The following is a 42,207-nucleotide window of genomic DNA, read 5'->3' as shown; positions in this document are numbered from 1 at the left end:
TGCCGACCAGGCCGGCTACAAGTGGGGATTCCGCAGCTACGCAGACCAGGCCGGCTACAAGTGGGGCTTCCGCAGCTACGCGGACCAGGCCGGCTACAAGTGGGGCTTCCGCAGCTACGCCGACCAAGCCGGCTACAAGTGGGGCTTTCGTAGCTATGCGGACCAAGCTGGCTACAAATGGGGCTTCCGAAGCCACGCAGACCAGGCCGGCTATAAGTGGGGCTTCCGGTAGACCGATAGAACTAGCGCTAACATCAAGGGGAGTGGAGACTCCCCTTTTTCTTGTTCAGGCAAACACATCCTGAAGACACACGCAGTGCGGCACAAAAGACACTGTCTCTGTTTTTGATTACACTACATATCTCTGTCGTGGATATGCGAATTTTTCAATATGGCCTGTAGGACTTGGAGTGTACTAACTCTACTTCTAGTTGCCTGTAGCTCAGCGACGCTCTCAAAGACTTTTTATGAAGATCAAACGACTATCGATTTTCAACCCTCACCGGTCACACAAAACCTCACCCAACAGATCGTCACTCAAACCTTTCAGGATTCCATCGGCAACATCTGGTTTGTAACTCAAGAGGGCCTCAATCGCTATAACGGACACCAACTTGAAAACTATAGATACTCGCTAACCAACCCCCAATCGCTTTCCCATGACGCGGTAACAAGTATAGTTGAGGACCAAGCAGGAAATGTCTGGGTATCAACCAGAGGAGGTGGTCTAAATAGATATAACCGTGTATCCAATAGCTTTTCAGCGCTACTCAACGACGAATCTGAAGGGCAATCTCCGCTCTCGAACGATATCCTGACACTCTTTAGTGACAGAGAGGGGGAGATTTGGATCGGATATGACAATGCATTTAGCAAGTTCGAGCCAACCACAGGAACTTTTTCCCATTACTTTCCGCAGCAAAAAGATCTGCCCTATTTGGGAGAAATCAACAGCTTCACTCAGTCTGCAGACGGGACTATCTGGGCAGCCACCATAGGCAGCGGTCTGCTAAAGATCGACAAAGAATCCATGACAATGGACATAGTCTCGGGGGCAGTGAACGAAACCTCGAGTTCCTCACTTGAACCAATTTTCCATGTTTACGCTGACACAAGCGACCACATATGGTTACTCTCATTAGGTTCGGGCGTCACCAAGTACGACCCTTCGAAGGGAACCTCCGTGCACTATCACAGCGAGGAAGTGAATCCAAACTCCCTTTCATCTAATACCGCGTTCGACATATTTGAAGATAGAGATAGGCGAATATGGATCTGCACACTGGAAGGGTTAGATCTCTATGTGTCAGACACCGAATCCTTTCAACGTTTCAACAGCCAAAATACCAACCTGCCCTCGAGCCGGCTGCACAGCATCTATCAATCACAGGAGGGGGTTTACTGGGTTGGCACCGTTGTGGGATTGGCCACCGGCTCCAAGAATCTCTTCCCCAAATACAATTCGAGCATAGGGAAACTATCAAACGATTCAGTAAATGCTTTTGGTGAAACAGTTGACGGAAGCATCTGGATTGGGACCGACAACGGATTAAATCGCTTCCGAGACAACGAAAATGATTCCACATGGATAAACGAATATTCAGAACCGAGCATATCGAACAGCACTGTCATGAGCCTGCTAGGAGAAGACAGCATACTGTGGATAGGAACTTTTTCAGGCGGCCTGAATAAATTAGACATCGACACTAACAAAGTAACAACATTCAGAAGTTCTCGTTTCGATGACTCTAGCTTGGCAGCCAATGGCGTAACCTCAATACTTAGGGCGTCATCGGGCAAATTGTTGGTTGGCACTTACGGCGGCGGACTTAGCGTACTTGATGAAACAACAGGGAAGTTTACAAACTTTACCCATGATCCTTTAGATTCAAAAAGTCTAAGCAACAACAATGTGATCGCACTGTTTGAGGATTCACTAGGGTTCGTATGGATCGGAACAGAAAACGGACTAAACCGTTACGATTCTGAGGACTCAAAATTCCACAGGATATTCACCGAACGAGGAAACACCGACAGCATATCAAGCGACATGGTGTGGTCTTTCTACGAGGATCAAAATCAAGATCTATGGCTTGGGACTAAAGGTGGCGGACTAAACAAATGGGAACATACCGATAGGGCACTTGGTGTTGAAAAATTTCGTCATTATTCAGAAGACATTGCTCTTCCAAGTTCAAACATATACGGAATACAAAGCGACCCCGATGGGAACATCTGGCTCTCGCATAACAGGGGCGTAACAAAGCTAAACCCGAAAACTGGTGACTCTCGGCAGTACGGCATCAAAGAAGGTCTGCAAGACACTGAATTCAATATGGGAGCATCGTTCAAGGCGAGCAATGGATTAATTTATTTCGGAGGGAACTTAGGTTTCAACATTGTTGACCCTTTGGGCTTCGTAGACAAAGAAAAACCGCCCAAAATAAGCATATCAGAAATAAAAATAATGAATGAAAGACAGGAGTTTGCTCAACCGTATAACGAAATCACCGACATCACCTTAACCCACAATGACCGAATGTTCTCTGTGGAGTTTTTCGCAGCTGACTACTCGAACCCGCCTCTTGTTCAGTATGCCTACAAAATGGAGGGAATAAACGATAACTGGATTGTTTCAGACGACGCACGACAGGCCTCGTTTACCACATTACCAGCTGGTGAATACACGCTTAGATTGGCTGCTGCAAGCCCAGGGGGAGTTTGGAACTGGGATAGTAAATCTGTGCGAATCAAAGTTCTTCCACCACCTTGGAAAAGCAGCACTGCCTACATAGCCTATTCAATTTTGGCATTGGCTGCGGTATTGACTTTACTGTACCAGCAACATAGGCGAGAAATGGCTGGGCTTGCCAGGCAAAGGGAACTGGAACTGAAAGTCAAAGAGCGGACTATTGACCTGGAGGAAGCACGAAGTGCTGCAGAACAAGCAAATAGAGCCAAGTCGGACTTCTTGGCCACTATGAGCCACGAAATAAGGACACCGATGCACGGGATGATCGGGATGACGGAACTACTCCTGCACACAGAGCTGAGCAACCAACAGAAGAAATTCGCTTCCGCTGCCCACAAAAGCGGCGTTGCATTGCTAGCTCTCATCAATGACATTCTTGATTTCTCAAAGATAGAGGCTTCTCGAGTCGATATTGAAAGCGCACCGTTTGATGTGTCCGCACTCATTGAAGATACTTGCTATCTCCAAAGTGAACCAGCAGCACGCAAAGGGCTAGATCTAAACCACACGATCGACAGAAGTGTTCCAACGCAAGTATTGGGGGACCCTGGAAAAATCCGTCAAATATTAATGAACCTTCTGAACAACGCAATAAAATTTACAGATAGGGGGGAGATCAGCGTTGTCGTCGAATTTGAGAATAGCAATATTAACAACCAGGGGAACTTGAAAATAGTAGTTCGTGACACAGGAATTGGGATGGACGACGAAACCACGCGTAGAGTTTTCGATCCCTTCATTCAGGCAGATGCAAGTACGACACGAAAGTACGGGGGAACGGGTCTAGGGCTATCGATAACTCGTAACTACATCGAACTTATGGGCGGGTTTATACACGTATCATCGAAACCCGAGCAAGGTACAGAAATTTTAATTTCAATCCCAACCTCGGCCTGCGCAGCTCTATCTGAACACACGATTCCAGCCAACCTTCGAAATACCAAGGTTCTAGTTTTGTCGACCAAGCACTCCACCAGAAGAATGATAAAAACCCAACTTGAAAGAATGGGCGTTCTTAATATTCAAACCTCAAAGACTGTGCCTTTGTCCACCGCAGCAGAAGGTGTCCAAATTCCGATTGTTGATCTAGATGGCTTGGCGAATCAGAGTGGACTATGCAAAAAATATAGAAGAGGTATATTGCTGATGCCGCTACATGAGACCGAAGTACCACCTCAATATAAGAGCTGGCTTACGACTACGAAACCATGTACCTCCGAAACGCTGAGGCTTGCGATGGAGGAGATACTTACAGAATCAGACATCGAAAAGTCGACCGAAGTGCCGTTCTTGGACCCAGATTCAAGCCTGCCTCTAAGAATCCTGGTAGTAGAGGATATCCCCACCAACCAAAGAATTGCACAAGAAGTACTTGAAATGAGCGGACATAAAGTGCACATCGCCCAGAACGGAGCAGAGGCCGTCGAACTTCAACGCGAGAACCGCTACGACCTGATATTCATGGATTGCCAAATGCCAGTGATGGATGGATATCAAGCGACCCGAATAATTAGAGAAGAAGAGCGCAATAAGGAAATTCCTCCAGTCAAGATCATCGCACTTACAGCGGGAATCACTGCGACCGACAAGAAGTCATTATCAGACGCCGGAATGGATGGCTATCTCGGAAAACCCTTCAAAATATCAGACATAACCAAGATCATCCATCATCACCTTGGTAGTGGACATCAGGTCGGAAAGTCAAAATTTAATGAGAGATCAGCTGATGCTCAGAGCGCAAAGGCATCGAGCAAAAATCAAGATGTCATCGATCTTTCGGCGATAGAAAATATTACCTATATCGAGCAACAAACAGGGAAATCGATTCTTCCGGAAGTTTACTCGGGATTTAAAGTTCAGATGGCAGAAAAAATGATGGATCTCAGCATAGCCTCGACGACAGGTAATTTAGAGCAAGCGCAATCAATAGCTCATGCCATCAAATCAATGTGCGCCAATCTCGGTGCAAAACAAGTAAAAATTATTGCGTCCGACATAGAGTTGGGAATCAAGCAAGGAAAAGAGATTGATTTGCAGACTCATTGCATACACCTTGAGTCGGCATACAAGCTATTTGCGCGAGAGGTCGAAAGCAGATACGAAGTCCACCCAATGAGTAAAGTAGTATCTTAGGCCGTTAAAACAATAGCAAAGAATGAGCATAGGAAAGCCGCCCAGGCTCTTGATTTTTTTCCTTTTATTTCATGCTGCGAACTGTATTGCAGCACTTGAGTCCGCCAACAAGCCTGATGGGAGAGAAAGTTGGACACAGCGAAAGCAACCATCCTTCGCCGTAGTTGATTCTTTTTTCAATCGATTTCTCCACCAGGGAACCACACTATCGATCTTGCATACCACCAATAATAGTCTTTGGGCGTCAAACTACGGTGGGGTACTCGAAGCGAAAGGAAAGCATATCGAGCACCATAACCAATCCTCGGAAACCGGCCAACTTAGAATAGTCGAGCTGGTAGAAGTGTGGAATGGGGAGGTGATCGCGCGGACCGAGTCAAGTTCATTAATGTTTTTCGACGCGAATACAGGACTGTTCAACTCCCCAAGATGGATGCGGAGCCTGGGTATCGGCAACTCAAATATTTCAAAAGTGTACTTTTCGAATGACGAAAGTCTCTGGATCGGCTTTGACAACGGCGATGTGGTCAAGGTCGGGAATAGCGGCACCAAAAAGGAACGTATCTCTCTGGATTTAGATGAAGCGATTTCGGACTTCTCTGAGAATAGGAGAGCAGGCAATATTCTAATATCAGGCTCAACTAAGGTTGCAAGAACAAATCGTTCTCTGGACAACATCGAAGTTTTTGAAATTGAGAGTTCATGTTTGAGACAATCCAGAATTCTTGAGGTAATGGAATCAGACGACAGGACTATCTGGATAGGCACTTCGGGTGAGGGATTACTTACTATTGATGAAAACTCAGGCGAATGCAATCAAGTAACTCCATCAGCATTCAGCCATAGGGGACTTCCAAAATCTACCGTTCACGAACTGGTGATCCATGATGAATCGGGACTCTTTGTAGTAGCGACCGACCAAGGAATTTACATCTTTAGAGAAAGACAAATCGTTGACTTCTTTACTACATCCAACTCTTACCTCTCGAACAACGAAGTCATTTGTCTTAGCCCAGATCATTTGGGCGGCTACTGGATTGGAACATACGACGGAATCAATAGGCTTGTCATTTCATCTTTCGATACTTTTGGCAGACATGACGATAGAAAGCTCCACTCCGTCGTCGAGATTGAATCTCTTGATCAAAGTAATCTGCTGATCGCGTCCTATTCCGGGCTCATGGTAGTCAGCAAATTGGCTGGCGAAGTGTCTAGTTTGACAGATTTTTTCCCTGGAACATCTGTGGTTGGCGAGGGGATCATGTCGGCGTTTGTTGATAAAGAACGGGTATACCTTGGCTACCGAAACTCCGGCTTTGAAATTGTCAATGTTAAAAAACCCGGTTCTATCCTCTTTAACTCTGACTCACTTGAGGGACTGCGATCAGATTCAATTAGTGCCTTTCTGAGATTGAATTCAGACGAACTACTAGTCGGCACATATGGAGGTGGCATTAGTATATTCAACGAATCAGGCAGAGCTCGCAATATTTTACCCGCTACCGAGAACTATACTTTGCCAGACGACAGGATCTTAATGTTGTTCCGAACCCTGGACGACAGAATTTGGATTGGAACCGAATCGGGGCTTAGAATTTTCGACAAGGAATCCGGCGAACTATATTCTCCGAAGTTCTCACCGAGCAAATTGGCAGAGCCTGAGCAGCCTCTCATTTGGAGCATGGCGGAGAGTTCTCGATACATCTGGTTTGGCTCATTGCATCACGGATTGTTCAAACTAGATAAAAGCATCGAGGAAGGTCAATCATTGCATCAGAAAATCCAGCAAGTCGCGCTAGACTCACATCTTCCAAACTTAACAGTTTATGCAATCGAAGTCGGCGGCGATGGAGAAATATGGTTTTCGACCAATCAAGGAATATCTAGACTATCGGAAGACGGCAGTTTGTTCAATTTCGGCCAAGCTCAAGGACTTCAGAAAACTGAATTCGAACTAGGAAGTTCACACACGGACGCTGAAGGCCTTATTTACTTCGGAGGCAATGATGGATATGTTCGTTTCGACCCCCGAACCATACAGATCATAAAGACCACCTCGGATGTGGTGCTTACTCAATTGATCATCGGCAACAAGAAACCCGAACCTCGTGGGCTAGCGGGAAATCTCGACTCAATCATCCTAAGCCACGAAGACCGCTTCATCACTTTCGAGTTCAGTGCCTTGGATTTCACTGACCCTGAAAACACTCGCTACCGGCATAAGCTAGTTGGCTTCGACACAGAGTGGGTAGACATAGGCAATCGGGGCTCTGCAACTTATACGAGCCTACCTGCCGGGGAATATGTGTTTCGGGTCCAAGCGGTGAATTCTTCGGGCATCTGGAACTATGAAGGTTTGAGTATCGATCTTACGGTCAAACCCGCTCCGTGGTTGACCCCGTGGGCGTTCGCTGCCTATTTTATCGTAATCTGTGCTCTCCTTGCCATCGGTCTCTGGTTCTATCGAAAGCAGTTGTTGAGAACGCAGCAACTCAATAGAGTCACTGAACTGCACCAGATGGTTGATAGCTTTGCGGATAGTCTCCAGGATCAGTGGGAGTTCCAGGCTAAATTCACAGACTCGATACATACCTACAACAAACAACTCCTGTCCTGGGCGCGTTTCTGTACCGGCGCAACGCTAGAATGGGAGTCCACTGTAAATAAACTCGCACACGATAGAATGAGGTTCAGGCTTGGCGTCCTTGAGCTTATCCAGGACAGCCTCTACTACCGCGGAGAGAAGCTCTACTCCAATCTAAAAAGCTATACGGCCAAACTCGTGGAGATGGTCGGGGCAAACCATCCTCAAGTACTCTCCCGCCTGACGGCGGTCAATGACATCCAGGATGAACTGTTCCCCGCGGTGCAGGCTATACCGCTCGCAATCATTATGGCTGAGCTATTCGATAACTCGCTCACGCATGCATTCGCGGGTAATCGGGCGGCTTGTTTTGTTCGATTTTCGGTGACAGTAACGGCAGTGCCTGAATCAGGTCGGGATACGGTGAAGCTGGTCTATCAGGACGATGGCTGCGGAATACCGGAAGGACTTGGCTTTAACGCCGGGGAATCTGCTGGATTCACGATCATCCAGCACGCCGCCGAGGAGCTCGGGTGCAAGTTGGCCATTGCTGCCCAAGACCGCAATACGGTTACCGCCCAATTCGACGTTCCCTGGGCCTGAACGGATCAAGCACTGGCTGTATCGGTGAGTCCGATGACGTTATTTCCCCTGGAAGCGCGGCTGTCTTTTCTCACGTTTGGCCGCAAAACCTTCCTGCAGGTCATCGGAATCAAGACACTGCCTCGATAGAGCATTAGCTTCTTCCCGATTAATATTACCGGCCGCGGCCTGCTGAATGACCAGTTTCATGGCGCGCACCGACAGCGGAGCCAACTTTGCAATCTGCAGGGCCAGATTCTCCGCGACCTTGTCCAGCGCGGCAGGCTGAACAAGGTGATCAAGAAATCCAAGATGCAGCAGGGTCTCTGCGTCCATTTCCTCGGCGGCCAGTAGCATGCGCTTAGCCGTGGTGACCCCGAGGCGCTCCACAAATCGGTTTATCCCGCTGATGGGGTAGCACAGGCCAATGGCTGCAGCTGGAACACGAAGCTTGCTTCCTGCTACACCTATCCTGAAATCACAGCTCAGCGCCAACTCTGCTCCGCCACCATAGACATTGCCGTTGATTGCACAAATTGTCGGAATTGGAAGGTGCGCTATCAAATCTGTCGTTTCCTGGAACTGATCCCCGGACAGGTTGCCACTGCCGAGTTGCTGTAATGAGGCACCTGCACAGAAGGTCTTCTCACCCCAGCCGGTAATGATCAGTACACGCACCTGCGCGTCGGCACGCACAGCCTCCAGATGCTCCTGGATGGCAGCCAATTGCTCCTGCCCCAGGGCGTTGTGCTGGCCAGGATTGTTGAGAACAAGGCGAGCAATGTGCCCGGTCCGCTCATAGCGTATTGTGTCGGTCATGCTCTGGATTTTGTCACAGGCAGCGGATTTGCGCTACAACGAACAGCCGCAGAGCGTCGCGGTGGACAAGCCCGGGCGAGGAGCCGATACTGCCCCTTCCCTGAGCGCCCTGGAGATGAGGCAATGCCTGAACGTTGCGGCTGGTGTGGCTCGGACCCACTCTACGTTGCCTACCATGACTCCGAATGGGGAGTGCCGGTGACCGACGACAAAACGCTGTTTGAGTTCCTGATTCTGGAAGGCGCCCAGGCGGGTCTGGCCTGGATTACGGTTCTGCGCAAACGAGAAGGCTATCGGGATGTCTTTGATGACTTCGATGTCCAGCGCATCGCCCGCTACACGGACCAAAAACTGGAACGCATACTCGGTGACAGCCGTATTATCAGGAACAGACTCAAGGTTTACGCCGCAAGGAAAAACGCTCAGGCCTTTCTCGCTGTCCAGAAGGAATTTGGCTCCTTTGCCAGCTATATGTGGCGATTCGTGGACGGCGAACCTGTTCACAATACCTGGGAAAGTTTGCAACAGGTGCCCGCCAGCACACCTCTCTCGGACGCCATCAGCAAGGACATGAAGCAGCGGGGGTTCACCTTTGTCGGCACTACCATCCTCTATGCCCACATGCAGGCGACCGGCATGGTCAATGACCATTTAACCACCTGCTTTCGGCACAATGAGTGTCGCGCACTCGCCGGGCAACCTCGCGATTTCCGCATAAAGTGATGGAAAAAGAGACTCCTTCAGCGGTCGCCAGACGCGAGTCCGCCAGCAGACGGGTATGGCAGCTGGCGTGGCCAACGATCATCTCCAATCTGCTGTTCACCCTGGTCGGTTTCATGCACATCAAGATAGCAGCGGGGCTGGGCACGTCCGCGGTGGCGGCAGTGACCACCGGGCACCGGGTGTTTTTCCTGGTCCAGGCCATTCTCATGGGTCTTTCGGTTGCCGCGACCGCGATGGTTGCCAGGTACTGGGGGGCGGGGGAGGTTGCGCGCGCTGAAATGGCCAGCTGGACGGCCCTGCTGCTCTCTCTTCTGATTGCGGCGCTGCTAACCGTACCGGTGCTGGTCGTCCCCGAGAGCATTGCCGGCTTGTTCGGCCTGGACCCCCTCACAACGACACTGGCAGCGCGCTTCATTTTCTGGCTGGGGATGTTCAACCTGTTTGCGGCTGCCAACATGATGCTGGCCACAGCTTTGCGTGCAACCGGGGATGTGACCACGCCGCTCTACTTCCTCATGGTCAGCTCATCGCTGAATATCGCTTTCGGCTACGCCCTGGCGTTCGGGCTTGGCCCACTCCCGGAAATGGGCGTCGCGGGCGTAGCACTCGGCGGAGGTGCCGCGGGGAGTCTGGTCACCCTTGGCTTCCTCGTATTCTGGTGGCGGGGCAATTTCGCTCTCAAGCCCGTCAAACGGCTCAATATCGACTGGACCGGTGCCCGCCAGCTGATGCGGATTGCCACGCCTGCGGTTACCGAACAGGCTGTAGTCCAGTTGGCCTTTCTCGCCTTCTTCGCCATCATTGCCGATTACGGAACCACAGCCTATGCCGCCTACGGGATCGGTATCAGCCTGGTGGCCTTTCCGATAGTTATCGGCTTCGGCTTCGGGGTGGCTACCGCTACGCTGGTTGGACAACAACTGGGGGCCGGCCGCCCCGACCGCGCCATGACCACCGGCTGGCGTTCCCTGCGCATGGCGTTAATCGCCATGATAAGCCTGTCGATCGCCATGGCCTGGTATGCGGAAGAGCTGGCAACGTTCATGATCAACGACCCAGAGGTCATTGCCCTGACGGTGGTTTTCATCTACATGATCTGCCTGGCCATGCCCATGATGGCCTGTGACTTTGCCCTCGCCGGCGCTCTGCGGGGCGCTGGTGACACCCGCTTCCCACTGGTGGCGACCCTCACCGGCATCCTCCTGGGCCGCTTACTCCCCGCCTGGCTGTGCACCATGCTGGGCCTATCCGTCTACTGGATCTTCGGCGTAATGCTGCTCGATTACAGCATGAAAGCCGTGTTGCTTGTCTACCGCTATCGCTCGCGGAAGTGGCTGGATCTGCGTTTCGAGCAACATCCCGGCCCCCCATTGTAGACAGCGACAAAAAAAATACTTAAAGTTGGAATTATCGACTATTGGGTACGAACGGCCGGCATCCCACACCCGGCAGAGGCGCTACATGGGCAAGAGCAGGGATACACCAACAGCCGGACCAGGTTCCCCATTCAACCGCTCCGCACAACAGGATGCCAAACGTACCGCGATACTTTCCCAGGCGGCCCGCCTGTTCAATTCCAAGGGCTCACGCGCCACTACACTGCGCGACATTGCCGAGACCCTGGGCCTCACCAAGACCAGCCTGTACTACTACGTCAGGACCAAGGAAGAGCTGATCTACCAGTGCTACCGGGCGACGCTGGAGCATCACCTGCGTTCAATGGAGGAAATCGAACAGCGCCACAGCAGCCCGCTGGAACGGGCGCGGCAGTTTTTCCTGCTGCAGTTCGAGAACTGGCTGGCAGCCCAGGAGAACCGGGGCCCGCACCTGGCGGCCCTGCTGGAGATCGCTTCCCTGCAGAGCGAGCACCGTATCGATGTGGAGGCGCACTACATCGCCATGTTCAAGCGCCTGCGCAGCTACCTGCGGGCGGGTATCGAAGCCGGAGAGATCAGGCCCTGCGAAACTACCGCGACCACCCGTGCGATGCTGGGCTCGCTGGACTGGATCTTCTACTGGTTGCACAGCAGGCCACGGGCACAGATCGGCACTACTGCCGACCAGGCCTGGGACCTGCTGGCCCATGGCCTGTACTCAGGTGCTGGCGAGTACCAACCCACGGCAATGAGCAGGGATTCCGTCAGCGAGAACTACGTTCAGGGCTTTGACCGCGACGAGCAGAACCGGCTGAAGCAGGAAGCTTTCTACAAGACAGGCTCCTGGTTCTTCAACAAGAAGGGGTTCAATGGCACCTCACTGGATGAGATTGCCGAACATCTTCACGTCTCCAAAGGCGCGTTTTACTACCACATCCGCAATAAGGAAGATCTGCTCTTCAATTGCTATGTCTACTCGCAGGATGTAACCAATGAGATTCACCAGCAGGCGCTGCAGCTTGGAGGCACGGGATTGCACAAGGTCGACCAGGTCTGCCGGCGAGTATTCCTCGCCCAAAACTCGGAGCGCGGGCCGCTCATCCGTTACAGTACTATCACCGCGCTGCCGATCCCGAAACGCAAGCAGATTCTCCAGCGCACGGAAGCCATAGACCTGCAATTCGGTGAGCTCATCCGCGAGGGTATCGCTGACGGCAGTATACGAAGTATCGAGCCCTTCATTGCGCAGCAGCTCATCGCCGGCGCTATCAACGCGGCAATGGACATCAAACTCTGGCGTCGGGTGGACGACCTCGATGCCGTCGCCGTGGATTACTTCGACATTTTTTTCAATGGCCTGCAGCCGCGCTGACGCTGCGGAAGGTCGCGACCAAGAGGACAACCCGTGATGGCTGACAAGCTGGAAACACTGTTGACGCTGCTGGAAGTGGAGCGCATCGACAAATATCTCTTCATCGGCAACAGCCCCAGCTATCCGCCGCGGGTGTTCGGCGGCCAGGTGCTGGCCCAATCCCTGTATGCCGCCAGCAGGACCGTGGACACCGCGCGCAGCGCCCACTCCATGCACGCCTACTTCCTGCGCCCGGGCAACCCGAAGAAGCAGATCGTGTACGAGGTTGACCCGATCAGGGACGGCGGCAGCTTTACCACCCGGCGGGTAATCGCCAAGCAGGATGGCATCCCGATATTCAGCACCGCGGTATCGTTCCAGGCTTTCGAAGAGGGACTCGACCACCAGTCCGGGATGCCTGTGGTGACGCCGCCGGAAGAACTGGAAACCGACTTCGATTACTGGAAGGCAATGGCTGAGAAACACCCCGAGCGCTTTACCCCGCCCCTGATGCAGGCGCTGGAGCGGCGTCCAGTGAAACGCCGGGACTATATGAATCCCCAGCCACAGGAGCCCGAGCAGTTCATGTGGTTCCGGGTCCTGGATCCGGAGGGCAATATCGGCGACGACCCGGTACGGCACCAGACCATACTCGCCTTCATCTCCGACTTCGCTCTGCTCGGGGCCGCGCTGCTGCCACACCCCTATACCGGCATGAGCCCGGAGCTGCAAACTGCGAGCCTGGACCACGCACTGTGGATACACCGTCCGCTACGGGTGGATGAGTACCTGCTGTACGCGATGGACAGCCCCAACAGCCATGGAGGCCGGGGCCTGAGCCGCGGCAGCTTCTACAGTCGCAGCGGTGAGCTGGTTGCCTCAGTGGCGCAGGAGTCCCTGCTGCGCAAGAAACGGGTGGCTAGCGATAGCTGACCAGCTGTTCCTCCCGCTGGCCGCCCAACACCTGGAGGAAGGAGCGGTCATTGAAGTAGGACAGTGAGACCTTGTCTCCGCTGTAGAACAGCTGGGTCACCGAGCAATTGAAGATGGGCTCGTAGAACTTGTAGGCGTGCTCACCGCTTAGACCCAGGACCTGGGTGACAATAGTGGCGATGGTGCCTCCCGAGGTAAACACTCCGACGGTCTTGCCGGAGCCCTGCACGGTCATGACATCGCGCAGGGCAGACCGCACGGCCCCCGAGTAATCTGCCCAACTCTGGATCCGTGGTTCGTCGCAGGCCGGAGAAACCCAGTGCGTGAACACGGCCTCTATGACCTTCTGGTAATCCTTGCTTGAGCTCAGGCCCTTGTCCACCAGGGCCTGGATCCGCGGGTTGGCGGTTGCCACTGTCGGCACCAGGTACTTGATCTGCTCGTCGTTGCGCACCTCGTCAAAGCGCTTGTCAATGTGGTGGGGCACAGAACGAGGCTGGCTGGCCAGAGCCAGGGCGGCGGTCTCCCGCTGCCGCAGCAGACCGCCGCTGTAGGCCGCATCCAGCTCGATGCCGTGATCTCGAAGATAATGGCCCAGGACTTCCGCCTGGCGGCAGCCCAGATCAGAGAGCTTGTCGTAGTCGTCAGCACCAAACGATGCCTGCCCGTGCCGGAATAGATACAGTGTTGCCATTAGGACGTTGCTACCTGTTGCCTGGGAGTGCGGTTGAAACGGAGTTTGCGACGGTAGGGGAAAAAGTCTTCGGTGTAACCCTGGCGGATACGGTCCTGCAGTCCCTGCCAGAACGAGGCCTGGTAGATGTCGCTGTGCATGGCATCAAAAACCTTGCGTGCACGCTGGTTCCCCGAGAAAAACAACCGGAACTCCTCGGGAAAAATGTCATTGGGACCGACGTTGTACCACGGCTGGCTGGCCAGCTCTTCCGCCTCGGTACGAGGCTGCGGTATCTCCCGGAAATTGCAGTCCATCAACGGCACGATTTCATCGTAGTCGTAGAACACCACGCGGCCATGGCGGGTGACGCCGAAGTTTTTCAGCAGCATGTCACCCGGGAAGATATTGGCCGACGCCAGTTGCTTGATCGCGTTGCCATACTCGTCCATCACCGCCGACACCTGCTCCTCGGTGGCATCCTGCAAATACAGATTCAGCGGCGTCATGCGCCGTTCGACATACACGTGCTTGATCACCAGCGCCTTGCCGTGCTCTTCGATGAGCGACGGTGCCACCTTGTGCAACTCCTCCATCAGTTCATCCGAGAAACGCTCGCGGGCGAAGGCGAGGTTGGTGAACTCCTGGGTATCCGCCATGCGACCCGCCCGGTCCCAGCGTTTGACCAGTCGGTACTTTTCCTTCACCTGTTCCCGGGTCATTTCCTTGGGGGGAGTGAACCTGTCCTTGATAATCTTGAACACGAAATCATAGGACGGCATCGTGAACACACTCATGACCATGCCCTTGATGCCCGGTGCGATGATGAACTTGTCGTTGGTGGTCTTCATATGCCGGTAGGCACAGCGGTAGTAGTAGGTCTTGCCGTGCTTGTTGTAACCCATGGAGCTGTAGATTTCGGAGATCGGTTTGGCGGGCATCAGCTGCTGCAGGAACAGTACATACTGTGACGGTATGGTGGCGTCCACCATGAAATAAGCACGGGTGAAGCTGAAGATCACGCTCATCTTGTCGGCGCCAAACAGGATGGTGTCGACATACACCTCGCCGTTACCGCTGTGCAGGATCGGGATCACGATGGGCATGGAATCGGGACCGGAAACGATACGGCCGACAATATAGGCGCCCTTGTTGCGGAAGAAATGGGGCTCCAGGGTCTGGATCTCGATACCGGGCCGGGCCAGGTCGAATCGCGGCGCCAGAAAACGGTTGATCGCCTCGACGATGTTGGCGATATCGCGCTCCAGGTCTTCCCAGGGCAGGCTGAAGCCATAGTCCTGCAGCATTTCCCGCAACGGTGCCTCAAAGTCGCCTTTACAGGTGTAGGCCCGGTATACCTTGCTCACATCCGGTGCCGGCATATCACCCTGGGGGGAGAAAACGAAGGCGTACTCATCGCGAATCTTGCGATGCTTGAATACCCCGCAGTAAATCGAGTTGAAGAAGGTTTCGGCGATCTCGAAATTGTTGTGGCCGCGAATCAGTTCGGAGTAGCTTTCCCGCGCCTCCTGCCAGAACTGCAGGCTGTGCAACTGTTCACCCGCGATCAGCTCCACATACTGCAGAACCCGGGTCGTGGCCTCCTTGTAGAGATCAATACGCTGGATGGAAGCCGCATGCATGCCGTGCCAGTCCTGGGCCTCAAAACGCGCGCGCGCCGCCAGGGTAATGTTCTGGAATTCGGCAAAGTAGCCCTCGAAACCGTTGAGAATCGTGCGGGCAAAGCGTTCCTGCTGTCCGCGACTGTAGGGCATCTCTTTCACCCGCGCGGCATCAAAGCTTGGGATTGTCGAAGCGGCGCCGCAGCTTGCGCATGCCGCCCAGCCAGCGGTCGTAATCCGCCGCTTTCAGGGCTCTGTAGTCTGCCACCTGGGGATGTGGCAGGATCAGGAAGCGCTCTGCCGCCAGGCCATCGATCACCGCTGCCGCGACCTGCTCAGGCGTCAGGATGCCATCGACGCCCGCGGTACCACCCTCCTCCACGGTGCCGATCATTTGTGTTGCCACCGCTTGTGGGCACAGGGTCGCGACCTTGATACCGTCATCGCCGTGGGTAATCGCCAGCGCCTCGGCAAAGCCGATCGCGGCGTGCTTGGTCGTAGAATAAGCCGCATCACCGACCTGGTTCAGCAACCCCGCCGCCGAAACCGTATTGAGGAAAAATCCTTCGCCGCGCTCGAGCATTGTCGGCAGGCAGGCGCGCGCCGCATAGACATGGGCCATCACGTGAATTTCCCACATCGCCTGCCAGGTACTGTTGGGGGCCGAGGTGGCCCACCAGGGTTCGCCGTCACCGGCGATGATGCCTGCGTTGCTGCAAAACAGGTCGATGCGGCCATAGCGCGTGACCACCTCATCGACCATGGCCTTGATTGCATCCTCGTTGCGGACATCCACCGCGAAGGCATCCCCGGCGACCGTCGCCGCCACGGCCTCCGCGCTGGCGCGATCGAGATCGGCGACGACAACCTTCTCGGCCCCTTCCTGATGAAAGCGCTCACAGAGCGCCTTGCCGATACCGTTGCCACCACCGGTGACAACCGCGACCCGGCCATTCAACTGCATCAGAGCATTTCCTTGGCGAACAGCTCCAGAACAGCCGGATCGTGCACACCCAGCAACATAGTGCCCACCTCGCCGCGCTTGCCGGCCGCCTTCCAGTCGGCCAGCCGCTCAATCACCCGCTCGCGAGGACCGACCAGTGCCACTTCGTCGAGCAACTGGTTCGGCACCAGGGCCTCGGCCTCGGCCTTCTTGCCGGACAGGTACAGGTCCTGGATTCGCTCGGCGACATCTCCGTAACCGGCGCGGGTAGCGTAGTCGTTGTAGAAGTTCTTGCCCTTGGCGCCCATGCCGCCAATGTACAGGGCCAGCCAGGGCCGCAGGGAATCGTAGGCTGCATTCAGGTCGTCGTTGACCGCTACTGATACAAAGGGCGCGATATCGAAATCCTTCAGGCTCTTGCCGCCACCCGCACTGTCGAGACCCTTCTGGATATGGTCACCCAGAATGCTGAACTTGTTCGGGTCCATCCAAACCGGAAAAACGCCATCCGCTACTTCCCCGGCGCAGCGCAGGCCCGCCGGGGTGATGGAGGCGGTATAGATCGGTATGTTGGGGTTACCTTCCAGAATGGACTTCAGCGGTTTGCCCAGGCCCGTGGTACCGGCGCTGGTGTTGGGCAACTGGTACACTTCACCTTGGAACTCCACTGGCCCCTCCCGGGCCATGATCTTGCGCATGATCTGGACGTACTCGCGGGTACGGGTAACCGGCTTGCCGTAGGGCACGCCGTGCCAGCCTTCGACCACCTGGGGACCGGACGCTCCCAGGCCGACGATAAATCGCCCCCCGGACAGCTGGTCCAGCGACATCGCAGTCATTGCACACATGGCCGGGGTCCGCGCAGGCATCTGCATGATCGCGGTACCGACGCGTATCCTGGAAGTCTGGGCCAGCACCCAGGTAGCTGCCGTCACCGCGTCGTTGCCATAGGCCTCCGCGGTCCAGACCGAGTCATAGCCCATGGCCTCCGCTTTGCGGATCAGGTCGATGGGTATATCGATGTGCTTGCCGGAGTAACCCAGCAGGATGCCCAGTTTCATAGCCTTGTCTCCCGGTTCGTGTTCATGCACTGTAACGCAGCTGATTGAATTGTGCCTGATGATAATCACCGTTGCCAAAAAAGGTGTTGATCATCATCAATCGCTTGGCGAAGTGGCCGATATCCAGTTCGTCGGTGATACCCATGCCGCCATGCAACTGGATGGCCTCACCGAAGACCTTCTTGCCGTTGCGGTCTGCCATCACCTTCAGTGCGTGTACGCAAGCGGCCACATCGTCGCCGCCGGCATCCAGTTCACACACGGCCCGGTACAGCATTGACTTCGTCTGCTCATAGGCCATGAAGGTATCCACCATGCGGTGCTGCAGGGCCTGGAAGCTGCCGATGGCTACGCCGAATTGCTTGCGCGTCTTGGTGTATTCAAGGGTCTTGGCATTGAGCTGGCCCATGATTCCAAGCGCCTCGGATGCCAGGGCAACACTGGCGGCGGTCACCACCTCGTTCATCAGGGCGTAAGCTGCGTGGTGCTCCCCGACCAGATTGGCCGCGGGCACCTGCACATCCCTGAATACGATATTGGCCACCAGCTGACCATCCATCAGGCGGAAGCTGCTGCGTTCGATGCCGGCGGCATCCGCGGGCACCAGGAACAGGCTGATACCGTCGCGATCACTCTGCCCGCCACGTGTGCGCGCGGAGACAATGAGCTGATCGGCACAGGCGCCGTTGAACACCACGACTTTCTCGCCATTGAGGACCACGCTGTCACCCTGAGCGCTGGCCGTGGTCTGGATGTCCGCCAGCTCGTACCGGCTCTGCCGCTCCAGGTAGGCGAACGCACCCAGGCAGCCGCCTTCAATTATGCGCGGAATCAGTTCCGCCTGTTGCTCCACGGTTCCGCCGCGCTGGAGCAGGCCGCCAAACAGGAGCACCGTGGCGAGATAGGGCTCCAGCACCAGACCCTTGCCGAACTCTTCCATCACGACCATGGTGTCCACGGGGCTGCCGCCGAAACCGCCGTGCTCCTCGGCAAAGGGTACTGACAGCCAACCCAGCTCGGCGAAGGTCTGCCAGTTGTCGCGGCTCATGGCCTCGTCGGAAGCGGCGATCGTGCGCCGGGTATCGAAATCGTAACTGTCCTGCACAAAGCGCGCGACACTGTCCCGCAACATGCCCTGTTCTTCAGTAAACTCAAAATTCATGGCGTTTGCCTCTCAAATACGGGATTACAGGCCGAGCACGGCCTTGGCGATAATGTTCTTCTGCACCTCGTTGGAGCCGCCGTAGATCGTCGCGGCGCGCCCATACATGTAGCTCTGCCGCGCCTGGGAACCAAAGGCATGGCCCAGCTGTGCGGAGGGCAGGTCGTTGGGTAGCACCCCCTGATAGTAGGCAGCAACCTCCATTCGCAATTCCTGGACCGCCTGCTGCATCTCGGTGCCCTTGATCTTCAGCAGCGATGACTCGGGGCCCGGAGCTCCGCCAGCGGCGACGGAGGCCAGCACCCGCAGCTCGGTGAACTCCAGCGCCATCAGCTCTATCTCGATATCCGACAGGCGCTTCTGGAACAGCGGATCGCTGAGCAGCGACTTGCCGCCATTGATCTCGCGCGCGGCGAAATCCCGGGTCTCGGCCAGGTTGCGCTTGCTGTCGGCGACCCCGGCGATAGCGGTTCGCTCGTGGGCCAGCAGGGCCTTGGCGTAGGTCCAGCCCTTGTCCTGCTCGCCTATCAGGTTGGCGACGGGGACCCGCACCTCGTTGAACTCCACCTCGTTGAGACTGTGGTGGTTGTCGATGGAGACAATGGGGTTGACCTTGATCCCGGGCGACGTCATGTCGATCAACAGGAAACTGATGCCGTCCTGCTTCTTGCCCTCGCTATTGGTGCGAACCAGGCAGAAGATCCAGTCCGCATACTGGGCGTAACTGGTCCAGATCTTGGCGCCGGTGACCACGTACTCGTCACCCTCGCGTACCGCCCTGGTTTTCAGCGACGCCAGGTCAGAGCCCGCGCCCGGCTCGGAATAGCCCTGGCACCACCAGTCGTCGCTCTGCAGAATCCCCGGCAGGAAACGCTGCTTTTGTTCCTCGTTGCCAAAGCCGTAAATGACCGGGCCCACCATATTGAGACCGAAAGGAATCACGTCACGGATACCCGCGGCACTGCGCTCGGTCTCATAGATAAACTTCTGGGTCGCATTCCAGCCTGTGCCGCCGTACTCCTTCGGCCACCCGGGGGCAATCCAGCCTTGCTTGTAGAGACGTTTCTGCCAGTCGATGACCGCATCCTTGAAGGTTGCAAGGTTATTCAGACGCGCCTGCAAGTCGGCGTCATAGGCCTCGGCAAAAAACGCCCGCACTTCATCGCGAAACGCGAGATCTTCCGGAGCAAAACTTGTATCCACGTTCGTACCTCTTCTATTGTCCAATGGCGACCCGGGGCCGCCGTTTCACTGATCCTGCCGGAACACCTTGGGGCCGTGGGTCTTGCTGGCAAGCATACGCAGGGCTCGCGCCTTCAGGTCAGCGGCAATCGGGACAGAATCGGGATCGGCCGCCAGCAAACGTTTTGCCAGCCCTGCTGTCCGGTGGGGACCGGCCGGCAACTCGATACTGGCAGACAGATCCCGATCCACCCCCGGGCGTGGGCCAGCGCCGGGCCCATACCATCGTTGATGGTGTGTTCGCCGCCCGCTGCCGCCCCCCCGGGCCACTGCACTGAAAGCCTTTGTCATGCCGGTTTTGACCTTTGGGTATGTTTTTCATCGCGAGAGCATGTACCTTAACGATTCCGGCGGCGCAAAACAAGAACCCCGACCTCAAGAACACCGCGACAGGGCTCAAGCGGGGAGCCTCCTTTGTCCTGCCTGACAGCACGGCCAGCCGGAGAATTGACAATGACTTTCTGAGCAGCTCTAATCAATGTTCTCTGGTTAACGGCCACTCACAGAACTGTTCTCGGCAATAAAATAACTTGGCCGGCCCTGCGCTGCAGCAGGCACCCTGGCAGACTGCCGAACAGGCCTGAGATCACAAGCATTTCAGGGGGGAGTTCATGATGCAGCGACACCTCATCAGCACCATTTTCACGGCTGTTGCTTTCGCCGGAGCCACGCAGGCGAGCAGCGCGGACATCGTCTGCGATGAGGGCAAGCGTTACTACGGCCTTGCCCGCGACGCGGGCTCGTCGGGGGACTTTGGCCAGGCAGCTGAGTGGCTGCGCAAATCTGTCGCGGCATGCGACTCCTATGCCGCATGGCATCTACTGGGGGCCGCCTACCTGCGACAGCGGGATCTGCAGGAATCCCTGGCTGCCTATGAACAAGCGGTCGTGCATGCCAGCACTCAGGACCAGGCAGCAGTCTCCATGGCGCGCTACGGCACGGTGCTGGCGCTGGCCGGTCAGCGCTTCGAGGCCCTGAGCATGCTCGAACGCGCCGTCGCAGCGCACTCCAATCCGCCTTCCTGGATACGCGAGAGCGCCCGCGACCTCGACCTGAGCCTGAGCGAGACGCCCATCTCCAGTGACTCGATAAAACGCAGCCTCGCCAGCCAGGAGTTTGGCTTGCTGGCGATGAGTCAGATAGAGAACAAGGGCAACGCGGCGAGAACCAACAGGGCCATGATTCGCATACCTATCAACTTCAAGCTGGACAGCGTCGAAATGGACGATCTGACCGGAGGCAATATCGAAGAGCTGGGCAGTGTTCTGGCCAGCAAGGAATATGAAGGAAGAACGTTCACCCTGGAGGGACACACTGATATTCGCGGAGCCTGGGACCACAATCTGACCCTCTCCGAAAGGCGTGCCGAAACGGCGAGAGACATTCTGGAGGCGAAGTTTCCCGAACTCAGCGGCCGACTCCGGGTTGTCGGTGCCGGCGAGGCGCGACCCAAGTACCCCGGTGAATCACTGCCCGAGTCGGACCACCGTTTGAATCGACGTCTGGAGGTTTTCGTCAACTAGCCAGGCAACGGGTATCAGGTGACTACACGAATGGAAGAAACCACCCCCGAGATCACTGGATATACCGTTGAACGCCTGCTGGGCGCTGGTGGCATGGCCAGGGTTTACCTTGCGATCCAGCAGAGCTTTGAACGGCGCGTGGCGCTCAAGGTCATTTCCAGGGAGCTTGCCCGCACTCCGGAGTTTGGGCGTCGATTCCTGCGGGAGGCCCGAATTGTTGGCGGCCTGTCGCATCCCCATATTGTCCCGGTATACGATGTGGGCGAATGCAATGGTGTTTTCTACCTGGCAATGGAGCTGTTTACCGGCGGCGACCTCCGCAATCGAATGCGCGCGCCCCTGGGCGAGCAGCGCGCTCTGGAGATCACCCGGCAGCTTGCCTCGGCGCTGGGCTTCGCGCACCAGAAAGGCTTCATTCACCGGGACATAAAGCCTGACAATGTACTGTTCCGGGAGTCCGGTGAAGCCGTGCTCACGGACTTCGGTATCGCGCGCCCGGTGCATGGTGAAGGCGACCTGACAGAAATCACCCAGGTGGAATCGATAATCGGATCACCCAGGTACATGAGTCCCGAACAGGCCATGGGCTACAGTCTGGACAGGCGATCAGACATTTACAGCCTGGGGATATTGCTGTACCAGATGCTGCTGGGCGAGGTGCCGTTTGTGGGCAAGACACCGGCAGAACTTTCGCTGCAGCGCAAAGAGGGACAGGTGCCCCGGCTGCCGGAAAACCTGCTGCACTTGCAGCCGCTGATGAACGGCATGCTCGCCTATGAACGCGACCAGCGCTTCGCTGACTGTGACGAGGTGCAGGCAGCCATTGCCCAGCTGAGTTCAGCGCGGCCTCAGGGTATGCCGTCACAGCGTGCACGACCGCCGTCGGCAAACCAGGAGGACACAACTCTGGTTGGCGCTGCGAAGCCTACACCGGCCGCCGATGCGCCCCAACCCGGAACCAGCAGGGCCACCCTGTTGCGGCCGCGTAACCTGGCCGCTGCTCTGCTGTGCCTTTCTCTCGCCGGGCTGATCTGGTTCGCGGGGCAGCAAGCACCGTCGCCGACCGCAGACTATACTGAACCCAGCCAACTCGCAGCCAGCACCGGAACGGCCACTGCTGTCGCCGCCGGGACCGCGTCCCCGGAACAGGAAAGACCCGTTCCGGCAAAAACGCTGGCGACACCGCCGCCGCAGGAGTTCTTTGCCTTCCACGACGCCGTCAACTCCGGGCTCGCCACCGCAGAGGCAACCTTCCTGGCCGACTATCCCGACAGCGTGTTTGCAGACATCCTGCAGGTAAAACTGACCGGGGATGCGGAGATGTTCAAGACGATGAAACAACAGGCCGACAATGGCGACAATCGCGCCCAGCTGGTAGTCAGCGAACTCTACGACACCGGCTGGGGCGGCGAGCTGAATAAACCCATGGCCCTGGATTACGCCAGGCAAGCGACGACAGGTGGCAACGCCTTCGCCGAATACCACTATGCCATGCTGGTCCTGGCCGCAGCGCAGACAGACGCTGAACGGCGCGAGGGCATACGTGCGCTGGAGCAGTCCGCCGCCAAGGGTTTCTATCTTGCGCAGACAATACTGGCCAATTACCTGTTCGAAGGACAGCTCCTGGGACGGAATATAGATGCCGGCCTGGAGCTGCTGGAAGCTGCCGGGGACCAGGGAGATCGCAATGCGCTGTTCAACCTGGCACGGATTCTCGATTCGGGCCTCTATCTGCAGCAGGCGCAACCCGACCAGGCAGCGCCATACTTCAAGCGCGCCGCGCAGCTGGGCAAGATCGAGGCGAGGGATTATCTCAATGAACCCTGAAACACTTGTCTGCGGGCCACCACAAATGGTGTATAGCGTATGAATCACTGGTTGAGTGCAGTCCGGCGCGGCGCCGGGCGACTGGCCCTGTGCCTTTGCCTGTGCCTGGCGCTGGCGGCGAGCACCGTGGCCAGTGCGGCATACGAGGATACGCTGCGTCGGGCAGAGACACTCGCCGCCGGAGGCGACCTGAACAAGGCCCTGGCGCTACTGGAAGAAACAGCCGCAACGGCCTCCGCTGGGATTACCGGCACCGAGGTTGAAGGGGCGCTGCTGCGAATTGATCTGCTCCGCCGGCTGGGCAAACTGTCGCAGGCCATGTCCGCGCTGACGGCAATGGAGGCCCGACTTGCCGGCCGCCAGGGCACTGGACCCGCAGAGACCGCGCAGCTGTATCACCAGCGCGCACTGTTGCAGCTGCAAACCGGTGATCTGGAAAGCGCGGAGACCAGCATACTCTCGGCTCTGGCGCTGGAATCCAGGCTACCGCCCGAGTTGCAGGCGAGCATGCTGAACGATGCCGCTGTCATTCGCCTGCGCAGGGGCGATTCGAGCGGCGCAATTGCGCAGTTCTTGACCGCCGCCCGGCGCGTCGCCGGCGGGGCTGCCGAGGCGAGCTATCGAATCAATGCTGCCAGAGCCATGCTGGATGACGGGCAGCTGGGCTCCGCGCTCGATGAAGCGGAGCGCGTTTCGCAGCTGCTACCGCAATCGGCCGCACCGTCCACGGCCCCGCTTCGTATAGCACTCGCCGCACTGTATCGCGACGCGGTCAACGGATGGGGAGCGGATGCGACCTACCGGCTGGCGGCGCTGGAGCTCTTGCAGGAAGCTGCCGACGATGCCTCTGTCTCCCGGCGCAATCTGTCCCTGGGCAAGGGCAACATAGCGCAGTTGTACGCAGATGATCGTCAGCATGATGTAGCGCTGCTCTATGCCAGGGCGGCACTGAACGACGCCGCCCAGGCGAATGCGCAGGATCTCGAGTATCGATGGGAGTGGATTCTGGCTCGGGCGTTCGCCGAGATGGGGGAGTCGGACTCGGCGCTGGCAGCCTATGGGCGTGCGATTGTTTCGCTGCGCAAACTGCGCAGCAGCCTGGAAAGCTACGATCCAGACACTCTCGAAGAAATCATCAAGCCGCTTTATTACGAGTATGCCGATGCCCTGCTGGGACAGACTGCCGGGCTGGAGAACAGTGCCCAAAAACAGGACCTGTTGAGCGACACCAGGGCGGCACTGGAGGAATTGAAGCTGGCCGAGGTTCAGGACTACTTTGGCGAGCAGTGCCTGGCTGACGAGAAAGTGCTGCTCGACCAGCTGGCGGTCAATACCGTTGTCCTCTACCCGGTTATGCTGGAAAACCGCCTGGAGCTGCTGCTGACAACGGAATCCGGTATCCAGCAAATTTCCGTCGCCGTGGACCGCGATGCACTGGTGGCACTGATCAGGGATTTTCGCCTGAATATCGAGGTCAACACCGGCACTGGCGACTATTTGCAGCAGGCACAAGGCCTGTACGATCTGCTGATCCGACCGCTTGAGCCCGAATTGCAGCGGCAGCGTATCGATACCCTGGTTGTGGTTCCCGACGGGCCGCTTCGCACCATCCCGCTGGCTGCCCTGCACGACGGCGAGGCGTTTCTCATCGAACGTTATGCGGTAGCGACCACGCCGGGGCTGACCCTCATTGATCCCCAGCCTTTTGCCGGCCGCTCCTACGCGACCCTGGTCGGAGGGCTATCGGAATCGGTCCAGGGGTTCCCCGCCCTGCCGGGCGTCAACCGTGAACTGATGGCGCTGGAGGGCCTGTTTGGGGCCAGAGTATTGAAGAACGAGTCGTTCACCCTCGCCAGCGTAGAGTCTGAGCTACAAAGCGGGAATTACAGCGTCGTGCACTTTGCCACTCACGGACAATTTGCCGACAGTTACGACAATTCCTTCCTTCTGACCTATGACGACAGGCTGCAGATCAATGACCTGGGGCGCAATATCCAGGCCCGGACAGGGACCAGTGAACCGCTCGAACTGCTGGTGCTGAGCGCCTGTGAGACTGCCGCGGGTGATGACCGGGCAGCTCTCGGACTGGCGGGTGTCGCGCTCAAGGCAGGGGCACGCAGTGCCCTGGCGACCTTGTGGGAGGTGGATGACGAGTCCACGGTAGAGATCATACGGGAGTTCTATGCCTCACTGGCCGCCGGGAGAGAGTCGAAGGCCCGCAGTCTGCAGCTCGCGCAGCTGCAGCTGATACGAAGTGGCAGGCATCCGCATCCGAGTCAGTGGGCTCCGTTCCTGCTGATCGGAAATTGGCTCTAGAACCGGGAACGAGGACGCAACAGATGATCCACAGACCAGATTCGTCGACACCCCAGGGCATACCGGCTGTTCGACGCCCGGCCTGCATCGGTCTGCTGAGCGCCCTGTTGGTCAGCGGCCTGACCGGGCCCGGAGTTCGCGCTGATGCAGTATTTGACGGCACGATTGGACCAAACCTCCCCGGCACCATGAAAGCGGGCAACTTCGAGATCACCCAGCAAGATGGCCAGGTTGCTGGCAGCAACCTGTTCCACAGCTTTGCCAGTTTTGGCGTGAGCCAGGGCGAGATGGCGACTTTCACACACCAGTCCACGGGCATTGAGCACATTGTTGCCCGGGTGACAGGGCAGCTGCCTTCTGGAATCTTCGGTACGTTGCAGGTTCGCCGAGCATCTGCCGGCGTACTCAGTCCTACCAGCGCCGCGCTGTGGCTGCTGAATCCCAGCGGCATTATCATTGGCGACGGGGCGGCCTTCGATGCCCAGAGCACCTTCGTATTGACTACAGCGAATCGTCTGGGTTTTGCCAACGGCGACAGTTTTTACTCCCACGAACCGGTATTGAGCTCGATACTGTCCGTTGCCGAACCCACCTCCTTCGGCTTTCTGGACCGCCAGGCCCTGCCGGCGAATGTCAGCCCAGCGGGAATAGCCGTGACAGCCAGCGACGCCGCGAACGCCAATACCCCGCTGTTCCTGTCCAACATGACGCTGGTCGGAACCAGCATCGACCCGCAGCTTGCCGGTATCCGGTTTACCGGGGACGTGGCGACGGCCTTCGACCCCACTGCTCTCTTCGCCCCTGACGACAGCACCCAGATGCAGGCCCTCAATCTTCGGCTGGCGGCCCTGGGGGTTGGCGGCAGCGTATCTCTCGACAACAACATCCTGCCCAGTGGCTTGTCCGCCGAGCGGGATACCGCGCTGGGCAGCATTCAGCTGCAAAACAGCAACCTGTTCGTGTCGGACTCCGGTATTGCCCCGGTCTCAAGGTTTGCGGTGCTGGCGGCCAACCTGAGCATTGACAATTCCTATATTGAGACAGCCGCCTCCACCCGGCCTGTGCCCGTGTCTATCCGCGCCACCGGCGGCGTGACACTGCTGGACTCGGTACTGCGGACCAGCACCGCAAGCGGGAGTGAGGCCGGTGACATTCTCGTCGACACGCCAAACTACGCACAGTTTGGGGGCCTGGTATCCAGCCGCAATCTGGACCTGGGAGCGCCCACCGGTGACCCCGGCAACATCCTCTTCGGCACCAGCGCGTCTCTGCCAATGGAGAACTTTCTCCTGCAGCAGGGGCAGATTCTGGCTTTCAGCACCCAGCTCAACCGGGCGGGTGATTTGCTGTTGAATGTCCAGGGCGACCTGATGCTCACGGGCTCAGCCGACGCCCGAGCCAACCTGGCCAGCATCAGCGGCGGCAGCGGGGGCTCGGGGGACATACTGCTTGCCGGTGCCCGTATCAAAACCGAGTACAGCGACATTTTCTCCGCGGGCCTGAACCCGGTGGAACAGCGCTCGATCAATCTGCAGGCCGGTGCGGGTGGCCTGACAATGATCAATACGACCCTCCTTGGGGTCACCAGCGCCGGGCGCAATGGAGCGTCAATCGGCCTGTTTTCAGCGGGTGATATCTCGCTGATTTCCACCGGGGAAACCTCCTCCATCTCGACGGGAACCGGCGGCGACCTGCAGGGGGGTGATATATTTATCGCTGCCGACGGCAATTTGCTCCTGGATGGCAGCTTCGATATCAGCAGTAACAGCCTCGGGGACAGCTCCGCTGTCGGGGAAGGTGGCATCGTTTCGCTCAGTGGTCGCCGGGTGGAACTGAACCAGCCAGGCACGGACGGTGCAACAACCAGCATCAGCAGCGTGACAACCAGTGCCGGCGCGGGAGGCACCATCTTCATCTCGGCCGTGGACGACCTGGTGATACGGGGACAGCATGACTTGTCCAGCTTCACCGTTGGCCCCGGCGACTCCGGTGCCGTGCTGCTGGATGCCGCCACAATCGCCATAGAATCCCCGCTGCCGACAACACTGTCGACCTCGTCTGTCGGCTCGGGCAATGCCGGCATTATTTCCCTCAGCGCCCGGGACCGTCTGTCCCTGTCGGGCGCAGCCATAGACAGTGTCGCCGCCGCGGACGGGGCAGCCGGTTTCCTGCTGATCTCTGCAGCGACTGTCAGCATTGACAGAACCACCCTGGCGACCACGACCCGGTCCAATGACGTGGACGATATACCTGCACAGATTCTCATAGACGCCGGAGAAACCTTGCAAATCAGTGAAAGCACCTTGCAGAGCAACGCCACCGGCCGGTCGCCCGCCGGCCAGGTGTCAGTTGCCGCCGGTGAGTCGATCCGGGTGGACAACGTTTCGATCCAGACAGCCACGGCAGGCGAAGGCGTCACCGGCAGCATCTTTCTCACCAGTGGCGGAGACATCCTTCTGACGGGGGAGAATACCGAGCTGCTCAGCAATTCCCTGGGCGCCAGCGCCGCGGGTGACGTCAGGGTTGTCGCGACCAACACTCTGCAGTTCGAGGGCGGCGGCTTCATCCAGACCTCCGCGGTAGGCTCGGGCGACGCGGGGACCATCCTGCTGGCCGCCGACAAAGTCAGTCTGCGCCTCGCCCGGATCGAAGGCACGTCGGACAACGCCGGAGGCGGCGACGTCAACATTTTCGGTCGCGATATCCGCCTGGATGGCGACCTGGATTCCGGCGGCATCGTGTTCATCTCCGCGAGTTCCCAGTCTTCCGACTCAGCGGGCAACGGCGGTTCCATCACGCTGGGCAACCCGCTCGCGCCGGCCACCCTGGTGTTCGTGCGCAACAGCGGCCTGTCGGCAAGCGCGAATGCGGGCAACGGCGGCCTGATCAACATCAACGCCGAGAACTTCCTGCGTGACGCCCGCTCCATCTTCCAGGTGACGTCGACGCTGGGCGCACCGGGCAGTCTCGAGATCAATGCACCCGAGCAGGATATCAGCGCTGCGGTTTCCGAGCTGGATGTGGACATCCTCGATGCCACCGACCTGATACAGGACCGCTGCGCGGTAAGTCCCGAAGATGCCAGCAGCCTGGTGATCGTCGGTGGCGGAGTGGTCGCAGAAACCTATGACGGCTATCTCACCGGCGGCTTCAGACCCGGCGGGACCAGGCAAGCCCGGCAGCCAAGCTCGGCCGGTTACACCGGGGCCAACGCAGGACAGCACCGGGATGCCCGGGGAATGGAGGCCAAATGCCAGCACCTGCTCTGACCGTGGTGGCGCGACGCACAGTGGCCAGGCCACTCGCCGCGGTCCTCATCGGCATTTGCAGCCTCGGGCTTGGCACATTCGCCCAGTCACAGCCGCAGACCGGCGCCCCGGCCCCCTCCTTTGGCGACAACGTCGGCCGCGGCTTCGCGGACTCGGAAGACAGCTTTGCCGAGCCGGCCTTCGACCTGCCACCCGACAAGCCCGCCGCCCGCCCCCACCAACAAGTACTGCCCCGGCCGCAGCAAACCGAGGGAGACAGCGCGGAGATACTGCCCGGCGTCAGCAGCATGCAGGTCACGGACATTGTGCTAACGGGAAATACCGTGCTTTCTCCCGCGGCAATCGCACAGATAACCGAGCCCTTCGCCCACCGGACCCTGTCGCCCGAAAACCTGCAGGAACTGCGGCGACGGCTGTCACTGCTGTACTACAACGAAGGCTACGTCAATTCGGGTGTGCTGTTGCCGGAACACATTCCCGAGCGGGGCACACTGAACCTGCGGGCGGTGGAGGGCGGGCTCAGTAAAATCGAGTGGCTTTCGCCCGGGCGGCTTGCGCCGGCATTCCTGGAAGCCCGTTTGCGACGCGGCATCGGCGAACCGCTGAATGTGTATGAATTGCAGGACAGCTTGCGCGGCCTGGAACTCAATCCCATGATCCGCAAGATCAACGCCTCCCTGATCCCGGGTTTGGCCCCGGGTGAAGCCGACCTGCAGCTGCGAATCGAGGAGGCCAAACCGGTCAGGCTGGGGCTCGCGCTGGACAATCACCGCTCTCCCAGCGTCGGCGCCGAGCGCGGCACAGTGTCCCTGGAGCACCTGAACCTCACCGGGCGCGGAGACCGGCTGGCGTTCAGGGCCAGCGCCAGCGAAGGCCTCAAAGACGCCTACATTGACTACACGCGCCCCCTGAACAGTCGCGACACGCGGCTCTGGCTGGGTTACCAGCGGGGCGAGTCCGAGGTGATTGAAGCCCCCTTTGACCAGCTCGATATCGAAAGTGATACCGAGTCCTGGGGTATCTCGCTGTCGCATCCCGTGGTGGACCGCCTCGACCGAAGCGTCGAGCTGTTACTCGGCCTGAACCACAGCCGATCCGAGACCTGGCTGCTGGGCAGGCCCTTCTCATTTTCGCTGGGCGCGCGCGATGGCAAAATCGCAGCCACCAATGTCAGCGTTGGAGCGGAGTGGATCGAACGCGGCGATGATGATGTTCTGGCCCTGCGCGCCAGCCTGCGCTACGGCCTGGACTGGTTCGGTGCGACGACGATACCGGATGCCTCTCCGACCCGCCAGGCCGAAACCGGCGCTCGCATTCCCGAAAGCCAGTTCACCGTACTCCTGACCCAGGTCCAGTATGCGCGACGCCTGGCATGGCTGGACAGCCAGCTGGTTTTCAGCAGCGTCTGGCAGCAGGCGTTTGATTCGCTACTGTCGGTGGAAAAAATGGCGCTGGGTGGTGTCTATTCCGTGCGCGGGTTTCGCGAGAACCAGCTGGTGCGCGATAGCGGGGTCAGCGGCTCGCTGGAGTGGCGAGTTCCGCTGTTCAGCAACAACGGGCATTCTGGCCGGTGGAATATCACCGCCGTGCCGTTCGTGGACTACGGCCGCAGCTGGGACCACGACAGCAGCCTCTCCACCCACAGGGCAGCCGAGCTGGGGAGTATCGGCTTGGGATTCCGCTGGCGCCCTGCGCAGTACCTGCACTTCAGCCTGTTCTACGCCGAATCGATCGTCGATGACGATGTCCCGCAGCCTGCAGAAAGCGACCTCCAGGACGACGGCTTCCATGTGGCAGTGGCCTTCAACTGGCCGCTCTGACAGGGATGCTCAGTACAGCAGGCTGTATAGCTTGCGCTGGTACTCCACTGCCAGGGGATCGCCCTTGCCGAGGCTGGCGATGGTGTCGAGCAGGGTCTTCTTGCTGGCGCCCTCGGCGTGGTTGAGATCCTGCCGGAGAATGGTAATGAGGTGCTCCAGCGCCTCGCGATAGTAGCCGGCATCGATGTATTGCACCGCCAGCTGGTGGCGCACATCGTGGCTTTCAGGATCCAGCTCAAGTTGCTGCTCCAGCGCCGCCATCTCCGGCGTCACCGCCGCCTCACGCTTCAATTTGACCTGCGCCACCAGCTGCTCCCAGGCCGGGTCCTGGTCTGCCATCTTCACCGTTGCCAGCACGCCGTCGGCGTCATCCAGCCGATTGCATTCCACCAGGGCGTGGGCATAGGCCAGCGTGATATCGTGCCGCTGGCGGGAATCCTCGAACGCCTGCCGCAAGGGTGCCAGGGCCGCGCTGAAATCGCCCTGCGCCATAAGCGCCTGGCCCTGGTCCAGCAGGCCGTCCCACGGTTTCGGCAGGTACTTTTCCAGTAGCTCGCGCACCTGCTGTTCTGACTGGGCGCCGACAAACCCGTCAACGGGCTGGCCATCCTGCATCACCATCACGGTAGGCAGGCTGCGCACGCCGAACTGCTGGGTAATCATGGGTTGCTCGTCGGCATTGACCTTGGCCAGCAGAAACGCTCCGGCATGCTCGTTGGCCAGCTTTTCCAGCAGCGGCATCAGGGTTTTGCAGGGGCCGCACCAGTCGGCCCAGAAGTCCACCACCACGGGGCGCTGGTGGGACTCCTCAATCAGCAGCGCCGCAGCGTTGCGTTCATCAATATTGACTATGTGTTCGCTCACGCGGGTATTCCTCCGTTCGCGGACCGCTACAGGCCCAGCACATCCTGCATATCGTAAAGCGCCGGCTCGCGTCCGTTCAGCCAACCGGCGGCTCGTACCGCGCCACGGGCGAAAGACATCCGACTGGAGGCCTTGTGGGTGATCTCCACCCGCTCGCCGTCGGCGGCAAAAATGACCGTGTGATCGCCGACGATATCGCCAGCTCTAACGGTCGCGAAACCAATGGTGTCACGGTTGCGGGCGCCGGTCTGGCCCTCGCGGCCGTACACGGCCACTTCGGCCAGGTCGCGACCCAGGGCGTTCGCCACCACGCCGCCCATGGACAGCGCCGTGCCCGAGGGGGCATCAATCTTGTGCCGGTGATGAGCCTCTACGATTTCGATGTCGACGTCGTCTCCCAGCACCCGCGCCGCCATGTCCAGGAGCTTGAAGCAGAGATTCACGCCGGTGCTGAAATTGGAGGCCTTGCAGACCGGCACACGGGCGGCGGCGCGTTTGATATCCTCATCCTCGCTGGCGCTGAAACCGGTTGTCCCGATAACCACGGCCTTGCCCGCGGCGGCGCAAAGCGCCAGGTTGGCAAGGGTCGCCGCGGGGACTGTGAAATCGATCAGCACGTCGATGTCGTCGACCACCGCCGCCAGGTCGCCGGATACGGCCACGCCAATCTTGCCCAGCCCCGCCAGCTCGCCGGCGTCCGCCCCGACCAGGCTGCTGCCGGGCTGCTCTACTGCCGCAGCCAGCGCCAGGCCCGGTGCCTGGTTGATGGCTTCGATCAGAGTGCGCCCCATGCGGCCGGCGGCGCCGGTAATCCCTACTCGTACGGTCATGGCTTCATATCATCGAAAAATGCCTTCACACCCTCGAACCAGCTGGTCTGGCGCGGCGACTGGGCGTCCCCGCCCTGGCCGAGACTATCCTGGAACTCCTTCAGCAGGTCCTTTTGCTTCTTGTTGAGGTTGACCGGTGTCTCCACCACCGCCCGACACAACAAATCGCCAACCGCACCGCCGCGCACCGGCTTCACGCCCTTGCCACGCAGGCGAAACAGCTTGCCGGTCTGGGTTTCCGGGGGGATCTTGAGCTTGACCCGGCCATCCAGGGTCGGCACTTCCAGCTCGCCTCCCAATGCCGCCGCGACAAAGGTGATGGGAACTTCGCAGAACAGGTTCTTGCCATCGCGCTCGAAGATGGGGTGCTGGCGCACCGACATCTGCACAAACAGATCACCGGGTGGCCCACCGTCGGGGCCCGCCTCACCTTCGCCGGACAGGCGGATGCGGTCGCCGGTATCCACGCCCGGTGGCACCTTGACCGAAAGGGTCTTGCGCTTTTCTACCCGGCCCTGGCCGCGGCACTTGGGACAGGGGTCGGCAATCATCTTGCCGCGACCGCGGCAGGTGGGGCAGGTCTGCTGCACCTGAAAGAAACCCTGCTGCATCCGCACCTGGCCGACACCGCCACAGGTGGTACAGCTGACCGGCGTACTGCCTTTGCGGGCGCCGGAGCCATCACATTCCTCACAACTGGCCAGGGTGGGCACCTTGATCTCAACAGTGGTACCCCGCACGGCGTCTTCAAGAGAGATATCCAGGGTATAGCGCAGGTCGGAGCCGCGCTGGGGACCACCGCGTCCGCGCCCGCCACCACCGAAAATGTCCCCGAACACATCGCCGAAAATGTCGCTGAAGCTGCCACCGCCGAAGCCGCCACCGCCCATGTTCGGGTCCACCCCGGAGTGGCCAAAGCGGTCGTAGGCGGCGCGCTTTTCGCTGTTCATCAGCACGTCGTAGGCTTCGGTGGCCTCCTTGAACTTCTCATCCGCATCCGGATCGTCCGGGTTGCGGTCGGGGTGGTACTTCATGGCCACCCGGCGATAAGCCTTCTTGATATCCTTCTCATCGGACGATTTCTCGACCCCGAGCACTTCGTAGTAATCGCGTTTTGACATAAACAGCCTGGCGTTAAACCGCACCCTCGCAAATGACGACGCGGGCTCTTATGTCCCGCGTGGCCAAGATTGGCATCCGGGGCGGCACTCCGCCCCGTGTGACAGAAGCGCTTTTGCTTACTTCTTGTCGTCGTTCACTTCCTCGAACTCGGCGTCGACCACATCGTCGCCACCTTTTGCCTGCTCGCCGGCACCGCCGCCCGCTTCCTGCGCGGCACCCGCACCGGCTTCGGCCTGGGCCTGGTACATTTTCTGCGCTACCGGACCGGTCGCCTCGGTCAGCTTGGTGGCCGCGGCGTCGAGGGCGTCCTTGTCATTGGCCTTCAGCGCCTCTTCCGCCTCCGCGATCGCCGCCTCGATAGCCGCTTTCTCCTCCGCGGTGGCGTTGTCGCCCGCCTCTTCCAGGGTCTTGCGGGCCGCATGCACCAGACCGTCGCAGCTGTTGCGGGCGCTGACCAGCTCTTCGAACTTGGCGTCGGCGTCGGCGTTGGCCTCGGCATCGGAAACCATCTTCTCGATTTCCTCCTCGCTCAGGCCGCCGGACGCGGTGATGCGGATGGACTGCTCCTTGCCGGTGGCCTTGTCCTTGGCGGAGACGTTGAGGATACCGTTGGCATCGAGGTCGAAGGTGACCTCGATCTGCGGCATGCCACGCGGCGCCGGCGGTATGTCCGCCAGATCGAAACGGCCCAGGGACTTGTTCTGTGTCGCCTGCTTGCGCTCGCCCTGCACCACATGGATGGTCACAGCGGTCTGGTTGTCGTCAGCCGTCGAGAACACCTGCGACTTCTTGGTCGGAATGGTGGTGTTCTTCTCGATCAGCGGCGTGGCGACACCGCCCATGGTTTCAATGCCCAGAGTCAGCGGAGTCACGTCGAGCAGCAGCACGTCCTTGACATCACCGGACAGGACCGCGCCCTGAATCGCAGCGCCCATGGCCACCGCTTCATCCGGGTTGACGTCCTTGCGCGGCTCTTTGCCGAAGAAGTCCGCCACCGCTTTCTGTACCATCGGCATGCGGGTCTGGCCACCCACCAGGATTACATCGTTGATCTCGCTGGGGCTGAGGCCGGCGTCCTGCAGGGCCACTTTCACCGGTTCCATGGAGCGCTTGACCAGCTCCTCGACCAGAGACTCGAGCTTGGAGCGAGACAGCTTGACCACCAGGTGCTTGGGACCGGTCGCGTCAGCCGTGATGTAGGGCAGGTTGACCTCGGTCTGCTGGCTCGAGGACAGCTCAATCTTGGCCTTCTCCGCCGCTTCTTTCAGGCGCTGCAGGGCCAGCGGATCGCTGTGCAGGTCGATGCCGCTCTCCTTCTTGAACTCCGCCGCCAGATACTCGATCAGGCGCATGTCGAAGTCCTCGCCACCGAGGAAGGTGTCACCGTTGGTGGAGAGCACCTCGAACTGGTGCTCGCCATCCACCTCGGCAATTTCGATGATGGAGATGTCAAACGTACCGCCGCCCAGGTCGTACACCGCAATGGTGCGGTCGCCCTTGGCCTTGTCCATGCCATAGGCCAGCGCCGCAGCAGTGGGCTCGTTGATGATGCGCTTGACATCCAGGCCGGCGATACGGCCGGCATCCTTGGTCGCCTGGCGTTGGGAATCATTGAAATAGGCCGGCACTGTGATCACCGCCTCGGTGACCGACTCGCCCAGGTACTCCTCGGCGGTGCGCTTCATTTTCCGCAGCACTTCAGCCGATACCTGCGGCGGCGCCATTTTCTCGGTCTTGGCCTGTACCCAGGCGTCACCGTTGTCGGCTTCGATGATCTTGTAGGGGACCATCTTGATGTCCTTCTGCACCACGTCGTCCTTGAACTTGCGTCCGATCAGGCGCTTGACGGCATACAGAGTGTTGTTGGGGTTGGTGACCGACTGCCGCTTGGCGCTCTGGCCCACCAGAATCTCGCCATCTTCCGTGTAGGCAACGATCGAGGGTGTGGTGCGGTCACCCTCGGAATTCTCGATTACCCGCGCCTTGCCGCCTTCCAGCACGGCCACGCAGGAATTGGTGGTACCCAGGTCGATTCCGATAATCTTGCCCATGTGTTCGTCTCCTCATACGGGCCGGCAGTGCCGGCCTGATTGTGTCAGTTGTTCTCTATATTGGCCCTGAGCGGAAAAATTCAAGGGCTGCGCGAGCTTACTCTTGCGCTGTAGGCGCCTTGCTGACCATGACCATGGCCGGGCGCACCAGCCGGGAATTCAGTGTGTAGCCCTTTTGCATCACCGCGATCACGGTATTGGGCTCGACGTCGGCGTTTTCCACCATGCTCATGGCCTGGTGCAATTGCGGGTCAAAGGGCTCTCCCTCCGGGTCGACCGGCTCGATATTGAACTTGCGCAGGGCATCGGTGAAGCTCTTCAGGGTCAACTCCACCCCCTCGATGATGGGCTTGACCGTCTCGTCATGTCCCGCCGTGACCGCCAGGGTCCGCTCCAGGTTATCGACCACGGGCAGCAATTCCCTGCTGAAGGACTCCAGGGCGAACTTGCGCGCTTTTTCCACATCCTGCTCGGCGCGACGCTTGATGTTCTGGGCGTCGGCGTGGGCCCTCAGGGCCGCGTCGCGGGCGGCATTGAGGTCGTCTTCAAGCTTTGCCATCAATTCCTCCGGGGTGGATTCACTGTCGCCCGGGGCCGCGCCGGGACTGTCTGCCCCTGCCTCCGCCGCAGACCGCTCTGCCGCCAGGGCGTCTTCCATATCGGATTTTTTCTGTTCGCTCTCAGCCACGTCTCTACTCCATCAATGGCGGTTCCGAATTGAGTAACGGGCGGGCCCACAGGGGCCGCCCGTCAGCTGCCTGCAGCAGATATTGGGACGCCGGCGGGCATTTCAAGGGCTGGAATGGCTTCCGGGGCGCTCTCGCGCCCGGAGAAATTACTGAGACAGGGCGGAACTCAGCATCCGGGCAGTAATATCCACCACCGGAATCACCCGCTCATAGGCCATGCGGGTCGGCCCGATCACTCCCAGCACCCCCAGGGTGCGGGCACCGTCGCTATAGGGGGCGGTAATGACGCTGTAATCACCGAAGACCTCGAAGCCGGCCTCCTCGCCGATGAAAATCTGGACACCATTGGCCTTGGAGCAGCGCTCCAGCAGGTGCAGGAGGTCCTTTTTCCGCTCGAAGGCGTCGAACAGCTCCCGCAGCCGCCCGAGATCCTCGGGGCTGACATTACCCAACAGCCGTGACTCCCCCGCCACCAGGTACTCGTCTTCGGGATCCTCCTGGTCCAGCGCCTTGCTGGCGAGATCCAGGGCCGCCTGCAGGTAGCTGTCGATACGGCTGCGCGCCTCCTCCATTTCCCTCAGGATCTGGTTCTGGACCCGGCTCAGCGGCTGCCCGGCGAAACGCTGGTTAACCAGGGCCGCGGCCTCCCGCAGCTCGGACTCGGTGAAGGGTCGCTGGGTATGGATGATGCGGTTCTGCACCTCGCGCTCATTGACCACCAGGATCACCAGCACCCGGTCCCCGGACAGAGGCAGGAACTCCACCTGCCGCAACTGGTGGGTATCCGGTCGCGGCACGGTCACCAGCCCCGCCTGGGCGGTGATCGCAGACAGCAGTGAAGAGGCCGTCTGCACCAGCTCAGTCGCGGATTTGTCGGGATTGAGTTGCTCCCGCAGGGCAATGACCGCCCGCTCATCAATGGGCCGCACCTGCAGCAGACGATCGACAAAAAGGCGGTAACCCTGGGCGGTAGGCACCCGCCCGGCCGAGGTGTGGGGCGAGTGCAACAGGCCGCGGTCCTCCAGATCAGACATCACATTGCGGATGGTGGCGGCGCTGACCGGCAAGCCGGCTTCCTCCAGCAGGGTTCTCGACCCCACCGGCTGGCCATCGCGGATATGGCGCTCCACCAGGGCCTTGAGGATAATCCGTGCGCGTTCCGACAAATCCGCCGAGCTCATACCTTCCCCTCTGCTGTTGCGTGTCCCGGTTGTAACACAGGGGCAGCGGAATACAAAGCGCGGCCACTGCTGATGTTTATGCCGTACCGGATCTGCGGTATAACAGTCCAAATCCTGCAGCGGTTTTCTATGCTCACCCACATCAGTATCAGCCAGTACACCATCGTCGACGCCCTGGACATGGAGTTCCGGGGCGGCATGACCGTCATTACCGGGGAAACCGGGGCCGGCAAATCCATCATGCTGGATGCCCTGGGGCTGTGCCTGGGTGACCGGGCGGACCCCAAGGCGGTGCGGGCGGGCAGTGAACGCGCCGAAGTGACCGCCGGCTTCGACATCAGCGACAACCCGCAGGCGACTGCCTGGCTGCGCTCCCGCGACCTCCACCACGGCGATGAATGCCTGCTGCGACGGGTGGTCACCAGCGAGGGGCGCTCACGCGCCTATATCAACGGCAGTGCGTCGACAGTACAGGATTGCGCAGAGCTGGGGGAGCTGCTGATCGACATCCACAGCCAGCACGCGCACCAGTCACTGCTGCGCAAACCGGTGCAGCGGGAAATGCTGGACACCTTTGCCGGCCACAGCGCCCTGGCCCGCGGCGTGGAGCAGACCGCTTCGGAATGGCTGCGCGGAAGGCGCGAGCTGGCCCTGCTGACCAGCAGCAGGGACGAACAGAGTGCGCGCGCCCAGCTGCTGGCCTACCAGGTTGAGGAGCTGGTGGCGCTGGACCTGCGCGAAGGCGAGCTGGAGGAGCTGGAGCGGGACCAGACCCTGCTGGCCAACGCCGAAGAGATCCTGCAGGGCGCCCACCAGGCCCTGGAGCTGTGCGAGGAGCAGGCGGGCGGCGCCCGCCATGCCCTGCAAATGATCCGCGGCGCCGCGGGCGCCAACAAGGCGGCGGACAACGCCCGCGAGCTGCTGGAGTCGGCAGCCATCCAGTTCGAGGAGGCCCGCAGCGAGATCCAGCGCTACATCGACTCCGTGGAGATCGATCCGGAACGCCTGGCGGAAGTGGAAAAGCGGCTGGAACAGATCCACGACGTGGCCCGCAAGCACCGCATCAAGCCGCAGCAGCTGCCCGAGTTCCTGGCCGGGCTGCAGGAGGAGCTCGCGGGGTTGACCCACGGCGGCCAGCGCATTGAGGAATTGCAGCAGGAACTGTCGCAGCTGGAGCAGCGCTACGCTACCGACGCCGCCACCCTGGGCAAGCAGCGGGCCAGGGCCGCCAAGTCCCTGGTCAGCAAGGCGACCGCGGTGCTCAAGACCCTGGCCATGGGCGACTGCCGGTTCGAGGTGGCGCTCGCGAAGCGTGACGCCAGCGACCCCCACCCCCAGGGCGCGGAAGATGTTGAATTCCTGATCAGCACCAACCCGGGCGCAGCTCCCCAGCCACTGGCAAAAATCGCCTCCGGCGGTGAACTGTCGCGTATCAGCCTGGCCATCCAGGTAGTGACCGCCAGCGGTGGTACCCTGCCCAGCATGGTCTTCGATGAAGTTGACGTGGGGATAGGCGGCGCAGTGGCGGAGGTCGTCGGGCGCCTGCTGCGCTCTCTGGCGCAGGACACCCAGGTCCTGTGCGTTACCCACCTGGCTCAGGTGGCCTCCCAGGGCCACCAGCACCTGCAGGTGAGCAAGACGTCGGACAAGACCGCAGCCTGGACCCGGATGGTGCCGCTGGTCGGGGACGAGCGCACGCGGGAAGTCGCGCGCATGCTCGGTGGGGTCAAGATTACCGAGCAATCCCTGGCTCACGCCCGGGAGATGCTGGAGGACGCCGCGCAGGCCTGAGATTGGCGCAGGCGGGCCTTACTGGTGTAAGGTTGCCACAACTCATGACCTTGCTGGCCGACAGTGACCCAGACCTCGACCACGCCCCGCTCCACGCTCAGGGAGCGCAAGAAGCGGGCCCTGCGCAGGCGCATCATCGACGAAGCTCTGGTGCTGATCGCGCATCAGGGTATCGAGGACATGACCATCGACGCCATTTGCGACGGCGCCGGTATCTCCCGCAAGACTTTCTACAACTACTACGCCACCAAACACGAACTGCTTTTCGACATTTGCGTCAGCCGGCTGCTCGAGCTGGTGGAGGGTTCCATTGACCAGGCGATCGCAGATTACCGGACACTGCCGGAACGCCTGACCCACGTCATCACGCGGCAGAAGGAGCATCTCTGCGCTGGCACCGGGCTGGAGCGGGAGATCGCGCGCTATTCCATCGCCAGTATCGGCAACAGCCCCGCCAGCGGCGCGACGCTGCTGTCGCTGATGAACGAGAACTTCCTGCGCCTGTACGAGGCCAGCGTCAGCGAGCTGAAAACCGGCCTGTCACACACATTCTGCGCCGAGATGACGGTGGGCATGATAGACACCGTGATCCTGAACGCCCTGCACAACCCGGCGTATGACGCCGCGCGTCGCTACGACGAGCTGCTGGGGTTTCTCTGCACCAGCCTCGTGCGGGAACCGGATCTCGCTGCCGGAGGGGGAGCTGCGGCGCTGCGTTGACCCTCCGGGAGCATCAACGCAGGCCTGCAGGTGCTTGCGTTAGTCCCGCAGAGGACCACCGTGGGTGCCGCGCCAGCGGGAATTGCCGATGGTGCTGGCCCAGGGCTCGAATGCGTCGGCGTCCAGCGGATCACCCAGGTCCACACTGCGGCCCAGGAACTCGGGAGTCCACAGCCAGGTTTCCGGCTTTGATACCGGCGGCAGACGCTCGGTGAGCGGGTCCCAGGGGCTGTCGCGCAGGATCAGGTCGCCCTCCACTTTCAGCTTTTGCGCCGTGCCGTAGTTGCTAACCACATTGACCACATGCGGCGGGAAATCGAAGCCGGTTTTCACGTAGGACGCCGCCCGGGAATACTTCACCCAGAATTCGTGCTCATCGAACTTCGGGCCGTTATCCAGCGTGTCGGTCACCTTGCCGTAGAATTCCAGGAAGGTGTAATTCTGGTGGGTTACGCGCGCCCCCACTTCTTCACCCAGCCGGTAGTACTTGATCTCCGCCGGGTACTTGGGCTGGCCAAACTTCTCCTGGCTGATGAAGATCTCCGCTTCCTTGTCGATGGCATAGCCCAGCGCAAACTGGCCTTCCTGCCCCTTGTATTTGCACAGTACCGTGGACAACAGGCCCTGCTCCGGCTCACCGTTAACGGGCACGTTGTATACGGTGAGCGTCACTTCGGGGCGGCTGCCGGGCTCGAAGCCCGGGGGGAGCACCGCGGCCAGCTTGGCCGGATCCGTCAGATAGCGGATTTTCAGCATCGGCCAGTTGTAGTGATCGCCTGGGGTGGTGGCTAGTTTTTCATTCATACACTTTATCCTCTGTTATGAGTGCTTTCGGTAAGCTTGCTTTCCCGGGCCCGTGGGCTCAGGCGTAAAACTGCTGGAACCACTTGCGGTACTTGGCTATCGGGCCGTCGCCGTCGCACAGGGCGGGATCTTCCAGATACACCTTGTGCTCCCAGATGGGAATGTCCTGCTCCACCTGGCGCACGATCTCCTGTACCGTCCCCCGGGCCAGCATGCCATTGTCCTCCGACTGCTTGCGCGGCACTGAGAAGTTGAAGCGCAGGTGCACATTCTGGTCGTCGATCGGCGTCACGGTACCCATCATCAGTACATCAAACATGCGGGAGAAGCGCTGGAAGGTGAATCCCGGGCCCAGACCCTCGGAGCGCAGGTGAATAGCGTCATGGCTCTCGCCACTCAGGTCCACATTTCCCTGCTCGTCAATAGCGTGCGCCCGGGAGTCGAACTCGGTCACCCGGCGCGGGCCATCCATGGCAACGCTGCCCTGGGGCATGGCCGGGCTGCCATGCACGGTAATAAAGTGGGCGAGATCGGCGGCGTTCTCCCCAGTTTCCTGGATGATGGTGTTGATCTTCCAGTCGTAGGTGTCGAGTGGTGTCCACTCGCCGGAGGCAAGTTCGGGAATCTCGTCGATATCAAACAGGGGAGCGGTGCCATCCGGGTGGTACCAGGCCCAGATCATCTGGTTGCGCTCGATAACCGGGTAGCTGACCACGCACTGCTTTTCCGCCACCTTGGGGGGTATGCGGTTGGCATAGGGCACGGCCGTGCAGTAGCCCTCGTTATTGAATTCCCAGGCATGAAAGGGGCAGCTGATCGACTCACCCTTGACGATGCCGCCGTAGCCCAGGTGTGCTCCCAGGTGGGGACAGTGGGCATTCAGCAGGGAAGCGGCACCTGATTCGGTGCGAAACAGCACCAGTTCGCGGCCGAAATAGTTGACCGGCCGAACCTCGCCCGACTGCAGGCTGTCGCTGTAGTCGATCGCGTACCAGCCATAGGGAATGGGCTTTTCGTAACGTTTGCTCATGGTTTACGTCTCATGCTTTGCCAATATTGGTGCGTACCCGCAGCTCGCGGAATACCACGGCGTTGTGATCTGAATTGTCCCGCTCCGGCTCGCCGTCCAGTTCCAGGTTGGGGAAGCGACGGAACAGCTCCACCATGGTGAGATACAGCTGGCGCTTGGCCATGGCCGCGCCAATGCAGTAGCGCGGGCCGTAGCCGAACAGTACATCGGGGTCGAACTTGCGCTTGACGTCGAAACGCTCCGGGTGGTCGTAGTAGTCCGGGTCATGGTCCTTCAGGTGCGGCATCATCAACACCATCTGGCCCTTGCGCACCCGCTGTCCCAACACGTCCATGTCCTCGGGAGCGTAGCGCGCAAAACCCATCTTGGAGGAGGTTGACCAGCGCATGACCTCGCTGAAGGCGTTGGAGAAGG

General features: G+C 59.3%; 30 protein-coding genes and 1 pseudogene. 14 read left to right on the top strand and 17 right to left on the bottom strand.

What is annotated here, in order from left to right:
- From RJQ10_RS16490 to RJQ10_RS16480, 3 genes and pseudogenes are all read left to right on the top strand, one after another.
- Positions 1-232: pseudogene (locus tag RJQ10_RS16490) on the top strand (hypothetical protein); the annotation flags it as partial.
- Between the two features lie 159 nt (positions 233-391).
- The gene (locus RJQ10_RS16485; RefSeq protein ID WP_350148475.1) at positions 392-4,885 is read left to right on the top strand and encodes a two-component regulator propeller domain-containing protein; all 4,494 of its coding nucleotides are present in this window, start codon (positions 392-394) and stop codon (positions 4,883-4,885) included.
- 22 nt (positions 4,886-4,907) lie between these two features.
- Positions 4,908-8,072, top strand: a complete 3,165-nt coding sequence (locus RJQ10_RS16480) for a triple tyrosine motif-containing protein (protein WP_350148474.1) — start codon at positions 4,908-4,910, stop codon at positions 8,070-8,072.
- A 39-nt stretch (positions 8,073-8,111) separates the two neighbouring features.
- Here RJQ10_RS16480 and RJQ10_RS16475 read toward each other — a convergent pair whose 3' ends face one another.
- Positions 8,112-8,870, bottom strand: coding sequence for an enoyl-CoA hydratase/isomerase family protein (locus RJQ10_RS16475; protein WP_350148473.1), 759 nt, complete (start codon positions 8,868-8,870; stop codon positions 8,112-8,114).
- A gap of 123 nt (positions 8,871-8,993) precedes the next feature.
- On the opposite strand from RJQ10_RS16475, the gene RJQ10_RS16470 reads away from it, so the two are divergent.
- The 4 genes from RJQ10_RS16470 (at position 8,994) to RJQ10_RS16455 (ending at position 13,253) form a co-directional block, all read left to right on the top strand.
- On the top strand, positions 8,994-9,593 hold the full coding sequence (locus RJQ10_RS16470) for a DNA-3-methyladenine glycosylase I (protein WP_350148472.1): 600 nt from the start codon (positions 8,994-8,996) through the stop codon (positions 9,591-9,593).
- Complete coding sequence (locus tag RJQ10_RS16465) at positions 9,593-10,969, top strand: MATE family efflux transporter (RefSeq protein ID WP_350148471.1); 1,377 nt, start codon at positions 9,593-9,595, stop codon at positions 10,967-10,969. The genes RJQ10_RS16470 and RJQ10_RS16465 overlap by 1 nt, the downstream gene beginning before the upstream one ends.
- Before the next feature lie 85 nt (positions 10,970-11,054).
- On the top strand, positions 11,055-12,341 hold the full coding sequence (locus tag RJQ10_RS16460; protein ID WP_350148470.1) for a TetR/AcrR family transcriptional regulator: 1,287 nt from the start codon (positions 11,055-11,057) through the stop codon (positions 12,339-12,341).
- Positions 12,342-12,377: 36 nt separating this feature from the next.
- Positions 12,378-13,253: an acyl-CoA thioesterase gene (locus RJQ10_RS16455; protein ID WP_350148469.1), complete on the top strand. Its 876-nt coding sequence runs from the start codon at positions 12,378-12,380 to the stop codon at positions 13,251-13,253.
- On the opposite strand, the gene RJQ10_RS16450 is transcribed toward RJQ10_RS16455, so the two are convergent.
- From RJQ10_RS16450 to RJQ10_RS16420, 7 genes are read right to left on the bottom strand one after another with little or no spacing between them, the layout of a single operon-like run.
- Positions 13,240-13,947, bottom strand: a complete 708-nt coding sequence (locus tag RJQ10_RS16450) for a histidine phosphatase family protein (protein WP_350148468.1) — start codon at positions 13,945-13,947, stop codon at positions 13,240-13,242. The genes RJQ10_RS16455 and RJQ10_RS16450 overlap by 14 nt on opposite strands.
- Entirely contained in the window at positions 13,947-15,701 is a 1,755-nt protein-coding gene (gene aceK / locus RJQ10_RS16445) for a bifunctional isocitrate dehydrogenase kinase/phosphatase (RefSeq protein WP_350148467.1), read from the bottom strand. Before aceK ends, RJQ10_RS16450 begins: the two co-directional genes overlap by 1 nt.
- 19 nt (positions 15,702-15,720) lie before the next feature.
- On the bottom strand, positions 15,721-16,512 hold the full coding sequence (locus RJQ10_RS16440; RefSeq protein WP_350148466.1) for an SDR family oxidoreductase: 792 nt from the start codon (positions 16,510-16,512) through the stop codon (positions 15,721-15,723).
- The gene (locus RJQ10_RS16435) at positions 16,512-17,552 is read right to left on the bottom strand and encodes an LLM class F420-dependent oxidoreductase (RefSeq protein WP_350148465.1); all 1,041 of its coding nucleotides are present in this window, start codon (positions 17,550-17,552) and stop codon (positions 16,512-16,514) included. The genes RJQ10_RS16440 and RJQ10_RS16435 overlap by 1 nt, the downstream gene beginning before the upstream one ends.
- Before the next feature lie 22 nt (positions 17,553-17,574).
- Positions 17,575-18,714 (bottom strand): acyl-CoA dehydrogenase family protein, encoded by a 1,140-nt coding sequence (locus RJQ10_RS16430; RefSeq protein WP_350148464.1) that lies wholly within the window; start codon positions 18,712-18,714, stop codon positions 17,575-17,577.
- A 24-nt stretch (positions 18,715-18,738) separates the two neighbouring features.
- Entirely contained in the window at positions 18,739-19,917 is a 1,179-nt protein-coding gene (locus RJQ10_RS16425) for an acyl-CoA dehydrogenase family protein (RefSeq protein WP_350148463.1), read from the bottom strand.
- A 45-nt stretch (positions 19,918-19,962) separates the two neighbouring features.
- Positions 19,963-20,148: a hypothetical protein gene (locus RJQ10_RS16420; protein WP_350148462.1), complete on the bottom strand. Its 186-nt coding sequence runs from the start codon at positions 20,146-20,148 to the stop codon at positions 19,963-19,965.
- Positions 20,149-20,567: 419 nt separating this feature from the next.
- Here RJQ10_RS16420 and RJQ10_RS16415 point away from each other — a divergent pair, with 419 nt between their 5' ends.
- The 5 genes from RJQ10_RS16415 to RJQ10_RS16395 are packed head-to-tail and all read left to right on the top strand — an operon-like array spanning position 20,568 to position 30,711.
- On the top strand, positions 20,568-21,479 hold the full coding sequence (locus RJQ10_RS16415) for an OmpA family protein (protein ID WP_350148461.1): 912 nt from the start codon (positions 20,568-20,570) through the stop codon (positions 21,477-21,479).
- 30 nt (positions 21,480-21,509) lie between these two features.
- Positions 21,510-23,306, top strand: a complete 1,797-nt coding sequence (locus RJQ10_RS16410; protein ID WP_350148460.1) for a serine/threonine-protein kinase — start codon at positions 21,510-21,512, stop codon at positions 23,304-23,306.
- 39 nt (positions 23,307-23,345) lie between these two features.
- A complete protein-coding gene (locus tag RJQ10_RS16405) occupies positions 23,346-25,622 on the top strand; it encodes a CHAT domain-containing protein (protein ID WP_350148459.1) in 2,277 nt (758 codons plus the stop codon).
- Positions 25,623-25,645: 23 nt separating this feature from the next.
- The gene (locus RJQ10_RS16400; protein WP_350148458.1) at positions 25,646-28,891 is read left to right on the top strand and encodes a two-partner secretion domain-containing protein; all 3,246 of its coding nucleotides are present in this window, start codon (positions 25,646-25,648) and stop codon (positions 28,889-28,891) included.
- Positions 28,873-30,711: a ShlB/FhaC/HecB family hemolysin secretion/activation protein gene (locus RJQ10_RS16395; RefSeq protein WP_350148457.1), complete on the top strand. Its 1,839-nt coding sequence runs from the start codon at positions 28,873-28,875 to the stop codon at positions 30,709-30,711. The genes RJQ10_RS16400 and RJQ10_RS16395 overlap by 19 nt, the downstream gene beginning before the upstream one ends.
- A 9-nt stretch (positions 30,712-30,720) precedes the next feature.
- Here the strand turns inward: RJQ10_RS16395 and trxA are convergent, their stop codons facing one another.
- The 6 genes from trxA to hrcA form a co-directional block, all read right to left on the bottom strand.
- Positions 30,721-31,575: a thioredoxin gene (trxA, locus tag RJQ10_RS16390; RefSeq protein WP_350148456.1), complete on the bottom strand. Its 855-nt coding sequence runs from the start codon at positions 31,573-31,575 to the stop codon at positions 30,721-30,723.
- A 26-nt stretch (positions 31,576-31,601) separates the two neighbouring features.
- Positions 31,602-32,405: a 4-hydroxy-tetrahydrodipicolinate reductase gene (gene dapB / locus RJQ10_RS16385; RefSeq protein ID WP_350148455.1), complete on the bottom strand. Its 804-nt coding sequence runs from the start codon at positions 32,403-32,405 to the stop codon at positions 31,602-31,604.
- Positions 32,402-33,526, bottom strand: a complete 1,125-nt coding sequence (gene dnaJ, locus RJQ10_RS16380; protein ID WP_350148454.1) for a molecular chaperone DnaJ — start codon at positions 33,524-33,526, stop codon at positions 32,402-32,404. Before dnaJ ends, dapB begins: the two co-directional genes overlap by 4 nt.
- Positions 33,527-33,643: 117 nt before the next feature.
- Positions 33,644-35,578, bottom strand: a complete 1,935-nt coding sequence (gene dnaK / locus RJQ10_RS16375) for a molecular chaperone DnaK (protein WP_350148453.1) — start codon at positions 35,576-35,578, stop codon at positions 33,644-33,646.
- A 97-nt stretch (positions 35,579-35,675) separates the two neighbouring features.
- Complete coding sequence (gene grpE, locus RJQ10_RS16370; protein ID WP_350148452.1) at positions 35,676-36,266, bottom strand: nucleotide exchange factor GrpE; 591 nt, start codon at positions 36,264-36,266, stop codon at positions 35,676-35,678.
- Between the two features lie 147 nt (positions 36,267-36,413).
- Complete coding sequence (hrcA, locus tag RJQ10_RS16365; protein ID WP_350148451.1) at positions 36,414-37,448, bottom strand: heat-inducible transcriptional repressor HrcA; 1,035 nt, start codon at positions 37,446-37,448, stop codon at positions 36,414-36,416.
- A 129-nt stretch (positions 37,449-37,577) separates the two neighbouring features.
- Between hrcA and recN the strand changes: the two genes are divergently transcribed.
- Both recN and RJQ10_RS16355 read left to right on the top strand, forming a co-directional pair.
- The gene (recN, locus tag RJQ10_RS16360; RefSeq protein WP_350148450.1) at positions 37,578-39,239 is read left to right on the top strand and encodes a DNA repair protein RecN; all 1,662 of its coding nucleotides are present in this window, start codon (positions 37,578-37,580) and stop codon (positions 39,237-39,239) included.
- A gap of 63 nt (positions 39,240-39,302) precedes the next feature.
- Positions 39,303-39,959 (top strand): TetR/AcrR family transcriptional regulator, encoded by a 657-nt coding sequence (locus RJQ10_RS16355; RefSeq protein ID WP_350148449.1) that lies wholly within the window; start codon positions 39,303-39,305, stop codon positions 39,957-39,959.
- A 39-nt stretch (positions 39,960-39,998) separates the two neighbouring features.
- On the opposite strand, the gene RJQ10_RS16350 is transcribed toward RJQ10_RS16355, so the two are convergent.
- The 3 genes from RJQ10_RS16350 to RJQ10_RS16340 form a co-directional block, all read right to left on the bottom strand.
- Entirely contained in the window at positions 39,999-40,763 is a 765-nt protein-coding gene (locus tag RJQ10_RS16350; protein WP_350148448.1) for an acetoacetate decarboxylase family protein, read from the bottom strand.
- A gap of 58 nt (positions 40,764-40,821) precedes the next feature.
- Positions 40,822-41,793: an aromatic ring-hydroxylating dioxygenase subunit alpha gene (locus RJQ10_RS16345; protein ID WP_350148447.1), complete on the bottom strand. Its 972-nt coding sequence runs from the start codon at positions 41,791-41,793 to the stop codon at positions 40,822-40,824.
- Positions 41,794-41,803: 10 nt separating this feature from the next.
- On the bottom strand, positions 41,804-42,207 hold a 404-nt coding region (locus RJQ10_RS16340), incomplete at its 5' end, for a cytochrome P450 (protein WP_350148446.1).

The organism is Haliea sp. (genome assembly GCF_040222615.1).
GTDB lineage: Bacteria > Pseudomonadota > Gammaproteobacteria > Pseudomonadales > Halieaceae > Haliea.
This window is presented reverse-complemented; position numbering and strand designations above follow the sequence as displayed.

What these genes read in the sequence shown, in the direction of transcription:
- RJQ10_RS16485 (WP_350148475.1), top strand. Translation starts at nt 392, where the DNA reads ATGGCCTGTAGGACTTGGAGTGTACTAACTCTACTTCTAGTTGCCTGT.
- RJQ10_RS16480 (WP_350148474.1), top strand. Translation starts at nt 4,908, where the DNA reads ATGAGCATAGGAAAGCCGCCCAGGCTCTTGATTTTTTTCCTTTTATTT.
- RJQ10_RS16475 (WP_350148473.1), bottom strand. Translation starts at nt 8,870, where the DNA reads ATGACCGACACAATACGCTATGAGCGGACCGGGCACATTGCTCGCCTT.
- RJQ10_RS16470 (WP_350148472.1), top strand. Translation starts at nt 8,994, where the DNA reads ATGCCTGAACGTTGCGGCTGGTGTGGCTCGGACCCACTCTACGTTGCC.
- RJQ10_RS16465 (WP_350148471.1), top strand. Translation starts at nt 9,593, where the DNA reads ATGGAAAAAGAGACTCCTTCAGCGGTCGCCAGACGCGAGTCCGCCAGC.
- RJQ10_RS16460 (WP_350148470.1), top strand. Translation starts at nt 11,055, where the DNA reads ATGGGCAAGAGCAGGGATACACCAACAGCCGGACCAGGTTCCCCATTC.
- RJQ10_RS16455 (WP_350148469.1), top strand. Translation starts at nt 12,378, where the DNA reads ATGGCTGACAAGCTGGAAACACTGTTGACGCTGCTGGAAGTGGAGCGC.
- RJQ10_RS16450 (WP_350148468.1), bottom strand. Translation starts at nt 13,947, where the DNA reads ATGGCAACACTGTATCTATTCCGGCACGGGCAGGCATCGTTTGGTGCT.
- aceK (WP_350148467.1), bottom strand. Translation starts at nt 15,701, where the DNA reads ATGCCCTACAGTCGCGGACAGCAGGAACGCTTTGCCCGCACGATTCTC.
- RJQ10_RS16440 (WP_350148466.1), bottom strand. Translation starts at nt 16,512, where the DNA reads ATGCAGTTGAATGGCCGGGTCGCGGTTGTCACCGGTGGTGGCAACGGT.
- RJQ10_RS16435 (WP_350148465.1), bottom strand. Translation starts at nt 17,552, where the DNA reads ATGAAACTGGGCATCCTGCTGGGTTACTCCGGCAAGCACATCGATATA.
- RJQ10_RS16430 (WP_350148464.1), bottom strand. Translation starts at nt 18,714, where the DNA reads ATGAATTTTGAGTTTACTGAAGAACAGGGCATGTTGCGGGACAGTGTC.
- RJQ10_RS16415 (WP_350148461.1), top strand. Translation starts at nt 20,568, where the DNA reads ATGATGCAGCGACACCTCATCAGCACCATTTTCACGGCTGTTGCTTTC.
- RJQ10_RS16410 (WP_350148460.1), top strand. Translation starts at nt 21,510, where the DNA reads ATGGAAGAAACCACCCCCGAGATCACTGGATATACCGTTGAACGCCTG.
- RJQ10_RS16405 (WP_350148459.1), top strand. Translation starts at nt 23,346, where the DNA reads ATGAATCACTGGTTGAGTGCAGTCCGGCGCGGCGCCGGGCGACTGGCC.
- RJQ10_RS16400 (WP_350148458.1), top strand. Translation starts at nt 25,646, where the DNA reads ATGATCCACAGACCAGATTCGTCGACACCCCAGGGCATACCGGCTGTT.
- RJQ10_RS16395 (WP_350148457.1), top strand. Translation starts at nt 28,873, where the DNA reads ATGCCAGCACCTGCTCTGACCGTGGTGGCGCGACGCACAGTGGCCAGG.
- dapB (WP_350148455.1), bottom strand. Translation starts at nt 32,405, where the DNA reads ATGACCGTACGAGTAGGGATTACCGGCGCCGCCGGCCGCATGGGGCGC.
- dnaJ (WP_350148454.1), bottom strand. Translation starts at nt 33,526, where the DNA reads ATGTCAAAACGCGATTACTACGAAGTGCTCGGGGTCGAGAAATCGTCC.
- dnaK (WP_350148453.1), bottom strand. Translation starts at nt 35,578, where the DNA reads ATGGGCAAGATTATCGGAATCGACCTGGGTACCACCAATTCCTGCGTG.
- hrcA (WP_350148451.1), bottom strand. Translation starts at nt 37,448, where the DNA reads ATGAGCTCGGCGGATTTGTCGGAACGCGCACGGATTATCCTCAAGGCC.
- recN (WP_350148450.1), top strand. Translation starts at nt 37,578, where the DNA reads ATGCTCACCCACATCAGTATCAGCCAGTACACCATCGTCGACGCCCTG.
- RJQ10_RS16350 (WP_350148448.1), bottom strand. Translation starts at nt 40,763, where the DNA reads ATGAATGAAAAACTAGCCACCACCCCAGGCGATCACTACAACTGGCCG.
- RJQ10_RS16345 (WP_350148447.1), bottom strand. Translation starts at nt 41,793, where the DNA reads ATGAGCAAACGTTACGAAAAGCCCATTCCCTATGGCTGGTACGCGATC.